We start from the raw sequence: 57,671 nt of genomic DNA on the forward strand, positions 1-57,671 counted from the left end.
CTCCTCTCTCGGGAATCAGACTTCGGCGTGAGTCACCGGTGGGACGTCTGCTCCCCCATCCTTCAAGCGTAGTTCACGCACGGCCTCCTCCTGTGCCTTGACCGCCGGTTCATTTGCCCGGAGGAGGGCGTAGAGGGGGCTCGCGACGAACAGCGTCGAAGCGGCTGCCACTATAGTACCGATGAACAGCGACAAGGAGATATCGACCAGTGTTCCAGCACCCAGCAGGAACACGCCGATGAAGAGGATCGAGGCGATCGGAAGCACCGACACCACTGAGGTGTTGATCGAGCGCACGGTCGTCTGATTCACGCCGAGGTTGACGAGTTCGGAGAACTTGAGGTTCCGCTTCTCCTCGAATCTCGTCGTGTTCTCTCGGATCTTGTCGAAGACCACCACCGTGTCATAGAGCGAGAAGCTGAGCACGGTGAGGAAGCCGATGATGGCCTCCGGGGTGACTTCGAAGCCGGTGGCCGAGTAGATGCCCATGGTCACGATCATCACGACGAAGAGGCCGACGATCGCCGCGAGCGACATCTTCCAGGTGCGGAAGTACAGGGCCATGACGACGAGGGCGATGGCCACGAAGATGACGAGTGCGCGGATCATCTTCGACGTCACGTCCTGACCCCATTCGGGTCCGACGAACGTCGAGGTGACGTCTTCGACCTTCACGTCGTAGCCGGCGACGAGGGCGTCTCGGACTTCCTGCATCTGCGGGTCGGTGAGCTGGTTCGTCTCGATCTGGACGGCCGTGTCACTGGTCGGGGTCAGGCGCGGCTCGGCCCCGGAGACGACATCGTTGATGATGCCTTCGCCCTTGGCGGCCGAAGTGTCGCTGACGTGGTCGACCTGGAACTGCGAACCGCCCTTGAAGGCGATGCCGAAGTTGAAGCCGAAGATGAGCGGGACGAGCAGCGACAGGAGCACGAGGACTCCGGAGATGGCCAGCCACAGCTTCGCCTTGCCGACGAACGGGATCGATGATTCGCCGCTGTGCAGGCGGTTGCCCCAGGCAAAAAACCGTTTCACTTGTCAGCCTCCTTGCCGTCGTCAGCCGTCGAGTCTGCGACGGCATCGTCTTCCTCGGCCCGTCGGGCCGCGGCCTTCCGCTCGGCGATGGTCATTCCGCCCGTGACAGCAGCGGACTTCGCCGCTTTCGTGCTCTTCGACTTCGTGGCCTTGCCGTTCGTGGCCTTGTCCGTCTTGGACGTCGTCGTGGTCTCCCCCGACGCGGACGCAGCTGCTGCCGCGGCTGTCGCATCGGAAGAGTCGTCTGTGCTCATCCCGGCCTTGCGCATCCGTGCCTTCTCGCGCCGTTTGGCCTCGGGCGTCTTGTCCTTGTCGTCGATGGACAGGTTGAGCGCTCCGCGATAGGCGGCGGGTTTGACCCCCAGCAGACGCGGATCCATTCCGGACATCGGGTGGCCCTCGCCGAAGAACTTCGTGCGGGCCAGGAACTGCAGCATCGGGTGGGTGAACAGGAAGACGATGAGCACGTCGATGATCACGGTCAGACCCAGGGTGAAGGCGAAGCCGCGCACCGAGCCGACGGCCAGGATGTAGAGGATGACCGCGGCGAGCATGTTCACTGCCTTCGAGGCGTAGATCGTGCGTTTGGCACGGTCCCAACCGACCTCGACCGCGGAGAGCAGATTGCGGCCGCTGCGCAGTTCGTCTCGGACACGTTCGAAGTAGACGATGAACGAGTCCGCCGCCATGCCGATGCCGATGATGATACCGGCGACACCGGCCAGGGACAGTCGGTAGCCGTATCTCCATGATGCCAACAGCAGCAGCAGGTAGGTGAGCACACCGGCGACGACGAGGCTCGAAACGGTGACGAGACCGAGCACCCGGTACTGCAGCAGTGAGTAGACGACGACGAGGAGGAGTCCGACCAGGCCGGTGAGCAGACCGATCTTGAGGTAGTTCGATCCCAGCGTCGGTGAGATCTGATCCTCGCTCTGGACCTGGAAGCTCAGCGGCAGCGAACCGTTCTTGAGCTGGTTGGCCAGAGTCTGTGCCTCGTCGAGGGAGAAGTCGCCGGTGATCTGGGCGTTGCCGTCGTTGATCACCGCGTCCGATGACGGAGCCGACAGCACGAGACCGTCGAGTTCGATCGCGAACTGGTTGTAGGGCTGCTGTTTGCCGGTGATGTCCGAGGTGATCTGCTTGAAGATCTCACGACCGGTGGAGTCGAAGGAGAGGTTGACGGCAGGATTGTTGGTCTGCACGCCGTTGGCTCCTGCGGCATAGCCGGCACTGGCATCGGCGAGATGATCGCCGGAGAGTTCGACGGGGCCGAGGATGTACTTCGCCTGTCCGTCCTCCGAGCACGAGACGACCGGCTCGTCCGAGGGCTGCTGTTGGCCGCCCGTTCGGTTCTTCTTGTTCGTGCAGTCGAGCTCGGTGTACTCCTTGATGATCTTGTCGGACTGCCATTCGGAGGCATCCTTCTCCGGATCGAAGAGCGGCCGCGGCGTCGAGTCGGTGACCTTCGTGCTGTCGCTCGATCCGCTGCCTTCTCCGGACTTCTCCGCGTCCTTGCTCTCCGACTCCGAGGACTTCGTCTTCGCGGAGGCCTCGTCCGTCTTCTTCGCCTCGCCGCCGGCATTGACGACGTCGCCGCCGCCGGACGGAGCCTGGTCCTCGCTCTGTCCGTCGCCTTGCGAGTCGGCACCGGTGAGGTCCTCGAGGCGTTTGCGCTCTTCGTCGCTCAGCCCGTCATCGCCACCCGATTCCTCGCCGCTCTTCTCCTGCTCTTTCTGAATCTGCTCCTGCGAACGCGGGTCACCGACCAGCGCCACACGACGGAAGACCAGCTGAGCAGACGAGCGAACGAGGTTTCGGGTCTCCTCGTCGGGGTTGCCCGGCAGATTCACGACGATGTTGCGGTCGCCCTGCGTCGTGATCTCGGCTTCGGAGACACCGGTCGAGTCGACGCGTTGGCGGATGATCGCCACGGCCTGATCGAGCTGCTCCTTGCTGATGTCCGTGCCCTTGGACACCTGTGGTTCCAGAATGATCGACGTTCCGCCCTCGAGGTCGAGCGCGAGCTTCGGAGTCGTCGTGGCATTCGACCAGATGACACCGCCGGCGATGATTGCGGCCAGCACCAGAGTGATGATGGTCAGCCACAGGAAGCGCAAACCAGGGCGTGGTTTTTCTTCGATATCGGACACGTTTCAGCTTTCAGTCGGGAGAAGAGTGCGAGAACGAATCAGTTCTTCTTGTCGGAATCCGATCCAGTCGGGTCCGTGGACTCCGCAGCGGCGGAGTCGGCCTCGGTCTCAGCAGCAGCCTCGGTGTCGAGGTCCTCGGTCTCGGCGACTGCCTCGGCGTCGACGTCCTCGGTCTTCGCAGCGGACTCATCGTCGATAACGTCGTCAGATGCGTCGTCCGGGGTGTCCTTCTCGGCGCGTTTGCGTTCGTTCATGGCGTCGAGCTCGGCGTCGGTGATGGCCGGCTTCTCGTCTGCGTCGACATCGGCATCGGCGGCGGGAACTGCGGCACCGGGAGCGTCGACGGGAGCCGCGGCCTCGTTGTTATCGATCTGACCGATGGCCTGGCGGTGGACGCGCAGAACCGTGCCGGGACCCGACTCGATGGTCACCTGGTTGTTCTCTTCGTCGATGGAGAGCACGGTGCCGAAGACACCGAAGGTCGTCATCACGGTCGCGCCGGGCACGAGACCCGATTTGATCTGCTCCGCACGCGCCTTCTGCTTACGCCGAGAATTGAACAGGAAAAAGATCAGCAGCGCGGCAAGCGCAAGAGGGATCAGCAAATCGCCCACAGATATCAGCCTTTCATATGAATGAATCAGTGAACCAGCTTAGTTCGTCCTCACCTCTCATAGCGAACTCAAAGGCAGGGTCAGAACTCATAGTTTGCTGGGATCTGCATTTTCAGGTGCTTCCAGGCCGCCGTGGTGGCCACGCGTCCACGTGGGGTGCGACTGATCAGGCCCTCGCGGACGAGGTAGGGCTCGGACACGGTTTCGACCGTATCGGCTTCTTCGCCGACGGAGACGGCGAGGGTCCCCAGCCCGACCGGGCCCCCGCCGAAGCGCTTGCACAGCACCTGCAGAACCGACCGGTCGAGGCGGTCGAGACCGAGCTCGTCGACTTCGTAGACACGCAGGGCGTTGGTGGCGGCCACCTCGTCGATGATTCCGCTCCCCCGCACCTGTGCCCAGTCGCGGACGCGGCGCAGCAGGCGATTCGCGATTCGCGGGGTTCCCCGTGAACGCGTGGAGATCTCTTCGAGTCCGGCGAGCTCGGATTCGATGCCGAGCATCCGAGCAGACCGCTGCAGAACCGTGAGCAGATCGGCGCTCGAATAGAAGTCGAGCAGGGCGGTGAAGCCGAAGCGGTCACGCAGCGGCGCAGGCAGCAGACCGGATCGGGTGGTCGCCCCGACGAGGGTGAACTGTGGGAGGTCGAGCGGGATGGCGGTGGCACCGGGTCCTTTGCCGACGATGACGTCGACTCGGAAGTCCTCCATCGCCACGTACAGCATCTCTTCGGCGGCCCGGGCCATCCGGTGGATCTCGTCGATGAAGAGGACTTCACCTTCCTCGAGGGAGGACAGGATGGCTGCGAGGTCACCGGCGTGCTGGACCGCCGGGCCGGAAGTCACTCGCAGGCTCGAGTTCATCTCGTGGGCGATGATCATCGCCAGGGTGGTCTTGCCGAGCCCGGGAGGACCGGAGAGCAGCACATGGTCGGGGGCCTTCTGCCTGGCCTTCGCAGCATCGAGGACGAGGGAGAGCTGCTCACGCACCTGCGGCTGGCCGATGAAGTCGGCCAGCCCCTTCGGACGCAGTGCCGCCTCGGCATCGCGTTCGGCCGTCTCGGCACGACCGGAGACGAGTCTCTCCTGTTCGGCTCCGGTCAGGTCCTGATCACCGAAGTCCACCTCGTAGGAGTCGTGGTCGAACGAGCCCGTCATCTCTTCGCACCCAGGACCTTCAGAGCGGCCTTGAGGACCACGGAGGTGCCGGCATCAGCACCGGCCTCCTTGACGACGTCGGCGACGACGTCCTCGGCCTGCGCTTCCTTCCACCCGAGTCCCACAAGGGCGTCGACGACCTGCTGGTTGCCGCCGCCGAAGGACAGAGTGGGGCCGGGAGAGACAGCGGTGAGCTTCGGCAGTTTGTTCTCCAGCTCGAGGATGATGCGCGAGGCGCCCTTCTTCCCGATTCCGGGGACACGGGTGAGCGCGTTGGCGTCCTGGTTGGTGATCGCGGCGGCAAGTTCGTCGGGTCCCATCACCGAGAGGATCGCCATCGCCAGACGCGGACCGATCCCGGAGATCGACAGCAGCACCTCGAAGGTGTGGTTCTCGTCTTCGGTACCGAAGCCGTAGAGCGTCATCGAGTCTTCGCGCACCACGAGACTGGTGACCAGTTCGATCTCGGCGCCGTGCCGAGTCCCAGCCAGAGTATCGGGGGTGACGTGGACCTTCCGGCCGACACCGTAGGTGAGAACGACGAGGTGGTCAGCTGCGATCCGATGCACCGTACCGCTGAGGAAACTGATCACGGACAGCCTTTCTTAGGGGAACACGTGTACGAATCCAGATTAGCAGGCACCTGCTCCCCCATGCTCACTTGGCGCGCCGCATGGCCTCGGCCCACTGCTGCTGGGCCTTCGTCAGTCCGCTGCCCTGCCGCCCGCCGGCCTTGCGTTCGGTCAGGTCCTTATTCGTCCCCGGCGTCGATTGGGCCGACAGCGCCCCGCGCCAGGAATGGCAGATCGCGATCGCCAGCGCGTCGGCGGCATCGGCGGGCTTCGGTGGTGCGTCGAGTCCGAGGATCCGCGTCACCATCGAGGTGACCTGCTTCTTGTCCGCCCGGCCCGAACCGGTGATCGCGGCCTTGACCTCGGACGGGGTGTGCATGGCCACCGGCAGGCCGCGTCGGGCAGCCAACCCCATGGTCAGTCCCGATGCCTGGGCGGTGCCCATGATCGTGGATACATCGTTGCGTGCGAAGACGCGTTCGATGGCCACGACATCGGGACGGTACTTATCCAGCCAGCTGTCGAACGCCTCGGCGATGGCACCGAGGCGGAGGTCGACGGAATCGGCGGAAGGAGTCCGCAGAACGTCGACGGCGACCATCTTCGCTTTCCGGGCGGGCAGGGTGTCGATGACACCGAGCCCGCACCGGGTCAGTCCGGGATCAACACCGAGGATGCGCATCAGGCATCGAGTTCGGCGAGGACCTCATCGCTGACATCGGCATTCGAGTAGACGTTCTGCACCTCGTCGCTGTCTTCGAGCGCATCGATGAGTGAGAAGACCTTGCTCGCGGTCTCTGCGTCGAGGCTGACCTCGAGTTCGGGCACAAAGGAGGCCTCGGCCGAGTCGTAGTCGATTCCAGCGTCGACGAGGGCCGTACGCACGGCCACGAGGTCGGTGGCCTCGCAGATGATCTCGAACTTATCGCCGACTTCCTTGACCTCTTCGGCTCCGGCGTCCATCGTCGCCAGCAGAATGGCCTCTTCGTCGGTCTCCTCGGCACCCACGGTGATGACGCCCTTGCGGTTGAAGTTGTACGTCACCGAACCGGGATCGGCCATCGAACCGCCGTTGCGGGTCACGGCCACGCGCACCTCGGAGGCGGCGCGGTTGCGGTTGTCGGTGAGACATTCGATGAGCAGAGCCACACCGCCGGCGGCGTAGCCTTCGTACATGATCGTCTCGTAGTTGACTCCGGAGCCGTCGAGACCGCCGCCGCGCTTGACCGCACGGGTGATGTTGTCCGCAGGGACCGAGTTCTTCTTCGCCTTCTGGATCGCATCGAACAGCGTCGGGTTGCCGTCGGGGTCGGGTCCACCGTTACGTGCGGCTACCTCGATGTTCTTAATCAGCTTGGCAAAGAGCTTACCGCGCTTGGCATCGATGGCAGCCTTCTTGTGTTTAGTCGTTGCCCATTTGGAATGACCTGACACTGGTGTTCCTTCCTGTAGTTACAGCCTCTCAAGTCTATACGCTGACCGCGCCGACTCGTGCAGACTTCCCGTGCGCGATTCCGTGCGGGCTCGCACCGGACTTCGCTGCGGACCTGTTCGGGACCGCGATCGTGAGCTCAGTCGATGACCAGCGGCACGTCGGGAACGGACCCGGCGGTGGCCAGGTCGATAAGACCCAGGAGGTTCTTCGGATAGATCGTCTCCGTCGTGGCCAGGAGCTCCTCCCGAGTCCACCAGCGGAATTCGAGCAGGCTGCGCTTCTCGATGTCCGTCCAGACCGCATCTTCGAGCTCGATGTCCTCGCTGGTGCGGAACGCGAAGTAGGTTTCGACCTGGCGCAGCGACTTCTCCGTGAATTCGAAGACCTCGTCGCGCGTGGCCAAGGGACCGATGAGTTCGTGAGGTTCGCATTCGATCCCGGTCTCCTCCGCGAGTTCCCGGGCCGCCGTCTGCGCTGCCGACTCGCCGAGTTCGGAACCGCCTCCGCAGGTCATCCACCACTGGTGACTGGGGGTCAGCAGATCCTGGGCACGGATCAGGAGTACCTCGTCGCGCTCATTGAGTAATACGACCCGTGAGGCTTTACGAGGTTTCATGTTTCTCCAGTGGTCGGCGGCGAAGGGAGGCAAGTGTTTGCAGAATAATGACGCTGGGGGATTTCGGCAAGAGCGCGACAGCGGCCCAGAGAACGATATCGGCTCTGCGCGGTCCCGGCCAACTCGGCGCTCATGACGCGGAGTCGGCAGCTGCGGCCACAGCGGGATCAGCCGCTCCAGGACGAAGTCGTCCCTCCGGTGCCTGCTCCCGATCTTCACCGCCCAGACGGCGATCCCACCAGTCGAGGATGGCTTCGAAGCGCTGCCTGCGGTGGCGGGGCTGCCCGGCCCGGGAGAGCTCGTGGTTCTCCCCGGGGAAGATGAGCATCTCGGTGTCGACCCCGGCTCTCTGCAGGGCCGCATAGTACTGCTGCGCCTGCTCCAGCGGGCAGCGCAGATCGAGTTCCGAGTGCATCACCAGGGTCGGTGTGCCGACCTGTGGAGCGTGGGCCAGAGGTGATTGGGCCGCGATCGCCTCGCGGCTGCGGCTCGTGTACTCCTCAGTGAAGAAGCGGCCGATGTCGGAGGTCCCGACGAAGCTGTCGGGGTCGAGGTAGCCGCGTTCGACGATGGCGGCGCGGAAGCGATGGTCCGCGGCGATCGTCATGGCTGTGAGATATCCCCCGTACGATCCGCCCTGGATGCCCAGCCGGCTGCGGTCGAGGGAGGGATCGAGGTCGAGGGCATGGTCGAGGACGGCGAGCACATCGGCCATCGCCGGTGCCGCCATGTCTCCTTGGACGGCGGTCCCCCAGCTGCGGGTGCGGCCGCCGGATCCGCGCGGGTTCGAGAACACGACGGCGTAACCTGCGGACGTGAGCACTTGGGTCTCGTCGAACCACGAATGCGTGTACTGGGCGAAGGGCCCGCCGTGGATGTTGAGGATGACGGGAAAGGGTCCCTCCCCGTGCGGTTTGGCCAGCCAGCCGGTGATCGTCCCGGAATCGCCTGGCACCCGCAGGACCTGAGGCAGGACGGAGTTCGCCGGTGCCGGATGCTCCTTGACGATGACAGAGGACCCCAGCGCCGAGGCTGCCCCGGACGCCGTGGGCCCGCCGAGAGCGATGCGGCCGAGCACGGCCGGAGAGTGCGGGGTGGATCCGGTGAAGACGAGCGTCTCGTCGTCGGCATCGAAGCCGTTGACGACGGTGGTGTCGTCGGTGAGGAACTCGAGGTCGTCGATGCCGACCTCTGCGGCGTCGAGGCCGATGCGAACGATCCGGGTGGCCCCGTCGGTGTCGATGGCGGCGATGACCGCTCCCCCGTGTATCTGCGGCGGGATCGGTGCCAGCGCCACGGTCTCCGGGTCGGTCAGCCGCCTCGTGGAGCCGGTCGATACCGTGTGGACGAAGAGCCCGGGCATTTGCCCGACGAAGTCGAGTTCGTCCCGGGTCAGGGCGTTGCCGAGCAGCAGCACCCGATCAGCGTCGATCCACACGTGCAGACTCACACTCATCGGCGGCAGGTCGAGCGGGTGCGACTCCTCGCGGCCGAGCAGCCACACGGTGCTGCGCAGGTCGGGTCGCCCGCGATCGGGTTCGGCCGCGGCGATCACGCTCGCCCAGTGTCCGTCCGGGGAGAACTGCGGATCGTGGACGTCGCTGTCCGGGGTCGTCAGCAGCGTCGACAGCGGAACTTCGGAGGCTCCGCGCAGACCCACGGTGCCGAGACCGGGTTCGGCGAGGTCGACGAAGAAGGCCCGCGCCGGACGGTCGTTCGTATAGCCGAGGCCGTTGGCCAGGTACGAGGCCGTGGTGATCCGGCGTGGGGCTTCTTCGGCCGCCGGAATGTCATCATCGAGCCCGTAGCGTCCGGGTTCGGCGACTCGGGCGACGTAGAGGGCCCTGGATCGGGTGTCGTCGAGGGCGAATTCGGCCACGCCGAGGTGGTTGTCCGTGATCTGGTGTGCCGTCTCCAGGTTGTCGCCGACGAAGAGCTGGGGGACGTCCTTCTTCTCCGCGCTCAGGTAGCCGGACCAGTTCGGGCCGCACTGCGAGTTCGAGTCCGACCATGAGTGAGTCAGCCGTCTGGAGTTGTCGTCGCTCAAGGAGAACAGCTGGGAGAGGTAGCTGTTGGTCTCGAGGTCGGGTCGTCGGATCGTGATGACGACGTCGTCGCCGCGCAGCACGGGTGAGGAGTACTCGGCGAGAGTGCCGAGGTCTTCAGGATTCATCTGTTCCATTCCTTTTTGAGCCGTGCCTGCACATCGGCGTGCACTTGCGGCAGGGCCTTGGTCTGGGCGATCACGGGCAGGAAGTTCGCGTCTCCGCCCCAGCGCGGGACGACGTGCTGGTGCAGGTGGGCGGCGATGCCTGCGCCGGCCACGGGCCCTTGGTTCATTCCCAGGTTGAATCCGTGAGGACCGGATACCGCCCGGATGACGCGCATCGCCTTCTGCGTGAACTTCGCGAGTTCGACGGTCTCCTCTTGGGTCAGATCCGTGTAGTCGGCCACGTGACGATAGGGGCAGATGAGCAGGTGGCCCGGGTTGTACGGGTAGAGGTTGAGCACCGCGTACACGTGCTGACCGCGGGCGACGATGAGTCCGTCCTCGTCGGTCTTCGACGGCGCAGTGCAGAACGGGCACTCCTCGGCGCGGTCGTGCTTCGGTTTGTCCTGACCGTCGATGTAGACCATCCGGTGCGGGGTCCACAGACGCTGGAATCCGTCGGGTTCCCCAGGGAACCCGGCGGCAGCCTCGGGGTAGGGAATCCCCTCGCCGAGGCGGCCGTCCGAGTTCTCCGGTACGGGTCGGCTGTCGTCGCCTCCGCTCATACCTGGGCCTTGGTCTCGATCGCGTCGAGGATCCGTCGCACCGCCTCGGCGACGGCGACGCCGTTCTCCTGGTCACCGTTGCGGAAGCGGAAGGACACGGCACCTGCGTCGCGGTCCTCTCCACCGGCGATGAGGGTGAAGGGCACCTTCGACTTCGAGGCGTTGCGGATCTTCTTCGGGAACCGATCGTCGCTGTCGTCGATCTCGACGCGGACCCCGGACTTGCGCAGCTGGTCGGCCACCTCGGAGAGGTAGTCGTTGAATTCATCGGCCACGGGGATGCAGGTCACCTGCACGGGCGCCAGCCACACGGGGAAGGCACCGGCGTAGTGCTCGGTGAGCACGCCGAGGAAGCGTTCGATGGAACCGAACTTCGCCGAATGAATCATCACCGGCTGCTTGCGGGAGCCGTCGGCGGCGACGTATTCGAGTCCGAAGCGCTCGGGCTGGTTGAAGTCGAGCTGGACAGTCGACATCTGCCAGGTGCGGCCGATGGCGTCGCGAGCCTGGACGGAGATCTTCGGACCGTAGAAAGCCGCGCCGCCCGGGTCGGGAACGAGTTCCAGTCCGGTCTCCTGAGCGACCTCTTCGAGCACGCTGGTGGCTTCGGTCCACTGTTCGTCGGAGCCGATGAACTTGTCGGCCTTCTTTCCGTCCTCGTCGCGGGTGGACAGTTCGAGGTAGAAGTCGTCGAGGCCGAAGTCACGCAGCAGGCTGAGCACGAAATTGAGCAGGTGGCGGATCTCCTTGGCCGCATCTTCCTGAGCGACATAGGAGTGCGAGTCGTCCTGGGTCAGGGCGCGGACGCGCGTGAGGCCGTGGATGACTCCGGAGGCCTCGTCACGGTAGACGGTGCCGAACTCGAACAGCCGCAGCGGCAGGTCGCGGTAGGACCGGCCCCGGGAGCGGTAGATGAGGTTGTGCATGGGGCAGTTCATGGCCTTGAGCCGGTACGGGGTGCCCTCCTTGACGATCTCGCCGGACTCGTCGCGGACCTCGTCGACGGACATCGCCGGGAACATGTTCTCCCCGTAGTAGGGCAGGTGTCCGGAGGTGTAGTACAGCGTCTCTTTCGAGATGTGCGGGGTCCCGACGTATTCGAAGCCCTCGTCGATGTGACGGGCGCGGACGTAGTCCTCCATCTCCCGTTTGATGACCCCGCCCTTGGGGTGGAAGACGGGCAGGCCGGAGCCGAGCTCTTCGGGGAACGAGAACAGGTCCATCTCGGCACCGAGCTTACGGTGGTCGCGACGCTCGGCTTCGGCGATGCGATCCTGGTAGGCCTTGAGGTCGTCCTTCGACGCCCAAGCGGTTCCGTAGACGCGCTGCAGGCTCGCATTCGCCTGGTCGCCGCGCCAGTAGGCCGCCGAGGATCGAGTGATGGCGAAGCCGTTGCCGATGAGCTTGGTGTTGGGCAGGTGGGGGCCGCGGCAGAGGTCCTGCCAGACGACCTCACCCTTGCGGTCGACGTTCTCGTAGACGGTGAGTTCACCACCGCCGACCTCCACGGAGGTCTCCTCGTCGCCGCCCTTGCCCTTGTCGTTGATGAGTTCGAGCTTGTAGGGCTCGTCGGCCATCCGCTCGCGGGCTTCTTCTTCGGAGACGACGACGCGGTTGAAGGTCTGGCCGGACTTGACGATCTGAGCGGCCTTCTTCTGAATCGCCTTGAGGTCCTCAGGCGTGAAGGGTTCGGCGGCGTCGAAGTCGAAGTAGTAGCCGTCGGTGATGTAGGGCCCGATGCCGAGCTTGGTTCCGGGGAAGAGCTCCTGGACGGCCTGAGCGGTGACGTGACCGGTGGAGTGGCGCAGGATGTCGAGTCCGGCGTCGGAGCCGATGGTGATCGGAGCGATCCGATCTCCTGACTGCAGCTCGCGGCTGAGGTCGGCGGGTTCGCCGTTGAGCCACATGGCGACGACTGTGCGGTCGGTGGAGAAGATCTCCGTTCCGGTCAGACCCTCTTTCCAGGGAATGCTTTCGCCCGCGCAGTCGATGCTGTCTGCCACTGATTTCTCCGTTCGTCACATGTTCATTCGACCAGCCCTTCCGGTGGGCTGGTCACCCTCAGATTCTAGTACCAATTCGCTTGTGACAAATTAGTTGGGTGGCAGTCGAATGACTGCCACCCACACTGAGTCTGCCGAAGCCCGTGTCCGAGGCCTTAGGGCTGAAAGCGCCTTGTCACCTCGGAAAACAGGGTGTCACTGCTTGTAGAACTCGAAGTCCGTGCCCTTGCCGAGGTCGTCGGCGAGTTCGAGCTTGAGGTGCATCCCATCGATTTCGGCCTTGGGGACACCGAAGGCCAATTCGTAAGTCTGCTCGCCGCCGGCGGGAACCGGATCGGTGAAGGCCAGAGAGCCCTTGTAGTTTCCGCCGTCGAAGACGTCGTCGTATTCCGTGCTGCCGCCGTTGTTGGCGGACAGATTCGTGAGGGTCATCTCGACATCGGAGCTCGAGTTGTTCTTCACGGTCATCGTCACGATGGCGACCTCACCGTTGGACGACTGGGCACCAGAAGCCGACGACGAGACAGTGCCCGGGCGGACATTGATCTGGGCAGTGACATCGGTGCCGATCTCGACCTCTCCGGCCTGAGCAGGTGCGGCCTGTCCTCCGTCGGAGCTGCCGGAGCCCTGGCTCGGGTCCTGGCCGGCACCCTGGCTCGGGTCGGCGGGGGCGGAGGAGCTGGCGGCATCGTCGATGGCTTTGCCGAGCATTCCGATTCCGAGGATGGTGAAGATGACGACGGCGATCGAGATGACGACGGACACAATACCGAGGATGATGCCGGTGATGTTGAGGCCCTTGTTGCTGGCGAGGCCCTTCTTGACCGCGGAGAGTCCGACGAAGCCGAAGATCACCGCTGCGATGCCGAAGAGAGCGCCGCCGCCGAAGACGAAGGCACCGAGAACGCCGACGATGCCGCCGATGAGGGCGAGGATGCCCCAGATGTTCTTCGAGGTGTTGCCGCCGCTGCCCGAGGGGTACTGGCCGTAGCCGGAGTTCGGGTTGGCCGGAATGAACTGATCGGAGGATCCGTCTGCGCCCGCGTAGGCCGGCTGCTGGCCGTACTGGTTGGCATCGTACTGCGCATTGGCGTCGTAGGGGTTCTGCCCGTACTGGTTGTCCCCGTACTGATTCTGGTCAGGCTGGCCCTGACCGTACTGGTTCTGATTGTTCGGATCCTGGCCGTACTGGTTCTGGCCGTACTGGTTCTGGCCGTACTGGTTCTGGCCATACTGGTTCTGATCGTTCGCACTGTAGTTCGGCTGGGAGCCGTACTGGGGAGCCGGCTGTCCGTACTGCTGCGAGCCGTCGTTGCCGCCCTGACCGTAGTTCGGCTGCGAACCATTGGGCTGGCTGCCCGACGATCCGTACTGCTGACCGGGCTGCTCCGCTCCGTACTGACCGGGCTGCTGACCGGCGTTCTGATCGTTGCCGTAGTTGGGCGCATTCGGCGGCTGGTTGTTCGAGTTCTGCCCGTTGGGGTTGTTGGGCGAACCGTCACCCGATCCGTACGGGTTCTGGGGGGTAGACATAGGTGCTCCGAAGTCATCGTCGTTTTATACAACACCTAGCGTACTAGCAAACCCCATTAGGACCGCATGCTGAGCACGTTTCAGTCCTGGAACACGGTGAACTAAACGAACACAATTCTGTTTCGCGGGTTCAGCCCAGCTTAGAGTGAACAGCCCTGTTTCAAACATGGGCTATTCACCCAAAAGTGAGCTATTGCGAAAGGAACGCTTCATAGACAGACGTCTGCTCGAGCGTGAATGCACGAAGCCCCGAGTGGATCACTCGGGGCTTCTTCTGTGCGCGATACTGGGATCGAACCAGTGACCTCTTCCGTGTCAGGGAAGCGCGCTACCGCTGCGCCAATCGCGCTCTATTCATTTGTTGCACCGGAACCCGAGGGTCCCTGTGCGCGATACTGGGATCGAACCAGTGACCTCTTCCGTGTGAAGGAAGCGCGCTACCGCTGCGCCAATCGCGCTGGTCAACCGACATTTCTGCCGGTCATCCGAGGTGGCGACGGGATTCGAACCCGTGTATACGGCTTTGCAGGCCGCTGCCTCGCCTCTCGGCCACGCCACCGCCAAGGCAGTGCCATGACGCCTCCGAGCGGATGACGGGACTCGAACCCGCGACCCTCACCTTGGCAAGGTGATGCTCTACCAACTGAGCCACATCCGCATTTCTCGCTGCCCGGTTTCCCTGGCATCGAGATATAACTCTATACGCAGGTGGCGGCTTACGCAAAATCAGAATCGGGTGATCGTGGTCACACGTATCGATCAAGCTTTCAGGGTCGCCATCTTATAGTGGTTGGGTGAATGCAGAGAGCCCGCAGCCCCGCCCGAAAGGCTGGTTGTCACGCCACCACCGGCAAGATCCCCGACCGTGGCGGAAACTGCGTCTGGGGTTCCTCCGCTGGCGGCGCACAGTGTTGGCCAACCCGCACACTGCAGGCCTCTACCGCACCTTCGTCGGCGGCCTCGGCACACTCATCGTGCTCGTCGGCCTCGTTCTCGTCCCGCTGCCCGGCCCCGGTTGGCTCATCGTCATCATCGGCCTGTTCATCATCTCCAGCGAGTTCCACTGGGCTCAACGGCTTCTGCACTTCGTGCGCGTGAACGTCGAACGCTGGACGCACTGGATCATGGCTCAGCGGCTGTGGGTGCGGTGGACCATCGGGGCCGCGACGGCCGCCTTCGTGGCAGTCATCGTGTGGCTCACCCTGAAACTCACCGGCCTGCCCGGTTGGGTCCCGGACCTGCGTCTCTTCGATGTGATCGGCCTGCGCTGAGAGACGAGCGACGCCCGTCCCACCTTCATCAGAGGTGCGACAGGCGTCGATGGCTTCTCGGCTCAGGACGACAGAGCGGTCAGTCGCGAGAGGCAGCGCATGTACTTCTTCTTGTACCCGCCGGCCAGCGATTCTTCAGTGAAGACCTTGTCGAGAGCGGCACCGGAGTTGATGATGTGCACATTGCGATCGTAGAGCCGGTCGACAAGCGCCACGAAGCGCAGAGCCACGCTCTCGTTGTCGATCGTGCGCACGCTCTCCCACACAGCCGCGTCGATTCCGTCGACCATCCGCCCATAGCGTGAGGGGTGAACGGTGGACAGATGGCTGAGCAGCGCGGAGAAGTCATCGCGAGCCACAACTCCGTCAAGCCGGCTCGCGGCCGAATCGAGTTCGGATTCCGGCAGCGGGTCCGCTGGAGCGGTCAGCTCACGGGCACGGTAGTCCTTGCCGTCGATGCGATAGACCTCGAACTGATCGGCCAGCGCCTGAATCTCGCGCAGGAAGTCCTGAGCGGCGAAGCGCCCCTCCCCCAGAGACCCGGGCAGAGTGTTCGATGTCGCGATGATCTTCACTCCGGCGTCGGTGAGTTCGCGCATCAGCCGGGACATGAGCACGGTGTCGCCGGGATCGTCGAGTTCGAATTCGTCGACGCAGACGAGCTTCATCTTCGACAGGTCGTCGCGAGCCCGGGCGAAGCCCAAGGCTCCGACGAGGTTCGTGTATTCGACGAAGGTGCCGAAGGTCGCCGGCTTCTCGTTGGCATGCCAGGCCGAAGCCAACAGGTGAGTCTTGCCGACACCGTAGCCGCCGTCGAGGTAGACGCCCTTGGCACCGGATCTTCCCTTTGAGAACAGCTTGCCGAAGAATCCCTTGTCGGTCGAGCGCTGTGTGAATTCCCGCAGCTTGTTCCGTGCCTCTTCCTGCGAGGGCTCCGCGGGGTCGGTGCGGTAGCTGTCGAAGGACACGTTCTCGAACTGAGGCGGCGGCACGAGACCTGCGATGAGCTCTTCGGGGGCAACCTGTGGGGATCGGTCGCTCAGTGCGACCAGAGTCTGCTCGGCATTCACTCGGCCTAGTCTAAGGCAGGCTCGAGTGCCCGATTCAACTCGGGCCCAGCAGGGTGATGCCCGTCACAGGCAGCGCATCCGCGGCGCTTCCGCCGTCCGGCCTCCGCCGTCCGTCCACCGCCCCGCCGACGCGCTGTTCGCATCACCAGCGGCGACCGACCCGGCAGATCAGTTGTTGAAGTCGAAGCCGAGGCGGCCGAGCTGTTTGGGATCGCGCTGCCAGTCCTTGGCCACCTTGACGTGCAGGTCGAGGTAGACCTTCGTGCCGAGGAGCCGCTCGATGCCCTGCCGGGATTCCGATCCGATGGTCTTGAGCCGACTTCCGCCCTTGCCGATGATGATGGCCTTCTGGCTGGGACGTTCGACGTAGAGGTTGACGTGGACGTTCCACAGCGGATTGTCCTCGCTGCGTCCTTCCCGCGGGTACATCTCCTCGACCTGCACGGCCAGGGAATGGGGCAGTTCGTCACGCACGCCTTCGAGGGCCGCTTCGCGAACGAGCTCGGCGATCATCTTCTCTTCCGGCTCATCCGTGAGGTCACCGTCGGGGTAGAGCGGAGGAGATTTCGGCAGATGCGCCGCGAGCACCGAATCGACGGTGTCGACCTGGAAGTCCTCGACCGCGGAGACGGGGACGACATCGGCGAAGTCGGCGAGCTCGCCGACAGCCAGCAGCGCCTCGGCGATCTTGTCCTTGGGCACCCGGTCGACCTTCGTCACGAGCGCGACGATCGGGGTCCGTCCGTCCAGCAGCGCCAGCTGGGAGGCGATATAGCGGTCGCCGGGACCGATCGGCTCATCGGCGGGCAGGCAGAAGCCGATGACGTCGACCTCGCCCAGCGTGGATGCCACGAGATCGTTGAGTCGGGAACCGAGCAGGGTGCGCGGTTTGTGCAGTCCGGGGGTGTCGATGAGGATGAGCTGATGGTCGTCCTTGTGGACGATTCCGCGGATCGTATGCCGGGTCGTCTGTGGTTTGGCCGAGGTGATCGCGACCTTCTCCCCCACCAGGGCGTTCGTCAGCGTCGACTTTCCCGTATTCGGGCGCCCCACGAAGCAGGCGAAGCCGGCCCGATAGTCATCGGGGTAGTCCGTGCGAAATTCCATCTCAGTCCTCTTCCTTCGTCCCCGAACCTTCGGCTGCGGCGGTCCGCTGTGCGTGTCTGCTGTTCTCGTGGGTGCGGGTGACCCGCACGTGGGTGATCCGGTGGCGTCGGCCCTGGCCCTCCATGGCTTCGATCTCGAGGCCCTCGATCGACGCATGCGAACCGTCGATGGGCACACGGTCGATGAGCTTCGAGAGCAGTCCGCCGACGCTGTTGACATCGTCTTCGTCGATGCGCACATCGAAGTATTCGGCGAAGTCGGAGATCGACATGCGGGTGCTGATGATGAACGATCCGTCTTCGGCGGCGACGAGTTCGTCATCGCCGTTGTCGTATTCGTCTTCGATCTCGCCGACGATCTCTTCGACGATGTCCTCGATGGTCACCAACCCTGCGGTGCCGCCGTATTCGTCGATGAGGATCGCCAGATGGGTCGAATCCAGCTGCATCTGCCGCAGCAGGTCATCGGCCGGCTTCGTCTCCGGGACGAACAGGACGGAGCGGGCCAGGTTGCCCACGGGGCGGTCGGCCTCCTCGGGGTGGAGGTGGAGGCGGCGGGCGACGTCCTTGAGGTAGGCGACTCCGCGGACGTCGTCGAGATCCTCCCCGCAGACGGGGATGCGGGAGAAGCCGGAGCGGAAGAACAGGTTCATCGCCTTCTGCAGACTCACGTCCGCATCGACGGTGACGAGGTCGGTGCGCGGCACCATGACCTCGTTCGCCGAGGTGTCTGAGAGGTTGAACACCGACTGGATCATCTCGCGTTCGCCGTCTTCGATGATGTCGGATTCGCTCGCCCGCTCGACGAGATCGCGCAGCTGTTCGGAGGTCACGAACGGACCGTCCTTGTACACCTTGTCCGGGGTCAACAGATTGCCGAGCACGACGAGGATGCGGGTGAGCGGTTTGAGCGCGACGAGGACGATGCGCACGACCCAGCTGAGGTTGAGACTGACGGCCAGCGATCGGCGCTTGCCGATCGTCCGCGGGGAGACTCCGGTGATGATGAAGACCGCCACCGAGGCGGTGATCACGGTGAGGAAGACCATGAGCGGTCCCACGGAGTAGTAGGAGTCATAGGCCAGGGCGATGAACACCGTGGCGAGTGCTTCGAGGAAGTTGCGGACGAAGATGATGACGTTGATGTTCGTCGGCAGGTCCGCGAGGATCGTCTCGACACGCACCGCTGAGCGCTTGCCGTCCTCCTTCGCCTCTTCGACCGCATGGTGGGAGACGTTGAGCAGCGCGGCATCCACGGCGGAGAGGGTAGCTGCGATGATGAGGCACAGTGCAGCCCCGAGGAAGAACATGAACACGATCAGACCTCGGTGGGGGTGGGAATGTCGGTGCGACCGTCGTAGCGGGCCGCGAAGAAGGTCAGCAGCAGATGCCGCTGGAGGGCGAACATCTCTTCCCGCGCTTCTGGCTCACCGTGGTCGTAGCCGAGCAGGTGGAGGAATCCGTGGACGGTCAGCAGCAGGATCTCGTCCATCGTCGAATGTCCGGCCGCCCGGGCCTGGGCCTCGGCGACCTCGGGACAGATGATGATGTCGCCCATCTGACCTTCGGTCGGCTTCTCCGGCTCGCCCTGGTGGAGCTGGTCCATGGGAAAGGACATCACATCGGTCGGTCCTTCGAGGTCCATCCAGGTGACGTGGAGTTCGGACATGGCCGCCCCGTCGACCATGGTCACAGCCAGCTCCGCACCGGGGTGCATGTGCAGGGCTTCACCGAGATATTCGGTCAGTGCCACGACTTCGTCGAGGTCCACCTCGGCGTCGGTCTCGTTGAGGATCTCGGTGTTCATTCGGCATTCCCCCACAGGTCGTAGGCTTCGACGATCTTCGTCACCAGCGAATGCCGGACGACGTCCTTGCTGCCCAGTTCGCAGAACTGCAGGTCGTCGATCCCGTCGAGGATGTCGCGGACGACCTTGAGTCCGCTGCGGGTCTTGCCCGGCAGGTCGATCTGGGAGATGTCACCGGTGACGACCATGCGTGAGCCGAAGCCGAGGCGCGTGAGGAACATCTTCATCTGCTCGGCCGTCGTGTTCTGTGCTTCGTCGAGGATGATGAACGCGTCGTTGAGAGTGCGCCCGCGCATATAGGCCAGGGGCGCGACCTCGATCGTTCCGGTCTCGATGAGCAGCGGGATCGATTCGGGGTCGACCATGTCGTGCAGGGCGTCATAGAGCGGACGCACATACGGGTCGATCTTGTCGTTGAGCGTGCCCGGCAGGTAGCCCAGGGACTCCCCGGCTTCGACGGCCGGCCGGGTGAGGATGATCCGTGAGACCTCTTTGTGCTGCAGGGCGTTGACGGCCATGGCCATCGCCAGGTAGGTCTTGCCGGTTCCGGCCGGACCGATGCCGAAGGTGATCGTGTGGTTGCGGATGGCCCTGACGTAGTCGTGCTGGCCCATCGTCTTCGGACGGATCGACTTTCCCCTGGTGGAGAGGATGTTCGTGCCCAGCACCGCCGAGGCGGCCGCTCCTTCGGAGGAGAACGTCGTGACCCTCTCGATCGTCTCTTCGTTGATGCGATGGCCGGCCGCGTGGAGTTTCTTGAGTTCCCCGATGACGCTGACGAAGTCTTCGACGCGTGACGACTCGCCGGTGACCTGGACCTGGTTGGCCCGGACATGGATGTCGAGGTCGGCGAAGGTCTTCTCCAGGGCGCGGAGGTTCGATTCTCCGGGACCGAAGAAGGCGACGAGGTCGATGGAGTCGGGGATGACCAGTCGCACGGTGTCACGATCGGCACCTTGGGTGTCCGTCACGGCGTCAACGCCTGCGGCACCGTCGCCGGAGGCGCCGGTGTCCGAGTCGGTGGGGTTCATGGAGTTCGAGTTCGGTGGGGTGATGTCCAGAATGTTCCTTTGCAAGTGAGCGCACCGTCACCGGCAGCGCCTGAGTGTGCTTCCATCCTAGTCCGATGCCTCACCAACGGCCCAATGAGATCTGGGCCAGGACGAGACCGGCGGGTCCCGCCGAGGACGAGCGCAGGATCGTTGGTCCCAGCAGCACCGGGGTTGCTCCACGGCCGGTCAGGGCGGCGAGTTCGCCGTCACTGATGCCGCCCTCAGGGCCGACGACGAAGACGAGGCGCTCCGGCGGCTGCGCCGAGCCGTTCGCGATCAGATCGCCCAGCGCTTCGGAGAGCCTGAGCTGAGCGGTCTCGTGGAGGACGAAGACCGCATCGGCGTCGTCGAGGGTCTTGGCCAGGTCGGCTCCGCGGACGAGGTCGTGAAGGATGGGAAATCGTGCACGTCTGGCCTGCAGGGAGGCCGCCCCGAGGAGGTTCTCCCATTTCGCGGCCATCTTGTCCCGCTTCTTGGCCGGCCAGTCGGCGATCGAGCGTTCGGCGGCCCAGGGAACGACGTCGTCGACGCCGATCTCCGTTGCCGTTTCGATGGCTTGGAGGTCCCGGTCGCCCTTGGCCAGGGCTTGGACGAGGACGAGGCGCGGGCCCGTGCTGTTCTCGACCGTCACCTCGGTGACGTCGATCGTCAGCTCATTCGCCGAGGCGGCCGTGACGGTTCCGCGCGCACGTGTGCCTTCTCCATCGACGATGTCGATTTCCTCGCCGGGACCGATCCGACGCACCCGCACCGCGTGCCCGGCCACGTCCTCACCGAGGGTGAGGGCGGACCCGACGACCGCCTCGGCGGCGGTGGCGGAACGGAAGACGGGAAGACTCACCGACCGGCGAACCTCTCACGCATGCGGGAGAACACTCCGCGGTTCTCGGTCGAGATCTGGGCGCGCGGTGTCTCTTCGCCGCGCAGTTCGGCGAGTTTCTCGAGCAGTTCGCGCTGTTCGTCGTCGAGTTTGTCCGGGGTGAGGACGTCGACGGTGATGAGCAGGTCGCCGCGGGTCTCCGAACGCAGGCGGGCGGCTCCGAGCCCGGGGAGTTTGACGATGGTGCCGGACTGGGTGCCGGCGGCGATGGTGAGGTCCTGAGTGCCGTCGAAGGTCTCGAACGGGATGGTCGCACCCAGGGTCGCCGCGGTCATCGGCACGGAGACTGCGGCCCGGAGGTTGTCGCCGTCGCGCTGGAAGACCTCGTGGCGGGTGACCATGACCTCGACGAAGAGGTCACCGGCGGGTCCGCCTCCGGGACCGACCTCACCCTGGCTGCTCAGCTGGATGCGGGTGCCGTCGGAGACCCCGGCGGGGATCCGGATCTTCATGGTCCGCTGTTTGCGGACGCGTCCGTCGCCCTGGCAGTTGAGGCAGGGGTTCGGGATGACGGTGCCGAAGCCGTGGCAGGAGTTGCAGGTCTGGTTCGTGACCATCTGACCCAGCAGGGTCCGGGTCATGCGCTGGACGCTGCCGGCTCCGTGGCACAGCGAGCAGGTCTCGATCTTCGTGCCTTCCTGCGTGCCGGCGCCCGAACAGGTGTCGCAGACGACTGCAGTGGTGACATCGAGGTCGACGGTGCCGCCGAAGGCCGCGGTCTTCAGGTCGATATTGACGCCGACGAGGGCATCCTTGCCGCGCTGGGTGCGCGGGATCGGGCCGCCGGCCTGACCGCCGCCACCTCCGAAGAAGGTCTCGAAGATATCGCCGAATCCGCCGAATCCGCCGCCGGCCGGGAAGCCCTGACCGTTCTCGCCGCCGCCCATATCGTAGTTGCGGCGCTTCTCCGGATCGGAGAGCACATCGTAGGCCAGCGAGATGGCTTTGAATTCGTCTTCGTGACCGGGATTCACGTCCGGGTGGTACTTGCGTGCCAGCTTCCGGTACGACGACTTGATCTCAGCCGCGGAAGCGTCTTTGGACACTCCGAGTGTTTCATAGTGATCGGCCACAGAAACTTCTCTCTCCCTGACGTAGTGGTCTTCTCTGTTCGTGGTGGTGGCTGCGCCCTTGCGCGGTGCTCACCGGTTCTGCGCTGCCCGTCTGCGGGTGCCCCTGGTCGATGTCAAGGGACCTACCCTCGATCGAGGATCGAGGACACGTATTTGGCGACGGCACGGACTGCCGAGATCGTCGTCGGATAGTCCATTCGGGTCGGACCGAGCACTGCCAGTCTGGCCGAGGAACCCGCGTCATGACCATATTCGGCGGCGACGACGGAAGTCGAGCTGAACGATTCGTGAGTATTCTCACGCCCGATGCGCACGCTGATCTCCTCGTGGTCTTCGGCCATCGAGGTGAGCAGCTTGAGCAGGACCACCTGCTCTTCGAAGGCTTCGAGGATCGGGGCCATCTTCTCTCCGAATTCGCTTCCAGAGCGGGCGAGGTTCGCGGTGCCGGCCATGATGATGCGCTCTTCACGCGTCGCGGCCACGAGGTCGACGACGGCGGCCCTGACCTGTCTGAGTCCGGTGTCGTCACGAGCGGTCGGCTCACTCGATTCGGTGGCGGTCGCCTCGGCGGCGGGAGCCGATCCGAAGACCTGCGCGAGTGTGCGTCCGGCGAATTCGGCGTTGATCTGGTCGCGCAGCCCGCGGACGGCGTCTTCGTCGAGCGCGATCGTGGTGGTCACGGTCTTCTGCTCGACCTGGCCGGCGTCGGTGATGAGGACGACGAGAACCCGGCCTGGTCCGAGCCCGACGATCTCGATGTGCTTGATGCGCGCCCGCGACACCGTCGGGTATTGGATGAGCGCGACCTGCCGGGTCAGGCCGGAGAGGACGCGGACGGTGCGGTCGAGCATCTCGTCGAGGTCGACGTCACCATCGATGAGTTGGAAGATCGCGCGCCGCTCGGCGGTGGTCAGCGGTTTGAACTCATCGATCCGGTCGACGAACATCCGGTAGCCGAGGTCGGTGGGGATCCGTCCGGCAGAGGTGTGGGGCTGGGCGATATAGCCCTCTTGTTCGAGAGCGGCCATATCGTTGCGGATCGTGGCGGGAGAGACGCCGAGGGTGTGGCGCTGGACGATCGCTTTCGAACCCACGGGTTCGTTAGTGGCGACGAAGTCCTCGACGATGGCGCGCAGCACCTGTGCACGTCTGCTGTCATTCATCGCGGATCTCCTCTCCATCTCGCCGATCCATCGCGGTCCCGCCCCTGCGCTTGGCACTCTGTGAGCTTGAGTGCCAATTCTACGCTTCTCGTTCCCGGAATTCATTTCAGGGGTGGCCTGCGGGTCTGCACGCCTGCGGGACCGTCCTTGATTATGGTGGGTGCCCGTGAATGCTTTTGATCGCTATGGTCCCGATGTGCTCTCCGGTTCCTCCCCGTCGTCGCACCGTCCGAAGAAGTCCCGCCAGGTCGAACTCGGCCTGGGCATGGTTCTCGAGGATGCGATGAGCGGCTATGTCGGCGCTGTCGTCGGCGCGGAGAAGACCACGGCCGGTCTCGTCGTCAAGCTCGAGGATCGTGCCGGCAAGGTCCGGGCCTTTCCTCTGGGACCGGGTTTCCTCCTCGAAGGGCAGCCCGTCGATGTGCAGCTGCCGAAGAAGAAGGCACAGCAGCCCGGACGGACGGCCTCGGGGTCTCGCGCCGTGGTCGGCGCGAAGGCTCGAGTGGCTCGTGGGTCCCGGATCTGGGTCGAGGGCAAGCACGACGCCGAACTCGTCGAGAAGATCTGGGGCGATGACCTGCGCATCGAGGGCGTCGTCGTCGAGCCCCTGGGCGGTCTCGATGATGTTGCCGACAAGCTCGAGGCCTTCGGTCCGGATCGGGACCATCGAGTCGGTGTCCTCGCCGACCATCTGGTGAGCGGGACGAAGGAATCGAAGATCGCCGAGGCGGTCCGGTACGATCCGCGGTACCGCGATGTCGTCCACATCATCGGTCACCCGTACGTCGATATCTGGCAGGCGGTGAAGCCCCATGTCGTCGGCATCCGCGAATGGCCAGTCGTCCCCCGCGGTGAGGACTGGAAGACGGGGATCCTCCGTCGCATCGGGTGGCCGCACGCCGACCATCGGGACGTTGCCCGCGGGTGGGTGCGCATCCTCGGGAAGGTGAGCACCATCGCCGATGTCGAACCGACGCTGTCGGGTCGCGTCGAGGAGCTCATCGACTTCGTCACCGTCGGTTGAGACTCGTCGGTGGTGCGGCGCGGTGGACCGTGGTGGTCACGCGGAGCTGTCGACGTGTGCCGAATCTGTCACAGGAGTGAGGCTTTCCCGACATCCTCGGGGCACGCCGCTCCATTAGGGTGAATGGCAAGCACTCTTCGAAAGGATCCCCATGTCGTATCACCCCGAGCAGCCGGGCAGCCGGCCGATGCCGCCGAACTACTCTCAGGCCTCCGGTTCGCAGCAGCCCTACGCGCCGCAGGGCCAGCAGTATTCTCAGCCGTGGACGCACAGCGGTCAGACGGGCTCCGGTGGGCAGTCGGGGTATGGTTCGCAGCAGGCGTACGGCGCCCGGCCGGGATACAGCTCTCAGCCGAACTACGGGGGCCAGCCGGGATATGGCGCGCAGCCGGGCTACGGTATGCCGCAGATGCACAACCCGGCGATGTTCGACTCCCGCTCCCTGCCTGAGCAGGCCTACGGACCCGGCTCCGAGCAGTTCTGGATGGCCCACGAACCCGACCGGCCCACGGCAATGTGGACTCACCTCGGCTCGCTCATCTTCGGCTTCATGCCGCTCATCATGTTTCTCGTGAAGAAGGACGAATCGCCGTTCGTCCGGGAGCATTCGCGTCAGGGTCTCAACGCGATGATCACGAACACGATCGTCACCTTCGGAGCCTTCATGATCTTCATGTTCCTCGGTTTCATGCTGGCACTGGTGACATTCGGGATCGGCATGATCATCATGTATGCGGCGGTCATCGTCCCGCTCGTCTACTGCGTCTTCTACATCATCGCGGCCGTCGCCGCGAACAAGGGCGAGGGCTATAAGTTCCCGCTCACCATCAATTTCGTGAAGTGACCATTCCCGCTCACCCCGGATTCTCCGTGGCGCCCGGACTCCCTGGGTCAGCCCGGACTCTCTGGGTTAGTGTGGAGTGATCGCACACTCTGAAGGGACTCTCATGTCGGACAACCCGCAGCAGCCGAACAACGGACAGTCACAGCCGATGCCTCCGAACTATTCCCCGCAGTCGGGCTCGCAGCAGCTGTATACCCAGCAGCCGCAGCAGGGTTCGCAGCCGCAGCAGAGTGGTCCGGCCCAGTACGGCTCTCAGCAGCACAATCCTCAGCAGTCGTATGGTTCGCAGCCGGGCTACGGTTCACAACAGGCGGGTGGCGCCCAGCAGCCGTACGGGTCTCAGCATGCCTACAGCGCTCCGCAGGGACACTCTCAGCCCGGATACGGTTTCCAGGGCGCATCCTCGGCGCAGTCGGCTGCCGCCGGCGTGCCTATGGGGGCCGAACTGCCGGACGCCGCCTTTGGGCCGACCTCAGCCGGCTTCTGGAACGCCGATCAGAGCGAGCGGACGACCGCACTGTGGTCGCACCTCGCTCACGCCGCCACCTACGTCGTCGGTGTCGGCTGGATCGTCACGCTCATCCTCTTCATCATCAATAAGGACAAGTCGCCGTTCCTCCGCCACCATGGCGCACAGTCGCTGAATCTGCTGATCATCGGTGTCATCGCCGCGTTCGGCATCGGGCTGATCGGCGGAATCCTCACGATCGTCGGCATCGGCTTCCTCATCCTCCTGCTCCTGCCGGTGCTCTCGATCTACATGATCGTCATCGAGATCATCGCCGGCATGGCAGCCAACCGCGGTGAGGGCTACCGCATTCCGATGACGCCGAACTGGATCAAGTGATCTGACGCGCAGCGACAGCCTCTCCCCGTCAGATGCGCTGAGCATCTCGCCCCGCCATTCGTTCCCAAATGGCGAGGCGAGACACTTTCACACGTATTCGGTGAGGATGCGCACCATATAGTCGGCCATGAGACGTCCCTGCAGAGTCGGCTGGAACCAACCGTCCTCCGCACCGTCGGCGTCGAGCATCCCCTGCTTGACGAAAGTCCTGATCGCCTGTTCGCTGCCTGGAGCCAGAGAATCGAGGCGCAGCTCGCGGTCGATCCTGGCCGCCAGCATGATCCGTTCGATCTCCCGAGTCTGAACGTCGAGGACCTCACGACCGATCGACGGGGACTCCCCCGCCAGCAGCCGATCAGCCCAGGCCCGGGGGTGCTTGGCATTCCAGAACCGGACTCCCCCGACATGGGAATGTGCACCGGGTCCGAAGCCCCACCAGTCGGCATTGCGCCAATAGGCCATATTGTGCTCACAGCGGGTCTCGGTGCTGGTCGACCAATTGCTCACTTCGTACCAGTGCAGACCGGCAGCGGAGATCGCTGAGTCCGCGATCTCGTATTTGTCGGCCAAATCGTCTTCATCGGGCATCGGCAGTTCGCCGCGGCGAACCATCGCGCCCATCTTCGTTCCCGGTTCGACGATGAGGGAATATGCCGAGATGTGATCGACCTCGTTGGACAGGGCCACGTCGAGAGAGCGACGCCAATCGTCGATCGACTCCCCCGGAGTTCCGTAGATGAGGTCGAGGCTGAGCTCGAGGTCGGCGTCCTTGACCCAACGGGCCACCTCGGGGATCTTCTCCGGATCGTGGGTGCGGTCCAAGGTCGCAAGCACGTGCGGCACGGCCGACTGCATACCCATGGAGATGCGGTTGAAACCGGCTCCGGCAAGGGTCGCGATGTAGGCGGGATCCAAGGTGTCGGGGTTGGCTTCGGTGGTGACTTCGACGTTCTCCGCCAGGCGGAAGCGGGCACGGACATCGTCCATCACCCCGGCGAGCACATCCGCTGCGAGCAAGGTCGGAGTGCCTCCGCCGAAGAAGATCGTCGAGACCTCACGGTCGCCGGCCCCCACCTCGGCGAGGGTGGACACGGACAGATCGAGCTCACGGGCGAGATTGCTGCGGTAGTCCTCGCGGGACGCTCCCGGGCCGAGGTCGTCGGCGGTATAGGTGTTGAAGTCACAGTAGCCGCAGCGGACCCGGCAGTACGGGACGTGAATGTAGAGGCTCAGCCCCCGCTCGGCGGCCCCGATCCCCACCGATGTCGGCAGCGAACCGTCGCGCGGAGGGACCTCACCGGTCGGTTGTGCGGGCACTTACTTCTTACTGTCCTTCGTTTCCGGCTCATCGGAGGACAAGGCCGCGATGAACGCTTCCTGCGGAACCTCGACGGTGCCGACCATCTTCATCCGCTTCTTGCCTTCCTTCTGCTTCTCGAGCAGTTTGCGCTTACGGCTGATGTCGCCGCCGTAGCACTTCGAAAGGACGTCCTTGCGGATGGCGCGGATGGTCTCGCGGGCGATGATGCGCGAGCCGATGGCCGCCTGGATGGGCACCTCGAACTGCTGGCGCGGGATGAGCTTGCGCAGCTTCCCGGCCATCGCCACACCGTAGGAGTAGGCGTTGTCGCGGTGGACGATCGCGGAGAATGCATCGACCTGGTCGCCGTGCAGCAGGATGTCGACCTTGACGAGGTCGGAGGCGTCCTGGCCGTCATCGGAGTAGTCGAGGGAGGCGTAGCCCTTGGTCCGGGACTTCAGCTGATCGAAGAAGTCGAAGACGATCTCCGCCAACGGCAGGCGATAGCGGATCTCCACACGGTCCGAGGACAGATAGTCCATGCCCTGGAGTTTCCCGCGGCGATCCTGGCACAGTTCCATGACCGCGCCGATGTAGTCGCTGGGGGTGAGGATGGTGGCCTGCACCATCGGTTCGCGGACTTCCTTGATCTTGCCCGTCGGGTACTCGCTCGGGTTCGTCACCACGGTCTCCGAACCGTCTTCCATGGTCACGTCGTAGATCACGGACGGGGCGGTGGAGATGAGGTCGAGATCGAACTCCCGTTCCAAGCGGTCGCGCAGGACTTCGAGGTGGAGGAGCCCGAGGAATCCGCAGCGGAAGCCGAAGCCCAGCGCCGTCGAGGTCTCGGGCTCGTAGGCGAGAGAGGCGTCGTTGAGTTTGAGTTTGTCGAGAGCGTCGCGCAGCACCGGGTAATCGGATCCGTCGATCGGGAAGAGTCCGGAGAACACCATCGGTTTGGGTTCGCGGTAGCCGCCGAGTGCGTCTGTTGCAGGTGTCGCGGCCGAGGTGACAGTGTCGCCGACCTTCGACAGCCGCACGTCCTTGACACCGGTGATGAGGTAGCCGACCTCGCCGACCCCCAGTCCCTTCGTGGCCTTGGGTTCGGGCATGGAGGCGCCGATCTCCAGCAGCTCATGAGTGGTGCCGGTCGACATCATCTGGATCTTCTCGCGTGGGGACAGAGAGCCGTCGATGACCCGGACATAAGTGACCACACCACGGTAGGTGTCGTAGACGGAGTCGAAGATCATCGCTCGGGCCGGGGCATCGGCATCGCCGACGGGCGCGGGGATATCGGTGATGATGCGGTCGAGGACCTCCTCGACGCCTTCGCCCGTTTTGCCGGACACGAGCAGGCAGTCCTCGGGTTCGCAGCCGATGAGGTTGGCGAGCTCTTCCGCATATTTCTCCGGCTGTGCGGCCGGCAGGTCGATCTTGTTGAGCACCGGAATGATCGTCAGATCGTTCTCCATGGCCAGGTACAGGTTGGCAAGCGTCTGGGCTTCGATGCCCTGAGCGGAGTCGACGAGCAGCAGTGCACCTTCGCAGGCGGCCAAGGACCGCGACACCTCGTAGCTGAAGTCGACGTGCCCGGGAGTGTCGATCATGTTGAGCGCGTACGGGGTGTCCTCGTGTTCCCACGGCATCCGCACGGCCTGGGATTTGATTGTGATTCCGCGTTCGCGTTCGATGTCCATCCGGTCGAGGTACTGGGCGCGCATATCGCGGTTCTCGACGACACCGGTCATCTGGAGCATGCGGTCGGCCAGGGTCGACTTGCCGTGGTCGATATGAGCGATGATGCAGAAATTGCGAATCAGCTCGGGTGAGGTGGCAGACGGTGAGATCCGCTTTGCAGCTTCCTTATTCACCTGAGGTGACATGAACGCCCTTTCTTTGACAGACCAGGTCCCCAGACAGACCGGATCCCCCATTGTTTCATGACTTGCGCGCGGACCTGGAATTTACGGTCGTGTGCGGGCTGGTCGGACGCGTCTTTCGCGATTCGACCGCGCCGAGAGGTGCCGACCCCTGCACCGAATGCCGCCGATCGGGGAAGATGGAGTCATGAGCGAATTCCGGGTCATGAGCTTCAACCTCCGCTATCCCGCGATGGACGGTCATCCGGTGGCCGAGCGGCTGCCCATTGCCGCCGAACTCATCCGGCGTGCACGTCCGCACCTCATCGGCACCCAGGAGGGTGAACTCGACCAGCTCGAGACGCTCATCAGCCTGCTGCCCGAGGAGTACATCTGGCTCGGAGAGGGCCACTCCGGTGGCAACTCCGGCGAGTTCACAGCCGTGATCCTCGATTCGAAGCGCTTCGATGTGGAAACCGTGGACATCAGCTGGCTGTCCGAACAGCCCGACACCGTGGCCTCGGAATCGTGGGGAGTCTCGCATGCGCGCACCCTGACGACGGTCGATGTCCGTGACCTCGCATCCGACCGGCGGCTGCGTGTGCTCAACACCCACCTCGATCACAAGTCCGAGCGCGCCCGTCTCGAGTCCGGTCGGATCATGGCCGAGACCATCGCCGAGGCGGCCCATCCCTGCGTGGTCACCGGTGACTTCAACGTCGCCACCGGCTCCCCGGTCTACAACTTCTTCTGCACCGAGCTCGGCCTCACCGACACCGCAGCCGAGGTCCCCGGTGAGGACATCGGCACCTTCCACCGCTACAAGGGGCCGAAGGCAGGCGAGCCGCGCATCGACTGGATCCTCACAAGCCCGGGCCTGCGCACACTGTCCACGCGCATCGACACGTTCGAGGTCGACGGGAAGTACCCTTCCGACCATTTCCCCGTCGAGGCGGTCCTCGAATTCTCGTGACCGTGACTGCTCGTTCGCCGGACCGTGACGGCACACAGTTCTTTGCAGCCTGTGACAGCCGGCTCGTTTAGGCTGGACATATGAATTGGAGATCACTGGTCAATCGGGCCGCGAGAATCGGTGTCCGCGAAGGGCTGCGCTATCTGCGCCAATCGCAGTCGAAGAAGAACTCCGGAGGCGCATCGCAGCCGACGGATGGCAGCCGGCCGAATCCGGCACGGTCCGGCGGTGGAGGTGCCACCTCGGCGGGTTCTGCCGATCGTTCCGACTCGGGCGGCCAGGGCGGATCCGGTGCGTATCCCGGCGATTACACTGGCTCAATCACGGTCAGCTACTCCCCCGACTTCGACGGCGACGCCGATCCGGGCGAAGTCGTCTGGGGGTGAGTCCCCTTCGAGGAGGACCACTCGCAGGGCAAGGATCGACCGTCTCTCGTCGTCGGACGTGACGGCAGCTGGGTGCTCGCGCTCATGCTCACCAGCAAAGATCACATCCCCGGCGGCGTCGGCGAGGTCCGAGAGGATCGGCACGCGAAGTGGATGAACATCGGCACCGGGGACTGGGATTCGCAGGGGCGGCCCTCGGAGCTCCGCCTCGATCGCATCGTCCGGCTCGATCCCGATTCGATCCGCAGGGAAGGCGCGATCCTGCCCCGCGACGTCTTCGACCGGGTGGCCGAGCACATCTCCGGCTGAGATCCGGCCGCCCGGCCGAGCGAAGCTTTCATCTTCCCTGCGCAGCCGGGCCCCACAGGGATTTCCAGCCCGGGACCAGAGTCTGTATCATAGGTGATTGTGTCTTCATCAAGGCGTGTGTCTCGCCGAGGTCGGGTGAAGATGCCGTCGGATTCGATGTCGTCGATGTGTTTCCCCGCGGAGATGATCATGTCGGTTCGATGCGCCCTCACGACCATGTACCACTAACACGAAAGAGTGTTGAAATTGGCTAATATCAAGTCCCAGATCAAGCGGATCAAGACCAACGAGAAGGCTCGTCAGCGCAACAAGGCTGTCCGGTCCGAGGTTCGGTCCTACGTCCGCGTCGTTCGCGAGAACATTGCTGCCGGCAACAAGGAAGGGGCACAGCAGGCTTATGCTGTGGCTGCCCGCAAGCTCGACAAGGCTGTTTCGAAGGGTGTTCTGCACAAGAACAACGCTGCGAACCGCAAGTCGCGCCTGGCCACGCAGATCAACGCTCTCTGAGCGCACGACTGAGGCTATAGCTTCACGGGGTCCGAACCACACGGTTCGGACCCCGTTCTCTTCCCCTATTACTACCTGACGGCGGCCCAGCAACCGCGCGCGGGGTTGCTGGGCCGCCGTCAGGTAGTAATTAGCGGGTTTTGGCTAGGCGGGCGACTTCTGAGACGAACCATTCAACGGCGTAGACGGGGTCGCGTCCCCCGCCCTTGACAGCCGCATCGGCCTCGGCTGCGGCGATGAGCGACTGGCCGAGCGCCACCTCATTCCACCGCCTCACCTCACGGCGGGCCCGATCGACCTGCCACGGAGCCATCTTCAACTCGGAAGCCAGCTCGCCGCTGGTGCCTGAGAAACCCTGCACCTTCGCCATGCCGCGCAGCTTCATCGCGACTGCCGCTACCAGCGGGACCGGGTCGGACCCCGTCGACAGCGCATGCCTGAGCAGGCTGAGTGCGTTCTTCGCATCTCCGACCACTGCCGCATCGGCGACCTTGAAGCCGGTGGCTTCGACACGGCCGCCATAGTACTGGTCGACGACCTCGGCGGTGATCGTGCCCTCGGTGTCTTCGATGAGCTGGTCGACTCCGGCATTGAGTTCGGCGAGGTCGGAGCCCAGCGCCGACATGAGCGCGGCCATTCCCGCTTCGTCGATGCGCCGCTTCGCGGACTTGAACCGAGTCTGCGCGAACTTCGCCCGGTCGCTTTCGTTCTTCAGCACCGCCGCGTCGATGCGGGGAAAGCCGGCGGAGTCGAGTTTCTTGATGAGCTTCGCTCCCCGATTGCCGCCGGCGTGCAGCAGCACCACGACGGCGTCATCGTTCGGAGCGTCCAGATAGTCGAGCGCGTCACCCAGGAAGTCTTCCGAACACTTCTCGACCGCATCGACGATGATGAGCTTCGAGGACGAGAACAGAGACGGTGAAGCCGCCATCGCCAACTCGCCGGCCTGGTAACCGGCAGCGTCGAATTCGATCTCTTCGGGATCCTGTTTCCGTGCGGCCGACACGATGCGGTCCTTGGCCATGCGCACGAGCACCGATTCGCCACCGGATATCATGACGACAGGGGCGGGTTTCGCCGAGCTCCACGGGATCAGGGTCTTCTTCACTGCCATGGACCCCAGCCTATCGCGGCTGCCCGACATGACCGGCATGGCGGACCGACACCCGCCATCTCATCCCTTGTCCTCCGGACACCTGTGCCCCGTGCTGAATCGACTCTGCGCGTAGAGCGCAACCGAACCGCAGTGATCGGTGCGCAGCACTGGCACGGGACCGAAGGAGCGCAGCGACTTCTCACTCGGATGCCCGTAGCTGTTCTCCCCCACCGAGACGACGCCGAGGCCGGGAGCCGCGACCGCGAAAAACTCGGGAGCCAGATCGGAGGAACCATGGTGCGGTGCGACGAGCACATCCACCGGCCGCACCTGTTGAGCGAGCACATACTGCTCCTCGGCTCCGACGTCGCCGGGCAGGAGAGTGCTCAGACCCTCCTGTTCGACCCGCACCACCAGGGAGTCTTCGTTGCGCAGCTGCTCGTCCTCTGCCGCAGGTACCGAGCGCAGGGGCGGCCACAGCACCTCCACGCTCGCTGCCTCGAAGCTCAGCGTCTGACCACGGTGGGTGGGAACCAGCTCGGCACTGGTGTCAGCGATCACGCGCCTGGCCTCGGGCGAGGTCACGACGTTCGCGGAGACGAACAGCCGGTCAACCGTGCGCCCCCACGTCGTGCCCGCGTAGCCGGCGAAATGGTCGGCGTCGAAGTGGGAGATGAGCAGATCGAATTCCTCGACCCCGGATTCGTCGAGGCAGTTGTCGATGGGTTTCGCCTCACGCCCAGTGTCGACGACGAGACCCCGACCATCACCGAGGTTGATGATGGCAGCCGAACCCTGACCGACATCGCAGACGAGCACCAGCCAATCCGCTGCAGGCGGCTTCGCCCGCACAGTGACGATCACGGCGGCCATGAGCAGGCAGCACAGGACGAGGACGGGCAGACCCCAGAGGCGACGACGTACGAGCATCCACGTACCGGCCACGGCGAGGCCGAGCAGACCGAGCGCCAGCAGCGTTCCGAGCGGCGGCACCGGCCAGTCCAGTGCCGCTCCCGGCAGTGCGGCGCAGACTCGGGCGGCGAGGACGATCCACCAGGCCGGGAAGGACCCGATCCACGCCAGCAAGGCAGAGGCGAAGTCGGCTCCGGGCAGCCCAGTCGTCGCCATGCCGGTGGCCACGAGGCTGAGGAAGCCCGCCACCGTCGCCGGCATGACCGCCGGCGCGGCCGCGGCGTTGGCAGCCACCGACCACAGTCCGATGCGCGGGTCGATCGCCACGAGCACCGGGGTGCACGCGAGCTGGGCGACGAAGGGCACGATGAGCGCGGTCACGAGCACCGTGGGCAGCAAAGGCAGGTGCACGGCGAGACGGCGCAGCAGGATCGGGACGACGAACATGATCGCGGCCGTAGAGACCACGGACAGGACGAACCCCACCGAGGTGGCCAACACCGGCACGAAGGCGAGCAGCAGGCTCGCGGTCGAGCACATGACCGCGACCGGGGAGATCCCGCCGCCGCGCAGGAACACGAGTGCCGCCGCAATCGCCATGCCGGCGGCTCGGATGGCGCTGGGTTCGAACCCGACGATGAAGACGTAGCCGAGGCAGGTGAGCACTCCGATGCTCACGCGCAGCCGTGGGCCGGCTCGGCAGGCTCCGGCGAGCAGTCCGGCACCGAGGCTGACGATCGTGACGTTGCTGCCCGACACGGCCGAGACGTGGGTGAGGGAGACGACCCGCATATCGTCGATCATCCGGTCGTCCTGAGGCGAGGTGTCACCGACGACGAGCCCAGGCAGCAGCCGTCCGCCGTCGTTGCCGGCGGCGAGAGAATCGACGCGGAGTTCGGTGCGCAGCTGCTCACGCCACTGCCACAGTCGGTTCGGTTCTTCGAGCACCTGTGGTTCCGTCTCGGTCGAGCGGATATCGTCGAGGCGCTGAGTGCGCATCCGCACAGTCGCTCCGTCGGCAGCGATTTCGGGACTGAGCACGTGAGTGAAACCGGTGGAGGTGAGCAGGGTCAGTCGCGTCCAACCGGACGCTCCGGGTTCGCTGTGGCCGACGACGATCCCCGTGGTCTCGGCCTCCTCATCCGGTCCGTGGGCGGCGGCCAGGGCGGTGATCTGGATCGTCAGCAGACATGTGAAGACGAGAACCCCGACACCGAGGTGGTGGTGCCGACGCAGGATCACGATCCCGAGGACTCCGAGCACGGGAACGCCGAAGAGCACCCACGGCTCCGGTGACAGGAGAGCGCTGGCCCAGAGGCCGGCAGCACAGCAGAGGAGACGGACGGAGCCCGGCCACAGCGCCGCCCGCTCCCGCACCCAGGCAACCGCGGACGCGCACCCATGTCGCAGAGCAATCAGTCTGCGCTCCCACGCCAGGCGCCGAGACCGCCTCGTCCGCATCCGTGAGTGCGCCGCTGCGGGGCCCGGGTCAGCCGACCGTGACAAGGTCTTTGAGGCTTTCGAAGGTCTTCGGCCCGATGCCTTTGACGAGCAGCAGATCATCGACGCTCGCGAACGGCTGCTGGGTGCGATGGCTGATGATCGCCTCGGCTGTGACCGGTCCGACCCCGGGCAGCGTCTCCAAGGTGGTGGCATCGGCGGTGTTGAGGTCGACCTTCCCCGCCTGACCGGGTGCCCCGCCGCTCGCGGCTGCAGATGAATTCGCAGTTCCCGGCGAACCGCCGCCTCCTCCCGCGCCCGCTCCCCCACTTCCATCCGAACCGGTTCCGTCCTGACGGGTTCCGTTCGCCCCAGCCCCGTTCGCATCGGCACCATCGACTCCGGCTGCCGGTTCTTCACCTTCGGTCGGGATGTGGATCTGCTCACCGTCGGCGAGCACGCGCGCCAGATTCACCGCTTCGCCGTCGGCTCCGGCGCTCAGTCCTCCAGCGGCTTCGACTGCGTCCTGGACCCGCGCACCTGCCTTCAGCGTGACCACGGAGGGGTCGTTGACCGCCCCGGTGATATGGACGATCACCTCGCCGTTCGCATTCGCCGACTTCGCCGAGGCGGCTCCTTCCCGTCCTGCGGCTGATCCCCCCGATCCTTCACCGGCTTCTCCTGTTTCACCGCCCTCGCCGGTCGCGGCAGGCGACTGACCGGCGCCTGCGTCTTGGCCGGGATCGTCACCGCCGCCCACGGGCGAATGCTGTGGAGCGGGACGGAAGAGGAAGAAGGCGAGAACGAGGATTCCGACTGTGGCGATGCCGAGAGCTGCCAGCACGGGCAGACGCACGCGACGGGGCTCGACGAGTTCTTCCTCACCGGCGGTGTCGGCGGTATAGACGTCGCCCGGCACCCAACCGCCGCGCTCGGCACTGGCGCCCAGGAGGCCGGCGAAACGATCATCCGGAGACACAGCCATGGTCCGAGGTTAGGAAGCTCCGACACACAGCAGCCAGGGCGGAATCGTCGCCTGTGGACAGCGCATCTGCGTCCACAGCGCAGAGGCGACCAAGTCACCCGAGCATCCCCAGGCAGGAATGTGTGAGTCAGGGTGTGGTCTGCACGGTCACACCGACCGTGCCGGGGCCGACATGCGCGGTGATGATCGTCGACAGCGTCCTGAACGAGGAGTCGAATCCGAGCTCGCGCAGCCGTGAGCTCAACAGCTCGGCATCGGCGGTGTCCATCTCCCCTTCGGCGTTCTGGACCTCGACGTGCACTGTGTCTTCCGGGTCGGCCACCTCCGCAGCGGCCTGCGCGGCCAGGGTGACGATCTTCTCCAGAGCCTTGGTGCGAGTGCGCACCCGGGCCAGCGGAACGACGACTCCGGCGCTGAGACCGAGCACGGGGACGATCTGCAGGGCCCGGCCGAGCAAGGACGACGCGGCGCCGATCCGGCCGCCTCGGCGCAGGTGTTCGAGGCTGCCGGGGGCGAACACGGAACGAGTCTCGGCCGCGCACCAATCGGCGATGGTTCCGGCGATCGATTCGACGTCGAGTCCCTGCCGGATCCCGGCCACGGCCACAGACAGTGCCCCGGCCAGTCCCGCCGAGGTGGTCCTCGAGTCGACGACATCGACGAGGATGTCCTCGGCTTCGGCTGCCTTGACCGCGGAATCGCGGGTGCCCGAGAGCTCCGCTGACATGGTCACGACGATGATGGCTTCCGCGCCGTCCTCGCGCAGCCGTGCATAGGCGTCGGAGAACTGGGTCGGGGTGGCCATGGACGTGGTGACCTCGACTCCGTCGGTCATCTTCGCGCACAGATGCCCGGCATCGACCTCACCGTCGGCGAAGGCGACCCCGCCGATGAGCACGGTCAGCGGCACCACGGCGAAGAGACCGCCGGTGGCCTCGCTGAGCTCTTCGCTTTCGTCAGCGGAGAGCTGCGCCGTGGAGTCGGTGACCAGTCCGATCCTCATGGACGGCCAAGGGCTCGGTAGGTCCAGCCCGCTGCCCGCCACAGTTCGGGAGTGAGCACATTGCGGCCGTCGACGAGCACTTTACCGCTCACGAGTTCGGCGGTCGCCGCCGGGTCGAGGTCGCGGTATTCGCGCCATTCCGTCAGCAGCAGCACGGCTTGCGCCCCGGTGATCGCCTCGGCGGTGTCGGCGACGTAGTCGAGTTCGGGGAACGACTTCTGCGCATTGCCGATGGCCTGCGGATCGGTGACGGTGACCAGCCCGCCCTGGGTGGCGATGAGCCTGGCCACGGCCAGGGCCGGCGAGTCGCGGACGTCGTCGCTGTCGGGTTTGAAAGCGGCACCGAGGATGGTGATCTTCTTGCCGATGAACGACCCGCCCAGGGCATCGCGGGCGATGTCGACCATCCGCACACGACGGCGCATGTTGATCGAGTCGATCTCCTTGAGGAACGCCACCGCTTGATCGGCGCCGAGCTCTCCGGCCCTGGCCATGAAGGCGCGGATGTCCTTGGGCAGGCATCCGCCGCCGAATCCGAGCCCGGCGTTGAGGAATTTGCGGCCGATCCGGTCATCCATGCCGATCGCGTCGGCGAGCTGGGTGACATCGGCTCCCGATGCTTCGCAGAGTTCGGCCATGGCGTTGATGAATGAGATCTTGGTGGCCAGGAACGAGTTCGCCGCGGTCTTGACCAGCTCGGCGGTCGCGAAGTCAGTGATCATCCGGGGCGTGTCCTCGGCGAGGATCGAGGCGTAGACCTCGTCGAGGGTCGCGGTCGCGGCCTGCCCCGGCTCACCGTCGGCGACTCCGTACACGAGACGATTCGGGTGGAGGGTGTCTTCGACAGCATGCCCCTCTCGCAGGAATTCCGGGTTCCACATCATGGCGGCGCCGGTGTCGGAGATGATTCCGGCCAGACGCTCGGCGGTGCCCACGGGAACGGTCGACTTTCCCACAACCACCGACGTCGCAGTCAGGTGCGGGTGCAGGGATGACACGGCCGCATCGACATAGGTGACATCGGCGGCGAACTCACCGGGCTTCTGCGGAGTGCCGACACATACGAAGTGCACGGTGGCGTCGGCGGCACGGGAGATATCGGTGGTGAATTCGAGTTTTCCGCGCTCCTGAGCCTTCACGAGGAGTTCACTCAGTCCCGGTTCGTAGAAGGGCGGACGACCGGAGGTCAGGGCCTCGACCTTCTCCGTGTCGACATCGACTCCCGTGACCTCATGGCCCAGAGACGCCATGGCTGCCGCATGGACCGCGCCCAGATATCCGCATCCGATGACTGAAATCTTCAAACCGAGCTCTCCTGGGTATTGGCATGCGTTTTCGACCACACTATATGCCACCCGGTTGCACGATATGTGGAGGTTGAAACAGTAGGCTTGGAATTGTGAAGCGTTTCCTTGATTTCCTCACCAACTCACCGGCCGCTGTGACGTTTGCGGTGCTCACCGTGCTCGGCATCATCGCCTTCGCCATCCCCGGGCTGCACTCTGCTGCCTGGGTCATCGGACTCGTGCTGTGCCTCGGCGTGATCGCCGCGCTGCTGATGTTCCACGGCGAATGGCGACGTGCCCAACAGCAGATCGACGCACTGCGCCAACAGCTCAGCGTCGAGCGCGGGCGGATGGACACTCTCGGACTGACCCCGGTGGAGGACAAGGTCGAGCTGCTTCCCGATGAGCGTCGCGCCCGTCGCATCCTCGAGCTCATCCCGGATTCGTCGGGCCTCGTCCAGTCCCTGCGACTCGACGCGACCTTCGCCACCGTCGCCGTCGACGAACTCGAGCCGCTCACCACCTTCTGTGCCGAGTTCAAGAAGGCCAGCTTCGACAACCCCCGTTCGCACGCCGCGTTCATGAACCTCTATCGGGCAGCCGAGGGCCTGTCGATCTGGGTGAAGGAGGAGACTCAAGTCTCTCCCGATGATGCCGGCACCCGTGAGATCCGTCCCGGCGATGCCCGCAAGGACGGCTGGCGCGGTTACACCGAGGCTCAGAGCCGGGGCGAACGCCTCAGCGACGACTTCGTCTCCTCCCGATGGGAGTTCAACCAGACAGCACTCGAACTCGGACTCGTCTCAGGCAGTCCGCCGTTCAACGACTGACAACGTTCCACAGCCGACGTTCGACAAACTGTTGGGGCCCTCACATTGTGAGGGCCCCGACTGCTGTCAGTGTTCAGCTGCTCGGCTCAGTGCCGGATCCACCAGGAATCGACCGGAGCCACGGGTGTGCGGCGTTTATGCTCTGAGCGGCGGTACTTCTCGATGAGTGCCGAGGCGGCCGCAGGCTCGATCGCCTTTCCCTCGAGGAAGTCATCGATCTGGTCATAGGTCAGACCCAGCGACGATTCGTCCGTCTGCCCGGGCTCGTCATCGAGCAGATCCGCGGTGGGGACCTTGACGATGAGATTTTCGGGAGCGCCGAGGTGGCGCAGCAGCTCCCGTCCCTGCCGTTTGTTCAGACCTGCCAGGGGGATGACGTCGGCCGCGCCGTCGCCGAACTTCGTGAAGAACCCGGTGACCGCCTCGGCGGCGTGGTCCGTGCCGACGACGAGCGCCTTCTTCTCCCCTGCCAGCTCGAACTGCGCGATCATCCGCATCCGGGCCTTGACGTTGCCCTTGCCGAAATCGGTGATCGGCTCTCCGGTGGCCTTCTCGTACTCCTCGGCGGCCGCATCCGTGGCGGCGCCGATGTTGATCGCCAGCTCATGATCGGCGGCGATGAACGACAGAGCATTCTGGGCATCGGCCTCATCGGTCTGCACATGGTGAGGCAGGCGCACGGCCCAGAATTCGGCATCGGCCCCGCGGCGGCGCAGGTCCTCCACCGCCAGCTGGCAGAGCCTGCCGGCCAGTGTGGAGTCCTGCCCGCCGCTGATGCCGAGCACGAGACCTCTGACTCCGGTGGTGAGCACATAGTCGACGAGGAACTCGACACGGCGGGCGATCTCCGTCGCCGGATCGATCTGCGGTCGCACGCCGAGGGCGTGCCGAATCTCGTCTTGGACTCTGTCGTTCGTCATGCTCACACCAGTCGTAGTCGGGGGCGAAGCGCCGCCGTTCGGCGCCCGCACTCATGCAGTCTCCCAGATGCCGTGTTACGGCGAAGTATCGGCCGGGCCTCAGGCGTCGGGGACGATGTTGACGAGCTTGGGGGCTCGCACGATCACCTTGCGCACTCCGGCGCCGCCGAGGGCCTTGACGGCGTTCGGCGATTCGAGAGCCAGCTTCTCGAGCGCTTCCGCGGTGATGTCCGGGGCCACCTCGAGCCGTGCGCGCACCTTGCCCTTGACCTGGACCACACAGGTCACGGTCTCGGCGACGAGGTGGTTCGGGTCCGCCTCGGGGAAGGCCGCATAGGTGACCGTCGACTCGTGCCCGAGACGTGACCACAGCTCCTCGGCCAGGTGCGGTGCGAAGGGCGCGAGCATGATCGTCAGCGGTTCGAGGACGTCCCGGGTCGCACCGCCCTGCTTGGTGGCATGGTTGGTGAGCACGATGAGCTTGGAAATCGCGGTGTTGAACCGCAGATGGTCCATATCCTCGCGCACACCGTCGATGACCTGGTGAAGGACCTTGAGCGATTCGGCGTCGGCCTCGCCGTCTGCGACCACGGACTCACCGCTGGTCTCGTCGACGAAGAGTCGCCACACGCGCTGCAGGAACCGCTGTGCGCCGACGACGGCGCGGGTGTCCCAGGGGCGGTCCTGCTCCAGCGGGCCCATCGACATCTCATAGACGCGGAAGGTGTCAGCACCGAAGGCGTCGTACATCTCGTCGGGCATGACGGAGTTCTTCAGCGATTTGCCGATCTTTCCGTACTCCCGGTTGACCTGTTCGCCGCCTAACCAGAACGTCAGCTCACCGTTCGATTCGGTTCTCTCCTCCACCTCGGCGGCGGGGACGTAGACGCCGCGGGAATCGGTGTAGGCATAGGCCTGGATGTATCCCTGGTTGACAAGACGGTGGAACGGCTCGGACGAGGAGATGTGCCCGAGGTCGAAGAGGATCTTGTGCCAGAAGCGGGCATAGAGCAGGTGGAGCACAGCGTGTTCCTGTCCGCCGACGTAGAGGTCGGCGCCACCGCGCGGTTTCGAGGCCCGCGGTCCCAGCCAGTACTTCTCGTTGGCGGGGTCGACGAGGCGTTCGTCGTTGTGCGGGTCCGCGTAGCGCAGCTGGTACCACGAGGATCCGGCCCAGTTGGGCATCGTGTTCGTCTCACGCTGGTAGGTCTTCGGACCGTCGCCGAGGTCGAGTTCGATGCTCGTCCATTCCTGATTCCGGCTCAGCGCCGGTTCGGGACGGCTGTCGGCATCGTCGGGCGCGTAGGTCCGCGGGGCGAAGTCGTCGACTTCGGGCAGCTGGACGGGCAGCATCTCGTCGGGCAGAGCGATCGGGGTGCCGTTCTCGTCGTAGACGATCGGGAACGGTTCGCCCCAGTAGCGCTGGCGAGAGAACAGCCAGTCGCGCAGGCGGTACTGGGTGGACTCGGTGGCCAGCCCCTTTCCCGCCAGCCATTCGGTGACCTGGGTCTTCGCCGCGTCGATCTCGAGGCCGTTGATGTCGATCTCGGCATTGGCCGAGTTGATCATCACCCCGGTGCCGGTGAACGGCGCGTCCTCGTCGTGGTCGGCCGGAGGCTGCACGGTGCGGATATAGGGCAGTCCGAACGCCTTTGCGAAGTCCCAGTCACGGGCGTCTTCGGCCGGCACGGCCATGATCGCTCCGGTGCCGTATCCCATGAGCACATAGTCGGCGATGAAGATCGGAACCTCTGCCCCGGTGGCCGGGTTGAGCGCATAGGAGCCGGTGAAGATGCCGGTCTTCTCCCGGCTCTGCTGCCGGTCGGCGTCGGTCTTGGCCGCAGCGGCGCGCTGGTAGGCGGCGATCGCCTCGGCGGGGGTGGCCTCTCCGCCGCGCCACGACGCGGGGGTGGACTCATCCCATGACTCAGCGGTGAGGTCGGCGACCTGCGGGTGTTCGGGGCTGAGGACGAGGTACGTGGCGCCGAACAGGGTGTCCGGGCGTGTGGTGTAGACCTCGATGTCGGAAGCATCGTCACCGGCGATGGGCAGGCGCAGCAGGGCGCCCTTCGACCGGCCGATCCAATTGACCTGCATCGCGTGGATCGCATTCGGCCAGTCCAGCACGTCGAGGTCGTCGATGAGGCGGTCGGCATACGCAGTGATGCGCATGTTCCACTGGCGCAGACGGCGGGTGAAGACCGGGTAGTTTCCACGCTCGGAAAGACCCTCGGCGGTGACCTCTTCATTGGCCAGCACGGTGCCCAACCCCGGGCACCAGTTGACCGGGGATTCGGAGACGTAGGCGAGGCGGTAGCCCTGCAGGACGTTCTCGCGCTCCGTCGAGCTCAGCTCCGACCAGGCGCGACCGTCGGGTGTGGGGCGAGCACCGGAAGCGAACTGCTCGATGAGCGTGTCGATCGGACGAGCCGCGCCTTTGGCCTCACCGTCGGGGGTGGTCGCCTCGGTGTCGTACCAGGAGTTGAAGATCTGCAGGAAGATCCACTGCGTCCATTTGACGAATTCGTCGTCGGTCGTGGCGAAGCGACGGCGCACATCGTGGGCCAGCCCCAGGCGGCGCAGCTGCTCGGTCATGTTCGCGATATTGGCATCGGTGGTGATGCGCGGGTGCTGACCGGTCTGCACCGCGTAGAGATCGGCGGGCAGTCCGAAGGCGTCGTAGGACAGGGCGTGCATGACGTTGTGTCCGCGCATCCGCTGGTAGCGGCCGTAGACGTCGGTGCCGAGGTAGCCCAGCGGATGGCCGACGTGCAGTCCCACACCGGAGGGGTACGGGAACATATCCATGATGTACAGGGATTCGCGCTCACTCAGGTCGGCCGGAGGACCGTAGGGCGACGAAGCATCCTGGGAGTCGAGCTCGCCGAGGTCTCCGGTGGGGTTCGGGGTGTGGAACGTGCCCGATTCCTCCCATGTGCGCTGCCAAGACTTCTCGATCTTTTCGGCCAGCGCCGCATCATAGCGGAAACCGGTCTCCTCAGGGTTCGTCGTCATTACCTTCCTTCGCAGAACAGACGTGAGCGGGTTCTGACCATCGTACTCTGAACGCCCCCTGATTCGACTTGGTTAGACTGCTCACAGGTCAGCGGACGCCGGTTATCTCGGCAAACGTGATCGATTTCACTGAGACCCGGCCGAACTGTAAGATAACCGAGCAGTAACTTACGTCCTCGAAGGAGACTCATGAGCTCAACGACCATGCCGCAGTCGTCAACACCCGTTGTCGGTTTCGAGGTCGATACCGCCTCGTCGACCACCGATATCTTCCTCAGCACCGTCGCTGAGAACCCCAGCCGCCCTCTGGTCGCCAAGCCCGACGGCGACGGTTGGAACGAACTGACCGCGGCCGAATTCCTCGCAGAGGTCAAGGCGGCCGCAAAGGGGCTCATCGCCTTGGGCGTGGAAGTCGGTGACCGGCTCGCGATCTTCGGCCCCACCTCGTATGAGTGGACGCTCAGCGACTATGCCATCTGGTACGCCGGCGGAATCTCCGTGCCGTTCTACGACACCTCTTCGGAGAGCCAGCTCAGCTGGATGCTCACCGACGCCGATGTCACTCGTGGGCTCGTCGCATCACGCGAGCATGCCGATCGGGTGCGAGCGGCGGCCAAGGTCGCCGGACGGGAAGAGCCGGCCCTGCGGGTCTGGGAAGACGGCGCCTTCGCCGATCTCACCGAAGCCGGCAAGGCCGTCACCGATGAGGAGCTCGAAGCCGCTCGCTCGCAGGTCGGCTCCGATTCCGTGGCGACGATCATCTACACTTCCGGCACCACAGGAAAGCCCAAGGGCTGTGTGCTCACCCACGCGAACTTCGTGCAGACCGCCCAGGCCGCGCGCCACCAGATCCCCAGCGTTCTCGACACGAATATGCGCTGCCTGCTGTTCCTGCCGCAGGCTCACGTCTTCGCCCGGTTCATCGAGGTCCTGGCCATCAGCAACGGTGCTCTGCTGGCGCACCAGTCGGATCTGACGAAGCTCACCGACGCCATGGGCAGCTTCCGCCCCTCGTTCATCCTCGGTGTGCCCCGTGTCTTCGAGAAGGTGTTCAATTCCGCGCTGGCGACCGCTCAGGCAGGCGGCAAGGAGAAGATCTTCCGCCGTGCCGAGCAGGTCGCAGTCGCCTACTCGAAGGCACTCGACACCGGCAAGGTGCCGACCGCCCTCAAGCTCCAGCATGCCCTGTTCGACAAGCTCGTCTATTCGAAGCTGCGCGCAGTTATGGGCGGCAACGTCACTCACGCGGTCTCCGGCGGTGGCGCACTCGGCGCTCATCTCGGCCACTTCTTCCGCGGACTCGGCATCATCGTTCTCGAAGGCTACGGACTCACTGAGACCACGGCACCGATCACCGTCAATATTCCGGAGAAGTCGAAGATCGGAACTGTCGGCGTGCCGCTGCCGGGCGCCTCGGTGGCGATTGCTCCCGACGGTGAGATCCTGGCCAAGGGCGTGCCGGTCTTCCGCGAGTACTGGAACAACCCCGAGGCCACGGCCAAGGAGTTCCACGACGGCTGGTTCGGCACCGGTGACCTCGGCTCACTCGATGACGACGGCTACCTCACGATCAACGGCCGCAAGAAGGAGATCATCGTGACCTCCAGCGGCAAGAACGTCGCCCCGGCTCCGCTCGAAGATGTGCTGCGTCGCCACCCGATCATCGGCCAGCCGGTGCTCGTCGGCGAGAACCGCAGATTCGTCTCGGCGCTGATCTTCCTCGATTCAGAGATGCTGCCGGGCTGGCTGAAGAATCACGATCTGCCGCAGATGGATCTGCGCGAAGCCGCCGAGGACGATGCGGTCCAGGCCGAAGTGGCCAAGGCCGTCGAACAGATGAACAGGACCGTCTCGCGGGCCGAAGGAGTCAAGAAGTTCACAATCCTGCCGATCGAGCTCAGCGAGGAGAACGGCTACCTCTCTGCCAAGCAGTCGGTCAAGCGTCACCTCATCAACAAGGACTTCGCCGCCGAGATCGACGCGCTCTACGCCGGCTGACGAACAGTCGCTGCCGGCTGGGACACAGTTGCTGAACTCAGCCTGCGGGGTACGGCCCGGGCACGGACTCGAACGGTCTGTCCCGGGCCGTCGTCGTCCCACCTCGGTGGTGGTGGGCGGACTCTTCCCAATCGGGAGGGCACGACAACGGTGACGTCGTCCCGCCTCGGCGAGGGCTTGCCTCAGGGTCGTAAGCTGAGGACAGAAGTCGAACTCATCGATCTCATCGATCTCATTGGAGGCAGCGTCATGTCCGAGACCACCGATCACACACCCAGCTACGTGACCGAAGGGGCGGAATTCAACCGGGATACGAACTACATCGACGATCGCATCCTCAACGATCCCAACGCTCAATGGCCCGTCGAACCCGGCCGGTACCGCCTCGTCGCCGCCCGTGCCTGCCCGTGGGCGAACCGGTCGATCATCGTCCGTCGCCTCCTCGGGCTCGAGGACGTCATCTCCCTCGGCATGCCCGGCCCCACCCACGATGCGCGGTCGTGGACCTTCGACCTCGACCCGGGCGGGGTGGATCCGGTGCTCGGCATCGAACGGCTGCAGCAGGCGTTCTTCGCCCGTTACCCGGACTATCCGCGCGGAATCACCGTGCCGGCCGTTGTCGACGTGCCCACCGGCGTCGTCGTCACCAACGACTTCGCGCAGATCACGGAGGACTTCTCCACCCAGTGGACCGAATACCACCGTGAGGGTGCCCCGATTCTCTGGCCCGAGGAATCACGGGAGGAGATGGAGAAGGTGATGCGCCATATCTACACGGAGATCAACAACGGGGTCTACCGCTGCGGCTTCGCCGGCTCCCAGGACGCCTACGAAGCGGCCTTCGACCGCCTATTCAACGCGCTCGATATCGTCGAGGATCGGCTCAGCCGGTCACGGTTCCTCATGGGTGAGACCATCACCGAGGCGGATGTGCGACTGTTCACGACGCTCGTGCGCTTCGATCCCGTCTATTTCGGTCACTTCAAGTGCAACCGGCAGCCGCTCACTGCGTTCGAGAACCTGTGGGGCTACGCCCGCGACCTGTATCAGACGCCGGGCTTCGGCGACACGGTGGACTTCGAGCAGATCAAACAGCACTACTACATCGTCCACCAGGATGTGAACCCGACGCAGATCGTACCTAAGGGCCCCGATCTCTCAGGTTGGCTCAGCGATCACGGTCGCGACCGGAAGTTCGGCGGATCCCCCTTCGGCGAAGGGACCGCTCCCGGACCCGTCAAGCCCGGCGAAGAGGTCGCACCAACGCATACGGCAGCGGCCTGGGTGAGCTGAGCTGAGGAATCACCTCAGGCTTCGAATTCTCCGGGCTCGATATGATCGTCTTCGGTCGTGTCGAGCCCGGCGGCTCTCTTCCGCCGCTGTTTGCGGATCTTGAACACGATCCACACGATGACGAAGACCACGACGGCGACGATGACGACGTTCTGGAAGTAGCCGGCGTAGGTCTCGACGACCGACCAGTTCTCACCGAGGGTGAAGCCTGCAACGATGAGGATCGTGTTCCAGATCGCGCTGCCGGCCGTGGTCAGCAGCAGGAACTTGGTCAGGCGCATGTCCCGCATGCCGGCGGGGATGGAGATGAGCGACCGGAAGATCGGGATCATCCGACCGAAGAACACGGCCTTGTCCCCGTGCTTGTCGAACCAGTCGACGGTCTTATGCACGTCATCGACGTCGACCAACGGCATCTTCACCGCGATCCGGGCGATGCGTTCGATGCCGATCCACTTGCCCAGCGCCCACAGCAGAACCGCGCCGACGACTGAGCCGATCGTGGCGAAGACGATCGCGGCCACAATATTCATCTGGCCTTGGCTGGAGGTGAATCCGGCCAGAGGCAGGACGAGCTCACTGGGGATGGGCGGGAAGATGTTGTCGAGGAAGACCATGAAGCCGACACCGGCCGGCCCCAGGGTCTCCATGATCGTCACGGTCCAGGCCGAGAACCCGCTGAGATTGTCCGCAGCGCTGCCGCCGGCGGCGAGGACATCGGCAGGGACTCCGCCGGCAGGCAGGCCGGCAAGGCTGTCGGTGGCAACGGGTGCGAAATCGGCAGTCGGAGCGAACGAATCAGTGATCGGCATGGTCAAAAGTCTAGATAAGGGCGCGGCCCGCCGCTCACAGTACGCTCTCAGCGGCTAGTGTGGAAACGAACACCTCAGACCGGAATACGAACGCACCTTGCGGATACGCATCGAAGGAGCACACACGTGGCACCTGCCAAAGTACTGGCCTCGCGCAACACCGTCGCTGAGGTCGGCCACAATGCCGTCAACCGACCCGGACCCGCCCACCTCATGCGCGCAGTCCAGCGTTTCGGACAGCGTCTGGGCAATCAGTTCGGCGCCGCGATCACCTACTTCCTCGTTCTCGCGGTCATGCCCATCGCCATGGTCAGCCTCGCAAGCATCGGCTTCGTCCTCGACGTCGCACGCCCCGAGCTCCTTCCCGAGGTCACCAAGCAGATCGAGACCTTCACCGCCGGCAACTCGTCGCTGACCGAGCAGCTCGAGAGCTTCCTCCTCGACTGGCAGGGAGTGGGAATCATCGGTATTCTCACCGGCCTTTACACAGGTCAGGGATTCATCGGCAACCTCGGTGCCGCGGTGCGAGCTCAGCTGCACGACGACTTCGACGATGCCGTGCCGGAGAAGTCCTTCGTCAGCAAGGTCATCAACAACGTGATCACCCTCATCGGCCTCATCATCGGCCTCCTCCTGGCCGTGGCGCTCACCGTCGTCGGCACCGGCTTGCGCTCGATGATCGCCGACTTCCTCGGGCTCGGCGGATTCGCCGGCAGCCTGCTGTTCATCGTTCCGGTCATCCTCACGTTCGGAGCCGCCTGGCTGATCTTCTGGTTCCTGTTCACGATGCTGCCGGAGAAACCGGTGGACAAACAGGCGAAGAATCGCGGCTCGCTCATCGGCGCGACCGCGTTCCTCATCCTCATCAACTTCTCCACAGTGCTCGTCAACCTCTTCTCCGGGAACAAAGCCGCCGGTGTGTTCGGGTCGATCATCGCGATCATGCTCACGCTCAACGTCTTCGCCCGCATCATCCTGTTCATCGCCGCGTGGATCGGCACGGCGAAACCACCGCGGCCGCGTGAAGAAGAGCAGGAGTATCGGTTCGTCGAACCGAAGGTGCAGGCGCAGAGCCTCGGCGCGCTCATCACCGGTGCGGGAATCGTGGCGCTGACCCTGCTGGGCTTCAAACGGTTCGAGGAACGCCGGTCCGATCGCGAATAGGCGAGACGGTAGACTGTTGGCGCATCCGTTATAACTGACCGAGGGGACACGACCTTTGACTGACGCTACGACTGCTCGCCTGGACGATTGGGCGAAGAAGCAGACCGCCGCCGAAGAACTCATTCCGCTAGTCGGACGCCTGTACCGTGAGAACGACGTGCTTCTGACCCTGTTCGGGCGGTCGCTGCTGAACAAGTCGGTGACCGGCATGATCAAGGCGCACCGCTATGCTCGCCACTTCCTCGGCGAAGAGCTCGACATCCAGATCACCCACCGCATCGTCAAGGCGCTGTCCGGGCTCAACCTGGCTCCGGCCCGCATCGATCTGGGCCGTCTCATCGAGAAGCTCGATGATCCGAACGCCGACGTCGACGCCTTCCTCGCCGCCGAGCTCGCCGAGGTCGTCGAGTCGCAGTCCGGCAAGGGTGAGGTCCGCGACGTCGTCCTCTACGGCTTCGGTCGCATCGGCCGTCTGCTCGCCCGCATCCTCATCGATCGCGCTGGCGGCACCGGTATGCGTCTGCGTGCGATCGTCGTGCGCCGCAATGGGGAGAACGACATCGTCAAGCGCGCCTCCCTGCTGCGCCGCGATTCGGTGCACGGAGCCTTCGACGGCAGCATCGTCGTCGACGAAGAGAACAGCACCATCCAGGCCAACGGCACCCTCATCCAGGTCATCTACTCGAATGACCCGTCGGAAGTCGACTACACCGCCTACGGAATCAACGACGCCATCATCGTCGACAACACCGGAAAGTGGCGTGACGAAGAGGGCCTGTCCAAGCACCTCGCGTGCCCCGGTGCGTCGAAGGTCCTGCTCACGGCTCCCGGCAAGGGCGATGTGAAGAACATCGTCTTCGGAGTCAACGACGACGCGATCCTCGACACGGACACCATCGTATCGGCCGCATCCTGCACGACGAATGCGATCACCCCGGTGCTCAAGGCCATCAACGACAAGTTCGGTGTCCGCAACGGCCACGTCGAGACGGTCCACTCGTTCACCAACGACCAAAACCTCATCGACAACTTCCACAAGGGCTCCCGCCGCGGCCGTGCGGCCGGCCTCAACATGGTCCTCACCGAGACCGGTGCCGCCAAGGCCGTCGCCAAGGCTCTGCCGGAGCTGGCCGGGAAGCTCTCGGGCAATGCGATCCGCGTACCCACCCCGAACGTGTCCATGGCGATCCTCAACCTCAACCTGGACAACGCCACCACCGTCGACGAGCTCAACACGTTCCTCCGCGAAGTGTCGATGCATTCGCCGCTGCGCAACCAGGTCGACTACGTCACCTCTCCCGAGCTCGTGTCCACCGACCTCGTCGGCTCCAAGCGGGCCGGTGTCGTCGACGGTCTGGCCACGATCGTCGATGAGGACCGCGTCGTCGTCTACGTCTGGTACGACAACGAATTCGGCTACTCCTGCCAGGTCGTGCGCTGCGTGGCCAAGATGGCTGATGTCGACGTCCCGGCCTTTCCCTGATATCGCCGAGGCGGCCCACCGAACCGTTCGGATGAGCGTTCGGTGACCCGCTGAGACAGGCGCCCGGAGTCTCACGACTCCGGGCGCTTTCGTCATTCACCGGCAGAGTCACCCCTTTCACCTCCTGCGATCGCAAGTTCTGCACTTCGGGCCGCACCATCCTTCACCGGTACTGCTACGCCCTAGACCTCCCACCGAAACCTCTCGGGAATGACAAAACCTCCCGTAGGAACGAGAGGTTCTGCCGGCAACGAGGTGTTCTGCCTACTTCGCGGCGTCGGACTCCATGGCCTCATGCAGCCAGATCGGGGTGAAGGTGGCGAATCGCTCCGCCAGATCGTCGTCGCTGTCGAGGATGACGGCGAGTCGGTCATCGGCATTTGCCAGCTCATTCGCCCAGATGGGACCCAGGCAGGCCAACAGCAGGCAGGCGATGACGACGGCGCCGGCCAGGATCGGAGTCTCGGCCCACAGCAGCATGCCGAACAGGATACCGACGATGGCGAAGCCGACCGCGACGGCGAGTCCGGCATTCCGAGTCCGCGGCGCCTTGGCACGAGCCGGTCGCGACGCAGCGATCGAGTCGAGCACGTCCCGGTTGATCCGCGTCCAGGCGATGATCGCGCCCAGCGCGCAGACGATGCCGATCATGATGAGGCTGAACGCCGAGAACAGCAGCACCGCATCGATGTGATCGCCTTGGGCTTGGAGCGCGGCCCCGAGTCCGGCGACGAGCATCGCCAGGGCGAGCACCAGCATGCTCAGCAGACGGGCACGGCGCACGGCGATGAGTTCGGCGATCACCCTGGCCAGGAAGACCCGCTGTGCCGCGGGGTCGTCGGCCTGGCTCACCGCACGTACCCGAGCTTCTTGTCCACGGTGTGCGGGAACTGCTCCCCGGCCAGATACTGTTCGAACAGGGCGTGGAACTGCTCGGCCAGTCGCATTCTCCACCCGTCGGTATCACCGCTCATATGCGGGGTGATGATGACATTGTCCATCGACCACAGAGGATGGCCGGCGGGCAGCGGCTCTTCGTCGAAGACGTCGAGTCCGGCCCCGCCGATCTGCCCGTCGCGCAGTGCGGTGACGAGTGCGTCGGTGTCGACGGTGTCTCCGCGTCCGACATTGATGAACACGGCTGTGTCGTCCATGGCCGCGAACGCCTCGGCGCCGATGAGCCTCTCGGTCTTCTCCGTCAGCGGTGCGATGTCGATGACCCAGTCGAATCCGGCCACGTGCTCGGGCAGGGTGGCGGAGTCGATGACCTCACCGAAGTCGGCGTCGCCGCTGCGGGCGCGCGATCCGGCTCCGGTGACGTCGATGTCGACGGCCTTCAGCAGGCGTGCGATGCCCCGGCCGATCGCTCCGGTGCCGACGATGAGAGCCTTGGTGCCGGCGATATCGCGCGTCGACCGGCGGTTCCACTTCTTCGCGGCTTGATCGGACAGCGAGCCGATCGAGCTCTTCGCGTGCATGAGGATGTAGCTGAGGACGAACTCGGCGATCGGGCGGTCGAAGATCCCGCGGGCGTTCGTCACGGTGACCGGTGATTCGACGAGCTCATCGAAGAGGAGCGAGTCCACGCCGGCTGCGGCGGCATGGACCCACCCGAGTCTGTCGGCGCTGCCATAGGCATCCTTGAGCGCGGTGGAGAAGAAATCCCACATCAGCAGCACATCGGTGCCGGGCAGCGCCTGGGCCAGGGTCGACGCCTCGGCGATGCGCAGTTCGATCCCGTCCCGCTCCCCCAGATCAGTGATCAGTGCGGGGATCTCGGTCCCGGGTGAGTTGAGTATGGTCAGTACCGTCATTCCTCGGCTCCTTGGACAGTGGGCTTTCTGCCACACTAACCGATGAAGTCTCTGCCGGGGTGGAAACCGGCGCGGACACGACACCCGCGCGCTCGGCTTCGACATCGAGGCTCTCGCGCTTCGCCGGTTCGCTCTTCAGGGTCTGTGCCAGCGGAGTGTTCGGCAGGAAGCAGAGGAAGACGAAGCCGAGGACGGCCAGCGGAGCCACCCACAGGAACAGGGGCACGAGGGCGTCGTTGTAGGAGGTGATGATGAGCGAATGCATCGGCTCCGGCAGCTTCGACACGATCTCCGGGGTCAGCCCCGTCGAGGAGACCTTGGGCATGTGGCCGTGCGGGGCCGCCTTCGCGATCTCCGTGATTCCGGACTTGATGTTGTCCATGAGGCGCTGGGTGAACACGGATCCGATGAAGGCCATGCCGAGGGTGGCACCGACCTGGCGGAAGTAGTTGTTCGACGCGGTGGCAGTGCCGACCATGGACACCGGGAAGGCGTTCTGGACGACGAGGACGAGTGTCTGCATGCTCAGGCCCAGTCCGAGTCCGAGCAGCGCCAGGCAGCCGATGGTCTCCCAGGCCGAGCTCTCGGCCTTCAGCTGGGAGAGCAGAACGAGCGAGCCGGCCATGATGAGGATGCCGGTCAGAGGGTATTTCTTGTACCTGCCGGTGCGGGAGACGATGAAACCGACGAGCGTCGAGGACACGAGCATGGTGCCCATCATCGGCACCATCATCAGACCGGCGACGGTGGCGTCGATCCCGTGGACCATCTGCAGGTAGGTCGGCATATAGGAGAGCACACCGAACATGCCGATGCCGACGAAGAGACCGGCGATCGTGCACAGCAGGAAGTCGCGGTTGGTGAATAGGTGCATCGGGATGACCGGTTCGCTGACCTTGAGTTCGACGAAGACGAAGGCGACTGCGGCGATCACTCCGGTGACGATGAGCCCGTTGATCTGCCAGGATCCCCATTCGTAGTCGTGTCCGCCCCAGGCGGAGGTGAGCACGATGCAGGAGGTGACGATCGAGATGAGCGCCATGCCGATGACGTCGATTTTCGGACGAGGGCCTGCACCTTTGGTGTGCTTGGGCACCTTGAGGAACACGGCGGCGGCGATGAGGGCGATGATGCCCAACGGGAAGTTGATGGCGAAGGTCCAGCGCCAGCCGGGTCCCTCTGTCAGCCAGCCGCCGATCAGCGGTCCGGCCACGGAAGACACGGCGAAGGCCGAGCCCATGATGCCCATGTACTTGCCGCGTTCGCGGGCGGGGACGACGGAGGCGATGATCGACTGCGAGAGGATCATCATTCCGCCGCCGCCGATGCCCTGGAGTACGCGACCGAAGATCAGTGTCGACATCTCATTCGCGATGAGGGCGAAGACCGACCCCAGCAGGAAGCAGCAGATGGCGAACATGAACAGCGGCTTGCGTCCGAACAGGTCGCCGACCTTGCCGTAGACGGGCATCATGATCGTTGAGGCGAGCATGAATGCGGTGGAGACCCACAGCATCTGGTCGACGCCGTCGAGTTCGCCGACGATGGTCGGCAGCGCGGTGGCCAGCACCGTCTGGTTGAGCGAGAACATGAACATCGCGATCATCAGGCCGACGAAGAGCAGAATGGTCGCTGAGGTGGCCATCGGCTCTGTCTGTGCGTCGGGTCCCGCAGGGGCGGAGTTCTTCGAGGTGGTTGCCGTCATCGTCTTCTCATCGGTTTCGTGGTTGCTTCTCATCACAGCGTTCGTCATGGCAGTCGGTCCAGAACCTTGCGGAACAGGCTCAGGGAGTCTTCGAAGATCGCTTGGGTTCCGCCTTTGTCCTCGACCGCCTCGGGATTGGCTTTGATCACCTGTCCCGCATGATTGAGCGGGACCCGGCAGAGTTGGGTGAGCATGCGCGCACTGCGCCAGGCGGAGTCCTCTGAGGAGAACTCTTGTCCGAGGCGGCGGAGCCGGTCGAGCACGTGCCGGGTGACGATCTCTTCGAGTTCTTCTGCCCGGTCGAAGCTCTTGCTCACGAGTTCCGGGTAGAGAGCGAAGAGGCGGCGGCGCCGAGCCGGAAGCTTGGGGTCGACGGAGCCGACGAGCAGCGCCTCGCGGACGAAGCGCGCCGTGTCCTCGGCCAGGGTGTCGAGCCCGGCGGGGCTGTGGACGTAGTCGAAGGCGAGGCCCTCATCGACGCTGACATCGGCTCCGAGACCGACGATCGCGTCCTCCTTCGTCTCGAAGTAGTTGAAGAAGGTGCGTGTGGACACTCCGGCGTCGGCGGCGATCGTCGCGACGGTGGCACAGGCCAAGCCGTCTTCGAGGACGCGGGTGATCGCCGCCTCGTGGAGGGCGTTGCGAGTCAGTCGCGCCTTTTTCGAGCGCAGGGATTCTTCAGCGGGCATAGACACATTTTGCATCACATGCAAACTTTCACCAACTGCAAATCTGCAATTGTGCACTATTTCACTGTGCGCAGTCTTCTACATGAGCATCTTCAGCCGTGCCCGGTGCTGCTCGAGAGTCTGCAGCTGACCGAGCAGTGCTGCCTGACCCGCTCCATCGGAGGTGTCCTGGCGCTGGAGACGGGAGTGGAGTTCCTTGGCGATGCGTTCGAGGTCGTAGTCGAAGAGGCGTGCGACGATCCCGCGGGCGAACCGATCGATCCCGTCTCCCTCGATGACCGGCAGCGGGGTCACGAGCAGCTGGGCCACATAGGGCTTGAGGTCCTCGGCTGCAGCGTCGAGGACGCGTTCTGCCCATTTCGACTGAGCCGTGCCGGCTGCACCCAATCCCCCGGCCTGTTTGATGGCTTCCTGGATCCGCCGGTAGCCGGGGTGTTCGAAGGCCTTCGCGGACAGCGAGTCGAAGAGCTTCGCATTGACTACCTCCGGATGCTGGAGGGCGACCATGAGAGCCCCCTTCTCCGTCTTCAGCCGGGCGGGGCTGATCGGGGCCGAGAGGTTCGAGACGTCGGGGCGTTCGTCGTAGACGTATTCGATGCTGCGCTCATCGGAGACCTCCCCCGCCGAGGCGGAACCGGGAGCGCGTGCGCCTCCGGACGGAGCGATCTCCCGCTCGGTGCCCGGACCGGTCCCCTGCCCCGAACCAGGCCCGTGCCTTGGTCCGGATGTGGCCGGCGACGAGGGTGCGGGTGCGCTCGGTGCCGGCGGTGGGCCGTCGCGGTAGGACGACTGGCGGGCGGGCGCCTCGGCGGGCTGGCGGTTCTGCTTCGGTTGGCGGGCGGCGGTGCGGACCGCGGCCTCCACCTCGTCGATATCGACGCCGATGCGACCGGCGACGAACCGGTAGTAGTGAGAGAGGCTGTTGCGGTCGCGGATGTCGGTGAGCACCTCGGCGGCGGCGCGGACCGCGGAGATTCGTCCTTCGACGGTGTCGAGGTCGAAGCGGGAGATCGCGGTGGTGATGACGAACTCGAAGAGCGGCTTGCAGCCGTCGATGAGTTCGCGCAGGGCTGCGTCGCCCTTCTGCATGCGCAGGTCACAGGGATCGAGGCCATCGGGTTCGACGGCGACGAAGGTCTGGGCAGTGAACAGGTTCTCGAATTCGAAGGCTTTGAGCGCAGCCTTCTGACCGGCGGCGTCACCGTCGAAGGTGAAGATCACCTGTCCGGTCGGGTCGTCGCCGAGGAGGCGACGGATGATCTTCACGTGTTCGGCGCCGAAGGCCGTGCCGCAGGTGGCCACGGCCTGGTCGACTCCGGCGAGGTGGGCGGCCATAACGTCGGTGTAGCCCTCGACGACGACGACGCGTTTGGTCTTCGCGATGGACTTCTTCGCCAGGTCGAGTCCATAGAGAACCTGATTCTTGTGATAGAGAGCGGTCTCGGGAGTGTTGAGGTACTTCGGTCCCTTGTCATCGTCATAGAGTCGGCGGGCGCCGAAGCCGATGGTCCGGGACGTCATGTCCTTGATCGGCCAGATCACCCGACCACGGAATCGGTCGTAGATTCCCCGACCGCCCTCACTGGCCAGCCCGCCGGCGAGGATCTCCTCATCGGTGAAGCCGGCCCTGCGCAGATGGCTCGTCAGGGCATCCCAGGATTTCGGGGCGAATCCGATGCCGAATTCCCGGCTCGACTCGGCGGGAAAACCGCGGCCGGACAGGAACTCGCGGCCGATCTGCCCGGCCTCGGACTCGAGGGCCTGGGCGAAGAACCGCCCCGCGACCTCGTGCATCTCCAGCAGCCGCTGCCTGCGGCTGGCCTGTTCCCGGTCCGGGCCCTTCCCGTCCTCGTAGCGCAGGTGCATTCCGGCCTTGCCTGCCAGCGTCTCGACGGCTTCGACGAAGCTGAGCTGTTCGACCTTCTGCAGGAAGGTGAACACGTCGCCGGACTCACCGCAGCCGAAGCAGTGGTACATCCCGACCTGCGGACGCACCGTGAACGACGGCGTCTTCTCGTCGTGGAACGGGCAGAGTCCTTTCAGCGATCCGATGCCCGCGGTCTTGAGGGTGACGAATTCCCCGATCACCTCGTCGATGCGGGTGCGGCTGCGCAGTTCGTCGATGTCCTCGCGTTTGATGAGTCCGGCCATGGTCTAGAGCCGATCCTCCGCTCCGGCGTTGAGGTGGTGGTACAGGGCCCAGGCGGAATGGTCAGTCAGGGAGGCGATCTGGTCGACGATGACGCGCAGCCGTGCGGAGTCGTCGGCGGCCTCGGCGTGGTCGGCGCGGAACATCGGATCGAGCTTGTCCGGTGACTGCGAGTACCATTCGGCGAGTTCGTCGATGACCGCCGCCTGGATGTCATGCAGCCGCAGTCGATCCTCGGCGACCATCACCGTCAGCGTGGCCATGCCTTTGAGTACGGCGATCTCGACGGTGGTCGTCTCGGGCACGACGAGTGAGGCCGAGTATCGGGCCAGGGGCTCCCAGCCGAATTCCTCACGGGTCGCGGATTCCGCGGCACCGACGAAGCGCCCGATGAGCTGACTCGTCATGTGCTTGAGGCCGGCCTGAGCACGACGGGATCCGTCGAAGGCCTCCTTGGGCCAATAGGCGGCGGCCTGCAGTCGACCGAGCGCCTTGTCCATCTCCGCATCGGTGGTTTCCGGCAGGTACCACTGACGGGTGATGTCGAAGAGTTCTGTCCGCCGCTCATCGGCAGCGAAGTCGGCAAGGTCCAGATGTCCGGCGACGATGGCGTCCTCGACGTCGTGAACGGAGTAGGAGATGTCGTCGGCCAAGTCCATGACCTGGGCTTCGATGCATTTCTGACCGTTGTCGATGCCGTCGCGGTAGAAGTCGAAGACGGTCCGGTCGTCATCGTAGACACCGAATTTGCGAACCCCGGAGTCGCGACGACCGGCCGTGGCTTCGGCTCGGGGCCATGGGTACTTCGTCAGTGCGTCGAGGCTCGCGCGGGAGAGGTTGAGGCCGGCCGGGCGACCGTCATCGGCGATGACCTTCGGTTCGATCCGGGTGACCAGACGCAGGGTCTGGGCGTTGCCTTCGAAGCCGCCGATGTCTGCGCACAGGGCGTCGAGGATCGTCTCACCGTGGTGGCCGAAGGGAGGGTGTCCGAGGTCGTGGGACAGGCAGGCGGTGTCGACGATATCGGGATCGCAGCCGAGGTAGCGGGCGAGTTCGCGGCCGACCTGGGCGACCTCGAGGGAGTGAGTGAGACGGGTGCGGACGAAATCATCCGTGCCCGGGGACACGACCTGAGTCTTCGCGCCGAGGCGGCGCAGTCCCGAGGAATGGAGGACGCGGGCTCGGTCGCGTTGGAAAGCCGAGCGCCGCGGATTCTTAGCCGGTTCGCTCACCCACCGTTCCTCGTCCCGCGACGAGTAGACCGCCACGGTCCCCGTCTCCACCGAGGTGTGCGGGTGAGTGTCGAAGGGCATTCTCATCCTCCTGAGATGTCGAGTTCGGCCTCCGACAGCAGCGACTTCCCGCTGGGATCGAAGATTCTGGAGTCCAACCAACCTTCGGGCAGGTGCGGCTTCTTCGGCCGGGTGGTGCGGCCGCGGGACCCTTCGGCGGCTTCTCCCGGGTAGGGCGCGGTCTTGTCGAGCTGGTCGAGCAGTCCGGCGAGTTCCTCGAGCGAGGCGACCATGGCCAGCTGGCTGCGCAGCTCTCCCCCGACGGGGTAGCCCTTGAAGTACCAGGCGATGTGTTTGCGCAGGTCACGGACGCCGAGGAATTCGTCCTCGAAGTGATCGACGAGGTATTCGCCGTGTTTGTACACGGCACGAGCCACCTCGGCGAGTCCGGGACGGTGGCGTTCGTCGCTGCCGTTCAGCG

49 protein-coding genes, 4 tRNA genes and 1 pseudogene (1 of these 54 cut by a window edge) are annotated in these 57,671 nt (G+C 64.8%); 13 read left to right on the forward strand and 41 right to left on the reverse strand.

Annotated features, from left to right (window positions below):
• Positions 1 to 15 precede the first annotated feature (15 nt).
• The 16 genes from secF to HK353_RS03985 form a co-directional block, all read right to left on the reverse strand.
• Positions 16 to 1,032, reverse strand: a complete 1,017-nt coding sequence (gene secF / locus HK353_RS03910; RefSeq protein WP_173152635.1) for a protein translocase subunit SecF — start codon at positions 1,030 to 1,032, stop codon at positions 16 to 18.
• Positions 1,029 to 3,185: a protein translocase subunit SecD gene (gene secD / locus HK353_RS03915; protein WP_342589805.1), complete on the reverse strand. Its 2,157-nt coding sequence runs from the start codon at positions 3,183 to 3,185 to the stop codon at positions 1,029 to 1,031. Before secD ends, secF begins: the two co-directional genes overlap by 4 nt.
• Positions 3,186 to 3,223: 38 nt before the next feature.
• Positions 3,224 to 3,799 (reverse strand): preprotein translocase subunit YajC, encoded by a 576-nt coding sequence (locus tag HK353_RS03920; RefSeq protein ID WP_342589806.1) that lies wholly within the window; start codon positions 3,797 to 3,799, stop codon positions 3,224 to 3,226.
• Between the two features lie 80 nt (positions 3,800 to 3,879).
• The gene (ruvB, locus tag HK353_RS03925; RefSeq protein ID WP_173152638.1) at positions 3,880 to 4,956 is read right to left on the reverse strand and encodes a Holliday junction branch migration DNA helicase RuvB; all 1,077 of its coding nucleotides are present in this window, start codon (positions 4,954 to 4,956) and stop codon (positions 3,880 to 3,882) included.
• Complete coding sequence (ruvA, locus tag HK353_RS03930) at positions 4,953 to 5,549, reverse strand: Holliday junction branch migration protein RuvA (protein ID WP_173152641.1); 597 nt, start codon at positions 5,547 to 5,549, stop codon at positions 4,953 to 4,955. Before ruvA ends, ruvB begins: the two co-directional genes overlap by 4 nt.
• Positions 5,550 to 5,613: 64 nt before the next feature.
• On the reverse strand, positions 5,614 to 6,210 hold the full coding sequence (gene ruvC, locus HK353_RS03935; RefSeq protein WP_173152644.1) for a crossover junction endodeoxyribonuclease RuvC: 597 nt from the start codon (positions 6,208 to 6,210) through the stop codon (positions 5,614 to 5,616).
• Positions 6,210 to 6,962, reverse strand: coding sequence for a YebC/PmpR family DNA-binding transcriptional regulator (locus tag HK353_RS03940; protein WP_173152647.1), 753 nt, complete (start codon positions 6,960 to 6,962; stop codon positions 6,210 to 6,212). Before HK353_RS03940 ends, ruvC begins: the two co-directional genes overlap by 1 nt.
• A gap of 137 nt (positions 6,963 to 7,099) precedes the next feature.
• The gene (locus HK353_RS03945; protein WP_062242804.1) at positions 7,100 to 7,579 is read right to left on the reverse strand and encodes an NUDIX hydrolase; all 480 of its coding nucleotides are present in this window, start codon (positions 7,577 to 7,579) and stop codon (positions 7,100 to 7,102) included.
• 130 nt (positions 7,580 to 7,709) lie between these two features.
• Positions 7,710 to 9,752, reverse strand: a complete 2,043-nt coding sequence (locus HK353_RS03950) for an alpha/beta hydrolase family protein (RefSeq protein ID WP_173152650.1) — start codon at positions 9,750 to 9,752, stop codon at positions 7,710 to 7,712.
• On the reverse strand, positions 9,749 to 10,354 hold the full coding sequence (locus tag HK353_RS03955; protein ID WP_173152653.1) for an HIT family protein: 606 nt from the start codon (positions 10,352 to 10,354) through the stop codon (positions 9,749 to 9,751). Before HK353_RS03955 ends, HK353_RS03950 begins: the two co-directional genes overlap by 4 nt.
• Entirely contained in the window at positions 10,351 to 12,357 is a 2,007-nt protein-coding gene (thrS, locus tag HK353_RS03960; RefSeq protein WP_173152656.1) for a threonine--tRNA ligase, read from the reverse strand. The genes HK353_RS03955 and thrS overlap by 4 nt, the downstream gene beginning before the upstream one ends.
• A 195-nt stretch (positions 12,358 to 12,552) precedes the next feature.
• Positions 12,553 to 13,890: a DUF4190 domain-containing protein gene (locus tag HK353_RS03965; RefSeq protein ID WP_173152659.1), complete on the reverse strand. Its 1,338-nt coding sequence runs from the start codon at positions 13,888 to 13,890 to the stop codon at positions 12,553 to 12,555.
• Positions 13,891 to 14,167: 277 nt separating this feature from the next.
• Positions 14,168 to 14,239, reverse strand: a tRNA-Val gene (locus tag HK353_RS03970).
• Positions 14,240 to 14,276: 37 nt separating this feature from the next.
• A tRNA-Val gene (locus HK353_RS03975) sits at positions 14,277 to 14,348 on the reverse strand.
• A 30-nt stretch (positions 14,349 to 14,378) separates the two neighbouring features.
• Positions 14,379 to 14,449: transfer RNA gene (locus HK353_RS03980), tRNA-Cys, on the reverse strand.
• 26 nt (positions 14,450 to 14,475) lie between these two features.
• Positions 14,476 to 14,548 (reverse strand) — tRNA-Gly (locus HK353_RS03985).
• A gap of 136 nt (positions 14,549 to 14,684) precedes the next feature.
• Between HK353_RS03985 and HK353_RS03990 the strand changes: the two genes are divergently transcribed.
• Positions 14,685 to 15,161 (forward strand): TIGR02611 family protein, encoded by a 477-nt coding sequence (locus HK353_RS03990; RefSeq protein WP_342589808.1) that lies wholly within the window; start codon positions 14,685 to 14,687, stop codon positions 15,159 to 15,161.
• A 62-nt stretch (positions 15,162 to 15,223) separates the two neighbouring features.
• Here the strand turns inward: HK353_RS03990 and zapE are convergent, their stop codons facing one another.
• The 8 genes from zapE to hrcA all read right to left on the reverse strand — a co-directional run bounded on the left by zapE (position 15,224) and on the right by hrcA (position 23,312).
• Positions 15,224 to 16,231 (reverse strand): cell division protein ZapE, encoded by a 1,008-nt coding sequence (gene zapE, locus HK353_RS03995; RefSeq protein WP_173152673.1) that lies wholly within the window; start codon positions 16,229 to 16,231, stop codon positions 15,224 to 15,226.
• Between the two features lie 168 nt (positions 16,232 to 16,399).
• Positions 16,400 to 17,338: a GTPase Era gene (gene era / locus HK353_RS04000; protein ID WP_172169757.1), complete on the reverse strand. Its 939-nt coding sequence runs from the start codon at positions 17,336 to 17,338 to the stop codon at positions 16,400 to 16,402.
• Between the two features lies 1 nt (position 17,339).
• Positions 17,340 to 18,647: a hemolysin family protein gene (locus HK353_RS04005; RefSeq protein ID WP_217278267.1), complete on the reverse strand. Its 1,308-nt coding sequence runs from the start codon at positions 18,645 to 18,647 to the stop codon at positions 17,340 to 17,342.
• Positions 18,648 to 18,655: 8 nt separating this feature from the next.
• Positions 18,656 to 19,144: an rRNA maturation RNase YbeY gene (gene ybeY, locus HK353_RS04010; protein ID WP_101547201.1), complete on the reverse strand. Its 489-nt coding sequence runs from the start codon at positions 19,142 to 19,144 to the stop codon at positions 18,656 to 18,658.
• Positions 19,141 to 20,175 (reverse strand): PhoH family protein, encoded by a 1,035-nt coding sequence (locus HK353_RS04015; RefSeq protein ID WP_173152679.1) that lies wholly within the window; start codon positions 20,173 to 20,175, stop codon positions 19,141 to 19,143. Before HK353_RS04015 ends, ybeY begins: the two co-directional genes overlap by 4 nt.
• A gap of 100 nt (positions 20,176 to 20,275) precedes the next feature.
• Positions 20,276 to 21,037, reverse strand: coding sequence for a 16S rRNA (uracil(1498)-N(3))-methyltransferase (locus HK353_RS04020; RefSeq protein ID WP_173152682.1), 762 nt, complete (start codon positions 21,035 to 21,037; stop codon positions 20,276 to 20,278).
• Positions 21,034 to 22,149: a molecular chaperone DnaJ gene (gene dnaJ / locus HK353_RS04025; protein WP_173152685.1), complete on the reverse strand. Its 1,116-nt coding sequence runs from the start codon at positions 22,147 to 22,149 to the stop codon at positions 21,034 to 21,036. Before dnaJ ends, HK353_RS04020 begins: the two co-directional genes overlap by 4 nt.
• Before the next feature lie 122 nt (positions 22,150 to 22,271).
• Positions 22,272 to 23,312: a heat-inducible transcriptional repressor HrcA gene (gene hrcA / locus HK353_RS04030; RefSeq protein ID WP_173152688.1), complete on the reverse strand. Its 1,041-nt coding sequence runs from the start codon at positions 23,310 to 23,312 to the stop codon at positions 22,272 to 22,274.
• A gap of 160 nt (positions 23,313 to 23,472) precedes the next feature.
• Between hrcA and HK353_RS04035 the strand changes: the two genes are divergently transcribed.
• The 3 genes from HK353_RS04035 (at position 23,473) to HK353_RS04045 (ending at position 26,027) form a co-directional block, all read left to right on the forward strand.
• Entirely contained in the window at positions 23,473 to 24,336 is an 864-nt protein-coding gene (locus tag HK353_RS04035; RefSeq protein ID WP_173152691.1) for a DUF3097 family protein, read from the forward strand.
• 151 nt (positions 24,337 to 24,487) lie between these two features.
• Positions 24,488 to 25,180 carry a DUF4870 domain-containing protein gene (locus HK353_RS04040; protein WP_173152694.1) on the forward strand — a complete coding sequence of 231 codons (693 nt, stop codon included), beginning with the start codon at positions 24,488 to 24,490 and terminating at the stop codon, positions 25,178 to 25,180.
• Positions 25,181 to 25,283: 103 nt separating this feature from the next.
• The gene (locus HK353_RS04045; RefSeq protein ID WP_173152698.1) at positions 25,284 to 26,027 is read left to right on the forward strand and encodes a DUF4870 domain-containing protein; all 744 of its coding nucleotides are present in this window, start codon (positions 25,284 to 25,286) and stop codon (positions 26,025 to 26,027) included.
• 87 nt (positions 26,028 to 26,114) lie between these two features.
• Here HK353_RS04045 and hemW read toward each other — a convergent pair whose 3' ends face one another.
• Both hemW and lepA read right to left on the reverse strand, forming a co-directional pair.
• Complete coding sequence (gene hemW / locus HK353_RS04050; protein ID WP_173152701.1) at positions 26,115 to 27,344, reverse strand: radical SAM family heme chaperone HemW; 1,230 nt, start codon at positions 27,342 to 27,344, stop codon at positions 26,115 to 26,117.
• Complete coding sequence (gene lepA, locus HK353_RS04055; protein WP_245395764.1) at positions 27,345 to 29,213, reverse strand: translation elongation factor 4; 1,869 nt, start codon at positions 29,211 to 29,213, stop codon at positions 27,345 to 27,347.
• A gap of 184 nt (positions 29,214 to 29,397) precedes the next feature.
• Between lepA and HK353_RS04060 the strand changes: the two genes are divergently transcribed.
• From HK353_RS04060 to rpsT, 4 genes and pseudogenes are all read left to right on the forward strand, one after another.
• Positions 29,398 to 30,162: an endonuclease/exonuclease/phosphatase family protein gene (locus HK353_RS04060; protein WP_173152704.1), complete on the forward strand. Its 765-nt coding sequence runs from the start codon at positions 29,398 to 29,400 to the stop codon at positions 30,160 to 30,162.
• Between the two features lie 80 nt (positions 30,163 to 30,242).
• Positions 30,243 to 30,548 carry a hypothetical protein gene (locus HK353_RS17400; RefSeq protein WP_342589810.1) on the forward strand — a complete coding sequence of 102 codons (306 nt, stop codon included), beginning with the start codon at positions 30,243 to 30,245 and terminating at the stop codon, positions 30,546 to 30,548.
• Between the two features lie 24 nt (positions 30,549 to 30,572).
• Positions 30,573 to 30,857: pseudogene (locus tag HK353_RS17405) on the forward strand (type II toxin-antitoxin system PemK/MazF family toxin); the annotation flags it as partial.
• A gap of 246 nt (positions 30,858 to 31,103) precedes the next feature.
• Positions 31,104 to 31,364, forward strand: a complete 261-nt coding sequence (gene rpsT, locus HK353_RS04070; protein ID WP_173152707.1) for a 30S ribosomal protein S20 — start codon at positions 31,104 to 31,106, stop codon at positions 31,362 to 31,364.
• A gap of 130 nt (positions 31,365 to 31,494) precedes the next feature.
• On the opposite strand, the gene holA is transcribed toward rpsT, so the two are convergent.
• The 5 genes from holA to HK353_RS04095 all read right to left on the reverse strand — a co-directional run bounded on the left by holA (position 31,495) and on the right by HK353_RS04095 (position 38,104).
• Positions 31,495 to 32,478 (reverse strand): DNA polymerase III subunit delta, encoded by a 984-nt coding sequence (gene holA, locus HK353_RS04075; RefSeq protein WP_173152709.1) that lies wholly within the window; start codon positions 32,476 to 32,478, stop codon positions 31,495 to 31,497.
• A gap of 60 nt (positions 32,479 to 32,538) precedes the next feature.
• Complete coding sequence (locus HK353_RS04080; RefSeq protein WP_173152712.1) at positions 32,539 to 34,749, reverse strand: ComEC/Rec2 family competence protein; 2,211 nt, start codon at positions 34,747 to 34,749, stop codon at positions 32,539 to 32,541.
• Positions 34,750 to 34,861: 112 nt separating this feature from the next.
• The gene (locus HK353_RS04085; protein ID WP_173152715.1) at positions 34,862 to 35,797 is read right to left on the reverse strand and encodes a ComEA family DNA-binding protein; all 936 of its coding nucleotides are present in this window, start codon (positions 35,795 to 35,797) and stop codon (positions 34,862 to 34,864) included.
• A gap of 127 nt (positions 35,798 to 35,924) precedes the next feature.
• Positions 35,925 to 36,800 (reverse strand): DegV family protein, encoded by an 876-nt coding sequence (locus tag HK353_RS04090; protein WP_173152718.1) that lies wholly within the window; start codon positions 36,798 to 36,800, stop codon positions 35,925 to 35,927.
• Positions 36,797 to 38,104 carry a UDP-glucose dehydrogenase family protein gene (locus HK353_RS04095; RefSeq protein WP_173152721.1) on the reverse strand — a complete coding sequence of 436 codons (1,308 nt, stop codon included), beginning with the start codon at positions 38,102 to 38,104 and terminating at the stop codon, positions 36,797 to 36,799. The genes HK353_RS04090 and HK353_RS04095 overlap by 4 nt, the downstream gene beginning before the upstream one ends.
• A gap of 95 nt (positions 38,105 to 38,199) precedes the next feature.
• Between HK353_RS04095 and HK353_RS04100 the strand changes: the two genes are divergently transcribed.
• Positions 38,200 to 38,916, forward strand: a complete 717-nt coding sequence (locus HK353_RS04100; protein ID WP_173152724.1) for a hypothetical protein — start codon at positions 38,200 to 38,202, stop codon at positions 38,914 to 38,916.
• An 86-nt stretch (positions 38,917 to 39,002) separates the two neighbouring features.
• Here the strand turns inward: HK353_RS04100 and nadE are convergent, their stop codons facing one another.
• Together nadE and leuS are read right to left on the reverse strand one after the other, a co-directional pair.
• Positions 39,003 to 39,836, reverse strand: a complete 834-nt coding sequence (nadE, locus tag HK353_RS04105) for an ammonia-dependent NAD(+) synthetase (RefSeq protein WP_173152739.1) — start codon at positions 39,834 to 39,836, stop codon at positions 39,003 to 39,005.
• Between the two features lie 99 nt (positions 39,837 to 39,935).
• Complete coding sequence (gene leuS, locus HK353_RS04110; RefSeq protein ID WP_173152742.1) at positions 39,936 to 42,851, reverse strand: leucine--tRNA ligase; 2,916 nt, start codon at positions 42,849 to 42,851, stop codon at positions 39,936 to 39,938.
• A gap of 189 nt (positions 42,852 to 43,040) precedes the next feature.
• On the opposite strand from leuS, the gene HK353_RS04115 reads away from it, so the two are divergent.
• Both HK353_RS04115 and HK353_RS04120 read left to right on the forward strand, forming a co-directional pair.
• Entirely contained in the window at positions 43,041 to 44,849 is a 1,809-nt protein-coding gene (locus HK353_RS04115) for an AMP-dependent synthetase/ligase (protein WP_173152745.1), read from the forward strand.
• 249 nt (positions 44,850 to 45,098) lie between these two features.
• On the forward strand, positions 45,099 to 46,142 hold the full coding sequence (locus tag HK353_RS04120; RefSeq protein WP_173152748.1) for a glutathione S-transferase C-terminal domain-containing protein: 1,044 nt from the start codon (positions 45,099 to 45,101) through the stop codon (positions 46,140 to 46,142).
• 14 nt (positions 46,143 to 46,156) lie between these two features.
• Here the strand turns inward: HK353_RS04120 and HK353_RS04125 are convergent, their stop codons facing one another.
• Positions 46,157 to 46,792: a DedA family protein gene (locus tag HK353_RS04125; RefSeq protein ID WP_173153234.1), complete on the reverse strand. Its 636-nt coding sequence runs from the start codon at positions 46,790 to 46,792 to the stop codon at positions 46,157 to 46,159.
• Between the two features lie 288 nt (positions 46,793 to 47,080).
• On the opposite strand from HK353_RS04125, the gene HK353_RS04130 reads away from it, so the two are divergent.
• Both HK353_RS04130 and HK353_RS04135 read left to right on the forward strand, forming a co-directional pair.
• Entirely contained in the window at positions 47,081 to 48,118 is a 1,038-nt protein-coding gene (locus HK353_RS04130; protein ID WP_173152751.1) for a YhjD/YihY/BrkB family envelope integrity protein, read from the forward strand.
• A 55-nt stretch (positions 48,119 to 48,173) separates the two neighbouring features.
• Positions 48,174 to 49,601 carry a glyceraldehyde-3-phosphate dehydrogenase gene (locus HK353_RS04135; protein WP_173152754.1) on the forward strand — a complete coding sequence of 476 codons (1,428 nt, stop codon included), beginning with the start codon at positions 48,174 to 48,176 and terminating at the stop codon, positions 49,599 to 49,601.
• 264 nt (positions 49,602 to 49,865) lie between these two features.
• On the opposite strand, the gene HK353_RS04140 is transcribed toward HK353_RS04135, so the two are convergent.
• From HK353_RS04140 to dusB, 7 genes are all read right to left on the reverse strand, one after another.
• Positions 49,866 to 50,453: a hypothetical protein gene (locus tag HK353_RS04140; protein WP_101547275.1), complete on the reverse strand. Its 588-nt coding sequence runs from the start codon at positions 50,451 to 50,453 to the stop codon at positions 49,866 to 49,868.
• Positions 50,450 to 51,415 (reverse strand): D-2-hydroxyacid dehydrogenase, encoded by a 966-nt coding sequence (locus HK353_RS04145; protein WP_173152757.1) that lies wholly within the window; start codon positions 51,413 to 51,415, stop codon positions 50,450 to 50,452. Before HK353_RS04145 ends, HK353_RS04140 begins: the two co-directional genes overlap by 4 nt.
• Positions 51,357 to 53,153, reverse strand: coding sequence for an MDR family MFS transporter (locus HK353_RS04150; RefSeq protein ID WP_173152760.1), 1,797 nt, complete (start codon positions 53,151 to 53,153; stop codon positions 51,357 to 51,359). Before HK353_RS04150 ends, HK353_RS04145 begins: the two co-directional genes overlap by 59 nt.
• 11 nt (positions 53,154 to 53,164) lie before the next feature.
• Complete coding sequence (locus HK353_RS04155; RefSeq protein ID WP_173152763.1) at positions 53,165 to 53,809, reverse strand: TetR/AcrR family transcriptional regulator; 645 nt, start codon at positions 53,807 to 53,809, stop codon at positions 53,165 to 53,167.
• Positions 53,810 to 53,887: 78 nt separating this feature from the next.
• Complete coding sequence (gene dnaG / locus HK353_RS04160; protein ID WP_173152766.1) at positions 53,888 to 55,960, reverse strand: DNA primase; 2,073 nt, start codon at positions 55,958 to 55,960, stop codon at positions 53,888 to 53,890.
• 3 nt (positions 55,961 to 55,963) lie between these two features.
• Positions 55,964 to 57,271, reverse strand: coding sequence for a deoxyguanosinetriphosphate triphosphohydrolase (locus HK353_RS04165; protein ID WP_173152769.1), 1,308 nt, complete (start codon positions 57,269 to 57,271; stop codon positions 55,964 to 55,966).
• 2 nt (positions 57,272 to 57,273) lie between these two features.
• On the reverse strand, positions 57,274 to 57,671 hold the 3' portion of the coding sequence (dusB, locus tag HK353_RS04170; protein ID WP_173152772.1) for a tRNA dihydrouridine synthase DusB. It continues 790 nt past the right edge of the window; the window shows 398 of its 1,188 coding nt (coding positions 791-1,188); its start codon lies beyond the right edge, outside the window; it ends in the stop codon at positions 57,274 to 57,276.

This window comes from Brevibacterium permense (assembly GCF_013280495.1).
Classification (GTDB): domain Bacteria; phylum Actinomycetota; class Actinomycetes; order Actinomycetales; family Brevibacteriaceae; genus Brevibacterium; species Brevibacterium permense.

Coding starts and splice junctions, on each gene's coding strand:
- HK353_RS04015 (WP_173152679.1), bottom strand. CDS start 20,175: ATGAACCCCACCGACTCGGACACCGGCGCCTCCGGCGACGGTGCCGCA.
- HK353_RS04005 (WP_217278267.1), bottom strand. CDS start 18,647: ATGTTCTTCCTCGGGGCTGCACTGTGCCTCATCATCGCAGCTACCCTC.
- HK353_RS04040 (WP_173152694.1), top strand. CDS start 24,488: ATGTCGTATCACCCCGAGCAGCCGGGCAGCCGGCCGATGCCGCCGAAC.
- dnaG (WP_173152766.1), bottom strand. CDS start 55,960: ATGGCCGGACTCATCAAACGCGAGGACATCGACGAACTGCGCAGCCGC.
- HK353_RS04115 (WP_173152745.1), top strand. CDS start 43,041: ATGAGCTCAACGACCATGCCGCAGTCGTCAACACCCGTTGTCGGTTTC.
- HK353_RS04120 (WP_173152748.1), top strand. CDS start 45,099: ATGTCCGAGACCACCGATCACACACCCAGCTACGTGACCGAAGGGGCG.
- hrcA (WP_173152688.1), bottom strand. CDS start 23,312: ATGAATGACAGCAGACGTGCACAGGTGCTGCGCGCCATCGTCGAGGAC.
- HK353_RS04060 (WP_173152704.1), top strand. CDS start 29,398: ATGAGCGAATTCCGGGTCATGAGCTTCAACCTCCGCTATCCCGCGATG.
- HK353_RS04045 (WP_173152698.1), top strand. CDS start 25,284: ATGTCGGACAACCCGCAGCAGCCGAACAACGGACAGTCACAGCCGATG.
- HK353_RS03945 (WP_062242804.1), bottom strand. CDS start 7,579: ATGAAACCTCGTAAAGCCTCACGGGTCGTATTACTCAATGAGCGCGAC.
- lepA (WP_245395764.1), bottom strand. CDS start 29,213: ATGTCACCTCAGGTGAATAAGGAAGCTGCAAAGCGGATCTCACCGTCT.
- HK353_RS04155 (WP_173152763.1), bottom strand. CDS start 53,809: ATGCCCGCTGAAGAATCCCTGCGCTCGAAAAAGGCGCGACTGACTCGC.
- leuS (WP_173152742.1), bottom strand. CDS start 42,851: ATGACGACGAACCCTGAGGAGACCGGTTTCCGCTATGATGCGGCGCTG.
- HK353_RS04145 (WP_173152757.1), bottom strand. CDS start 51,415: ATGACGGTACTGACCATACTCAACTCACCCGGGACCGAGATCCCCGCA.
- HK353_RS04085 (WP_173152715.1), bottom strand. CDS start 35,797: ATGGCTGTGTCTCCGGATGATCGTTTCGCCGGCCTCCTGGGCGCCAGT.
- ruvC (WP_173152644.1), bottom strand. CDS start 6,210: ATGCGCATCCTCGGTGTTGATCCCGGACTGACCCGGTGCGGGCTCGGT.
- HK353_RS04165 (WP_173152769.1), bottom strand. CDS start 57,271: ATGCCCTTCGACACTCACCCGCACACCTCGGTGGAGACGGGGACCGTG.
- HK353_RS03955 (WP_173152653.1), bottom strand. CDS start 10,354: ATGAGCGGAGGCGACGACAGCCGACCCGTACCGGAGAACTCGGACGGC.
- HK353_RS17400 (WP_342589810.1), top strand. CDS start 30,243: ATGAATTGGAGATCACTGGTCAATCGGGCCGCGAGAATCGGTGTCCGC.
- era (WP_172169757.1), bottom strand. CDS start 17,338: ATGGAATTTCGCACGGACTACCCCGATGACTATCGGGCCGGCTTCGCC.
- ruvB (WP_173152638.1), bottom strand. CDS start 4,956: ATGACGGGCTCGTTCGACCACGACTCCTACGAGGTGGACTTCGGTGAT.
- HK353_RS03950 (WP_173152650.1), bottom strand. CDS start 9,752: ATGAATCCTGAAGACCTCGGCACTCTCGCCGAGTACTCCTCACCCGTG.
- HK353_RS04090 (WP_173152718.1), bottom strand. CDS start 36,800: ATGAGGATCGGACTGGTCACCGACTCCACGGCGCAGCTCTCCGCTGAC.
- nadE (WP_173152739.1), bottom strand. CDS start 39,836: ATGACGAACGACAGAGTCCAAGACGAGATTCGGCACGCCCTCGGCGTG.
- HK353_RS04125 (WP_173153234.1), bottom strand. CDS start 46,792: ATGGAGACCCTGGGGCCGGCCGGTGTCGGCTTCATGGTCTTCCTCGAC.
- ybeY (WP_101547201.1), bottom strand. CDS start 19,144: ATGAACACCGAGATCCTCAACGAGACCGACGCCGAGGTGGACCTCGAC.
- holA (WP_173152709.1), bottom strand. CDS start 32,478: ATGGCAGTGAAGAAGACCCTGATCCCGTGGAGCTCGGCGAAACCCGCC.
- HK353_RS03965 (WP_173152659.1), bottom strand. CDS start 13,890: ATGTCTACCCCCCAGAACCCGTACGGATCGGGTGACGGTTCGCCCAAC.
- HK353_RS04150 (WP_173152760.1), bottom strand. CDS start 53,153: ATGAGAAGCAACCACGAAACCGATGAGAAGACGATGACGGCAACCACC.